At 42.9% G+C, this 57,671-nt stretch carries 52 protein-coding genes, 1 tRNA gene and 2 pseudogenes (2 of these 55 only partly in view); 16 read left to right on the top strand and 39 right to left on the bottom strand.

Going from position 1 to position 57,671, the window contains the following annotated elements; translation table 11 throughout:
- Positions 1 to 222, bottom strand: partial view of a peptide-methionine (S)-S-oxide reductase MsrA gene (gene msrA / locus CW735_RS04395; protein WP_071978792.1) — the beginning only. The gene continues 387 nt to the left of window position 1, outside the view; only the first 222 of its 609 coding nucleotides appear in the window; its start codon is at positions 220 to 222; its stop codon lies beyond the left edge, outside the window.
- 318 nt (positions 223 to 540) lie between these two features.
- Here msrA and srmB point away from each other — a divergent pair, with 318 nt between their 5' ends.
- The 3 genes from srmB to hemW all read left to right on the top strand — a co-directional run bounded on the left by srmB (position 541) and on the right by hemW (position 3,640).
- Positions 541 to 1,800 (top strand): ATP-dependent RNA helicase SrmB, encoded by a 1,260-nt coding sequence (gene srmB, locus CW735_RS04390; RefSeq protein ID WP_071978791.1) that lies wholly within the window; start codon positions 541 to 543, stop codon positions 1,798 to 1,800.
- A 105-nt stretch (positions 1,801 to 1,905) separates the two neighbouring features.
- Positions 1,906 to 2,508, top strand: a complete 603-nt coding sequence (gene rdgB, locus CW735_RS04385) for an RdgB/HAM1 family non-canonical purine NTP pyrophosphatase (protein WP_071978790.1) — start codon at positions 1,906 to 1,908, stop codon at positions 2,506 to 2,508.
- On the top strand, positions 2,501 to 3,640 hold the full coding sequence (gene hemW / locus CW735_RS04380) for a radical SAM family heme chaperone HemW (RefSeq protein ID WP_071978789.1): 1,140 nt from the start codon (positions 2,501 to 2,503) through the stop codon (positions 3,638 to 3,640). The genes rdgB and hemW overlap by 8 nt, the downstream gene beginning before the upstream one ends.
- A 45-nt stretch (positions 3,641 to 3,685) precedes the next feature.
- On the opposite strand, the gene CW735_RS04375 is transcribed toward hemW, so the two are convergent.
- The 9 genes from CW735_RS04375 to CW735_RS04335 form a co-directional block, all read right to left on the bottom strand.
- The gene (locus CW735_RS04375; protein ID WP_100971086.1) at positions 3,686 to 4,486 is read right to left on the bottom strand and encodes a DUF2884 family protein; all 801 of its coding nucleotides are present in this window, start codon (positions 4,484 to 4,486) and stop codon (positions 3,686 to 3,688) included.
- Positions 4,487 to 4,661: 175 nt separating this feature from the next.
- Positions 4,662 to 5,222 (bottom strand): Lcl C-terminal domain-containing protein, encoded by a 561-nt coding sequence (locus CW735_RS04370; protein WP_100971084.1) that lies wholly within the window; start codon positions 5,220 to 5,222, stop codon positions 4,662 to 4,664.
- A gap of 1 nt (position 5,223) precedes the next feature.
- Positions 5,224 to 7,026, bottom strand: a complete 1,803-nt coding sequence (locus CW735_RS04365) for an Lcl C-terminal domain-containing protein (RefSeq protein ID WP_198520992.1) — start codon at positions 7,024 to 7,026, stop codon at positions 5,224 to 5,226.
- Positions 7,027 to 7,128: 102 nt separating this feature from the next.
- On the bottom strand, positions 7,129 to 7,617 hold the full coding sequence (locus CW735_RS04360; RefSeq protein ID WP_071978787.1) for a PAS domain-containing protein: 489 nt from the start codon (positions 7,615 to 7,617) through the stop codon (positions 7,129 to 7,131).
- Positions 7,617 to 8,612 (bottom strand): response regulator, encoded by a 996-nt coding sequence (locus tag CW735_RS04355; RefSeq protein ID WP_100971082.1) that lies wholly within the window; start codon positions 8,610 to 8,612, stop codon positions 7,617 to 7,619. Before CW735_RS04355 ends, CW735_RS04360 begins: the two co-directional genes overlap by 1 nt.
- 235 nt (positions 8,613 to 8,847) lie before the next feature.
- Positions 8,848 to 9,558, bottom strand: coding sequence for an LrgB family protein (locus CW735_RS04350; protein WP_071978785.1), 711 nt, complete (start codon positions 9,556 to 9,558; stop codon positions 8,848 to 8,850).
- Between the two features lie 6 nt (positions 9,559 to 9,564).
- Entirely contained in the window at positions 9,565 to 9,951 is a 387-nt protein-coding gene (locus CW735_RS04345) for a CidA/LrgA family protein (protein ID WP_232230570.1), read from the bottom strand.
- A 112-nt stretch (positions 9,952 to 10,063) separates the two neighbouring features.
- Positions 10,064 to 10,393 (bottom strand): hypothetical protein, encoded by a 330-nt coding sequence (locus CW735_RS04340; protein WP_071978783.1) that lies wholly within the window; start codon positions 10,391 to 10,393, stop codon positions 10,064 to 10,066.
- Between the two features lie 229 nt (positions 10,394 to 10,622).
- Entirely contained in the window at positions 10,623 to 11,432 is an 810-nt protein-coding gene (locus CW735_RS04335; protein WP_071978782.1) for an MbnP family protein, read from the bottom strand.
- Between the two features lie 590 nt (positions 11,433 to 12,022).
- On the opposite strand from CW735_RS04335, the gene CW735_RS04330 reads away from it, so the two are divergent.
- From CW735_RS04330 to CW735_RS04320, 3 genes are all read left to right on the top strand, one after another.
- Positions 12,023 to 12,099, top strand: a tRNA-Ile gene (locus CW735_RS04330).
- A 186-nt stretch (positions 12,100 to 12,285) separates the two neighbouring features.
- Positions 12,286 to 12,654, top strand: coding sequence for a hypothetical protein (locus tag CW735_RS04325; RefSeq protein ID WP_100971080.1), 369 nt, complete (start codon positions 12,286 to 12,288; stop codon positions 12,652 to 12,654).
- A gap of 48 nt (positions 12,655 to 12,702) precedes the next feature.
- On the top strand, positions 12,703 to 13,233 hold the full coding sequence (locus CW735_RS04320) for a hypothetical protein (RefSeq protein ID WP_100971078.1): 531 nt from the start codon (positions 12,703 to 12,705) through the stop codon (positions 13,231 to 13,233).
- A 211-nt stretch (positions 13,234 to 13,444) separates the two neighbouring features.
- Here CW735_RS04320 and CW735_RS04310 read toward each other — a convergent pair whose 3' ends face one another.
- The 12 genes from CW735_RS04310 to CW735_RS04255 form a co-directional block, all read right to left on the bottom strand.
- Positions 13,445 to 13,879, bottom strand: a complete 435-nt coding sequence (locus CW735_RS04310; protein WP_100971074.1) for a hypothetical protein — start codon at positions 13,877 to 13,879, stop codon at positions 13,445 to 13,447.
- Positions 13,872 to 14,303 carry a DUF5681 domain-containing protein gene (locus tag CW735_RS04305; protein ID WP_100971072.1) on the bottom strand — a complete coding sequence of 144 codons (432 nt, stop codon included), beginning with the start codon at positions 14,301 to 14,303 and terminating at the stop codon, positions 13,872 to 13,874. The genes CW735_RS04310 and CW735_RS04305 overlap by 8 nt, the downstream gene beginning before the upstream one ends.
- Positions 14,304 to 14,334: 31 nt before the next feature.
- Positions 14,335 to 15,051 carry a hypothetical protein gene (locus tag CW735_RS04300; RefSeq protein WP_100971070.1) on the bottom strand — a complete coding sequence of 239 codons (717 nt, stop codon included), beginning with the start codon at positions 15,049 to 15,051 and terminating at the stop codon, positions 14,335 to 14,337.
- A gap of 368 nt (positions 15,052 to 15,419) precedes the next feature.
- A complete protein-coding gene (locus tag CW735_RS04295) occupies positions 15,420 to 16,055 on the bottom strand; it encodes an AAA family ATPase (protein ID WP_100971068.1) in 636 nt (211 codons plus the stop codon).
- A complete protein-coding gene (locus tag CW735_RS04290) occupies positions 16,052 to 16,384 on the bottom strand; it encodes a hypothetical protein (protein WP_100970760.1) in 333 nt (110 codons plus the stop codon). Before CW735_RS04290 ends, CW735_RS04295 begins: the two co-directional genes overlap by 4 nt.
- Positions 16,385 to 16,391: 7 nt before the next feature.
- Positions 16,392 to 17,978 (bottom strand): IS66 family transposase, encoded by a 1,587-nt coding sequence (tnpC, locus tag CW735_RS04285; protein WP_198520977.1) that lies wholly within the window; start codon positions 17,976 to 17,978, stop codon positions 16,392 to 16,394.
- 23 nt (positions 17,979 to 18,001) lie between these two features.
- Positions 18,002 to 18,337: an IS66 family insertion sequence element accessory protein TnpB gene (tnpB, locus tag CW735_RS04280; RefSeq protein WP_100970759.1), complete on the bottom strand. Its 336-nt coding sequence runs from the start codon at positions 18,335 to 18,337 to the stop codon at positions 18,002 to 18,004.
- Entirely contained in the window at positions 18,337 to 18,609 is a 273-nt protein-coding gene (gene tnpA, locus CW735_RS04275) for an IS66 family insertion sequence element accessory protein TnpA (RefSeq protein ID WP_100970758.1), read from the bottom strand. The genes tnpB and tnpA overlap by 1 nt, the downstream gene beginning before the upstream one ends.
- An 80-nt stretch (positions 18,610 to 18,689) precedes the next feature.
- On the bottom strand, positions 18,690 to 20,072 hold the full coding sequence (locus CW735_RS04270) for an AAA family ATPase (protein ID WP_100971066.1): 1,383 nt from the start codon (positions 20,070 to 20,072) through the stop codon (positions 18,690 to 18,692).
- 158 nt (positions 20,073 to 20,230) lie between these two features.
- Positions 20,231 to 20,446 carry a helix-turn-helix domain-containing protein gene (locus CW735_RS04265; RefSeq protein ID WP_100973171.1) on the bottom strand — a complete coding sequence of 72 codons (216 nt, stop codon included), beginning with the start codon at positions 20,444 to 20,446 and terminating at the stop codon, positions 20,231 to 20,233.
- Between the two features lie 225 nt (positions 20,447 to 20,671).
- The gene (locus CW735_RS04260; protein ID WP_100971064.1) at positions 20,672 to 21,976 is read right to left on the bottom strand and encodes a tyrosine-type recombinase/integrase; all 1,305 of its coding nucleotides are present in this window, start codon (positions 21,974 to 21,976) and stop codon (positions 20,672 to 20,674) included.
- A gap of 660 nt (positions 21,977 to 22,636) precedes the next feature.
- A complete protein-coding gene (locus CW735_RS04255; protein WP_157812644.1) occupies positions 22,637 to 23,062 on the bottom strand; it encodes a type ISP restriction/modification enzyme in 426 nt (141 codons plus the stop codon).
- Between the two features lie 4 nt (positions 23,063 to 23,066).
- On the opposite strand from CW735_RS04255, the gene CW735_RS04250 reads away from it, so the two are divergent.
- Positions 23,067 to 23,828, top strand: coding sequence for an IS5 family transposase (locus CW735_RS04250; RefSeq protein ID WP_100970740.1), 762 nt, complete (start codon positions 23,067 to 23,069; stop codon positions 23,826 to 23,828).
- A gap of 21 nt (positions 23,829 to 23,849) precedes the next feature.
- Here the strand turns inward: CW735_RS04250 and CW735_RS20090 are convergent.
- The 3 genes and pseudogenes from CW735_RS20090 to CW735_RS04240 all read right to left on the bottom strand — a co-directional run.
- A pseudogene (locus CW735_RS20090) lies at positions 23,850 to 24,500 on the bottom strand (type ISP restriction/modification enzyme); the annotation flags it as partial.
- Between the two features lie 420 nt (positions 24,501 to 24,920).
- Positions 24,921 to 26,135, bottom strand: a pseudogene (locus CW735_RS20085) (type I restriction-modification system subunit M); the annotation flags it as partial.
- 31 nt (positions 26,136 to 26,166) lie between these two features.
- Positions 26,167 to 26,739, bottom strand: a complete 573-nt coding sequence (locus CW735_RS04240; protein WP_100971060.1) for a DUF6933 domain-containing protein — start codon at positions 26,737 to 26,739, stop codon at positions 26,167 to 26,169.
- Positions 26,740 to 27,315: 576 nt separating this feature from the next.
- Between CW735_RS04240 and CW735_RS04235 the strand changes: the two genes are divergently transcribed.
- On the top strand, positions 27,316 to 28,035 hold the full coding sequence (locus CW735_RS04235; RefSeq protein ID WP_100971059.1) for a zeta toxin family protein: 720 nt from the start codon (positions 27,316 to 27,318) through the stop codon (positions 28,033 to 28,035).
- Positions 28,036 to 28,277: 242 nt separating this feature from the next.
- Here CW735_RS04235 and CW735_RS04230 read toward each other — a convergent pair whose 3' ends face one another.
- The 6 genes from CW735_RS04230 to CW735_RS04210 form a co-directional block, all read right to left on the bottom strand.
- A complete protein-coding gene (locus CW735_RS04230; protein WP_232368363.1) occupies positions 28,278 to 29,423 on the bottom strand; it encodes a tyrosine-type recombinase/integrase in 1,146 nt (381 codons plus the stop codon).
- On the bottom strand, positions 29,384 to 29,593 hold the full coding sequence (locus CW735_RS19845; RefSeq protein WP_232368362.1) for a hypothetical protein: 210 nt from the start codon (positions 29,591 to 29,593) through the stop codon (positions 29,384 to 29,386). Before CW735_RS19845 ends, CW735_RS04230 begins: the two co-directional genes overlap by 40 nt.
- Positions 29,594 to 29,832: 239 nt before the next feature.
- Positions 29,833 to 30,288 carry an acyltransferase gene (locus CW735_RS04225; RefSeq protein WP_232368361.1) on the bottom strand — a complete coding sequence of 152 codons (456 nt, stop codon included), beginning with the start codon at positions 30,286 to 30,288 and terminating at the stop codon, positions 29,833 to 29,835.
- 96 nt (positions 30,289 to 30,384) lie between these two features.
- Positions 30,385 to 31,494: a mechanosensitive ion channel family protein gene (locus CW735_RS04220; protein WP_100973170.1), complete on the bottom strand. Its 1,110-nt coding sequence runs from the start codon at positions 31,492 to 31,494 to the stop codon at positions 30,385 to 30,387.
- A 135-nt stretch (positions 31,495 to 31,629) separates the two neighbouring features.
- A complete protein-coding gene (locus CW735_RS04215; RefSeq protein ID WP_100971055.1) occupies positions 31,630 to 32,571 on the bottom strand; it encodes a PA2778 family cysteine peptidase in 942 nt (313 codons plus the stop codon).
- Positions 32,572 to 32,586: 15 nt separating this feature from the next.
- Positions 32,587 to 32,967 (bottom strand): PA2779 family protein, encoded by a 381-nt coding sequence (locus tag CW735_RS04210; RefSeq protein ID WP_100971053.1) that lies wholly within the window; start codon positions 32,965 to 32,967, stop codon positions 32,587 to 32,589.
- Between the two features lie 190 nt (positions 32,968 to 33,157).
- Here CW735_RS04210 and CW735_RS04205 point away from each other — a divergent pair, with 190 nt between their 5' ends.
- Positions 33,158 to 34,030 (top strand): LysR family transcriptional regulator, encoded by an 873-nt coding sequence (locus CW735_RS04205; RefSeq protein WP_203565627.1) that lies wholly within the window; start codon positions 33,158 to 33,160, stop codon positions 34,028 to 34,030.
- Between the two features lie 11 nt (positions 34,031 to 34,041).
- On the opposite strand, the gene CW735_RS04200 is transcribed toward CW735_RS04205, so the two are convergent.
- The gene (locus CW735_RS04200) at positions 34,042 to 35,007 is read right to left on the bottom strand and encodes an L-threonylcarbamoyladenylate synthase (RefSeq protein WP_100971049.1); all 966 of its coding nucleotides are present in this window, start codon (positions 35,005 to 35,007) and stop codon (positions 34,042 to 34,044) included.
- A gap of 277 nt (positions 35,008 to 35,284) precedes the next feature.
- On the opposite strand from CW735_RS04200, the gene CW735_RS04195 reads away from it, so the two are divergent.
- The 3 genes from CW735_RS04195 to CW735_RS04185 all read left to right on the top strand — a co-directional run bounded on the left by CW735_RS04195 (position 35,285) and on the right by CW735_RS04185 (position 41,104).
- The gene (locus tag CW735_RS04195) at positions 35,285 to 36,871 is read left to right on the top strand and encodes an NADH-quinone oxidoreductase subunit L (protein WP_100971047.1); all 1,587 of its coding nucleotides are present in this window, start codon (positions 35,285 to 35,287) and stop codon (positions 36,869 to 36,871) included.
- Positions 36,871 to 39,282 carry a YbcC family protein gene (locus CW735_RS04190; protein ID WP_100971045.1) on the top strand — a complete coding sequence of 804 codons (2,412 nt, stop codon included), beginning with the start codon at positions 36,871 to 36,873 and terminating at the stop codon, positions 39,280 to 39,282. The genes CW735_RS04195 and CW735_RS04190 overlap by 1 nt, the downstream gene beginning before the upstream one ends.
- A 229-nt stretch (positions 39,283 to 39,511) precedes the next feature.
- Positions 39,512 to 41,104 carry an ABC-F family ATPase gene (locus CW735_RS04185; protein ID WP_100971043.1) on the top strand — a complete coding sequence of 531 codons (1,593 nt, stop codon included), beginning with the start codon at positions 39,512 to 39,514 and terminating at the stop codon, positions 41,102 to 41,104.
- Positions 41,105 to 41,181: 77 nt separating this feature from the next.
- Here CW735_RS04185 and CW735_RS04180 read toward each other — a convergent pair whose 3' ends face one another.
- Positions 41,182 to 42,129, bottom strand: a complete 948-nt coding sequence (locus tag CW735_RS04180) for a BadF/BadG/BcrA/BcrD ATPase family protein (protein WP_157812643.1) — start codon at positions 42,127 to 42,129, stop codon at positions 41,182 to 41,184.
- Positions 42,130 to 42,392: 263 nt separating this feature from the next.
- On the opposite strand from CW735_RS04180, the gene CW735_RS04175 reads away from it, so the two are divergent.
- Positions 42,393 to 43,151 (top strand): MipA/OmpV family protein, encoded by a 759-nt coding sequence (locus CW735_RS04175; RefSeq protein ID WP_100971040.1) that lies wholly within the window; start codon positions 42,393 to 42,395, stop codon positions 43,149 to 43,151.
- 123 nt (positions 43,152 to 43,274) lie between these two features.
- On the opposite strand, the gene CW735_RS04170 is transcribed toward CW735_RS04175, so the two are convergent.
- From CW735_RS04170 to CW735_RS04145, 6 genes are all read right to left on the bottom strand, one after another.
- On the bottom strand, positions 43,275 to 43,727 hold the full coding sequence (locus tag CW735_RS04170; RefSeq protein WP_232368415.1) for a CreA family protein: 453 nt from the start codon (positions 43,725 to 43,727) through the stop codon (positions 43,275 to 43,277).
- Between the two features lie 168 nt (positions 43,728 to 43,895).
- Entirely contained in the window at positions 43,896 to 44,786 is an 891-nt protein-coding gene (locus tag CW735_RS04165) for a GGDEF domain-containing protein (RefSeq protein ID WP_157812642.1), read from the bottom strand.
- Positions 44,783 to 45,589 (bottom strand): alpha/beta fold hydrolase, encoded by an 807-nt coding sequence (locus tag CW735_RS04160; RefSeq protein ID WP_100971034.1) that lies wholly within the window; start codon positions 45,587 to 45,589, stop codon positions 44,783 to 44,785. Before CW735_RS04160 ends, CW735_RS04165 begins: the two co-directional genes overlap by 4 nt.
- A gap of 187 nt (positions 45,590 to 45,776) precedes the next feature.
- Positions 45,777 to 49,493, bottom strand: coding sequence for an AAA family ATPase (locus CW735_RS04155; RefSeq protein WP_100971032.1), 3,717 nt, complete (start codon positions 49,491 to 49,493; stop codon positions 45,777 to 45,779).
- The gene (gene sbcD, locus CW735_RS04150; protein ID WP_100971030.1) at positions 49,490 to 50,857 is read right to left on the bottom strand and encodes an exonuclease subunit SbcD; all 1,368 of its coding nucleotides are present in this window, start codon (positions 50,855 to 50,857) and stop codon (positions 49,490 to 49,492) included. The genes CW735_RS04155 and sbcD overlap by 4 nt, the downstream gene beginning before the upstream one ends.
- 389 nt (positions 50,858 to 51,246) lie before the next feature.
- Positions 51,247 to 53,517, bottom strand: coding sequence for a TonB-dependent receptor (locus CW735_RS04145; protein ID WP_100971028.1), 2,271 nt, complete (start codon positions 53,515 to 53,517; stop codon positions 51,247 to 51,249).
- Positions 53,518 to 53,818: 301 nt separating this feature from the next.
- Between CW735_RS04145 and CW735_RS04140 the strand changes: the two genes are divergently transcribed.
- From CW735_RS04140 to CW735_RS04130, 3 genes are all read left to right on the top strand, one after another.
- Positions 53,819 to 54,844 carry a LacI family DNA-binding transcriptional regulator gene (locus CW735_RS04140; protein ID WP_083595351.1) on the top strand — a complete coding sequence of 342 codons (1,026 nt, stop codon included), beginning with the start codon at positions 53,819 to 53,821 and terminating at the stop codon, positions 54,842 to 54,844.
- A gap of 173 nt (positions 54,845 to 55,017) precedes the next feature.
- Complete coding sequence (locus tag CW735_RS04135; RefSeq protein WP_232230547.1) at positions 55,018 to 56,262, top strand: MFS transporter; 1,245 nt, start codon at positions 55,018 to 55,020, stop codon at positions 56,260 to 56,262.
- Positions 56,262 to 57,671: the 5' portion of a trehalase family glycosidase gene (locus CW735_RS04130; protein ID WP_071978403.1), read on the top strand. It continues 132 nt past the right edge of the window; 1,410 of the gene's 1,542 nt are visible here — the first part of the coding sequence; the start codon lies at positions 56,262 to 56,264; its stop codon lies beyond the right edge, outside the window. Before CW735_RS04135 ends, CW735_RS04130 begins: the two co-directional genes overlap by 1 nt.

The raw sequence follows: 57,671 nt of genomic DNA, 5'->3' as shown, positions 1-57,671 counted from the left end.
TTCGTAGTGGCCTTTATGGTCACCATTGTAGGTTGGGTTCTTTAACTTACCGCCCGTAAAGCCAGAAATTACATCGGTAACCCCCTCAAGCGTTTCAAAATCTTTCTCCATGCACCAAAAACATCCGCCAGCTAGTATGGCCTGCTCAGTGTTTTTTGCCATAGTGAATGGAACGGTAAGCAGTGCTGCACAGGTTATTACTATCGCTAATATATTTTTCATAAAATTATCTATTTACTCTTTTATTTAGGCCATTTAAAGACTGCACATTACTTACGAGGCTATAACATAGTGCGAGTTCATTAATGCTATTACGTTCATATTCTATTCGCGGTTTTCAAGCTTCTATTTTCTCGTTGCTTAAATTTACGGTTAAGCTTGTCGAGTAAGCTGCATTAGCCAATAAAACGTCCGAAGGCGTTACCATTAAGAGCCCGATTAAAAAGCGGCCTAGTTATTCGCAATTCTTGCAGAGTTTTTTTCTGCGTTTTCACCCATCAATGCTACAATACGCGCATTCATTATGAGCGTATTTTTACTATGACTTTCGAAGAACTCGAATTAGACGAAACTCTATGCCATGCAGTGGCAGAAATGGGGTACGAAACCCCTACCAGCATCCAAGAATTGGTTATCCCCCACGCTATGGACGGGAGAGACATTTTAGCCTCTGCTCCCACAGGTACGGGCAAAACTGCGGCGTTTCTTTTACCCGCCTGTCAGTTCTTGCTTGATTACCCCCGAAAACAGCCTGGCGCAACCCGTATTTTAATACTTACGCCAACACGGGAACTCGCACTGCAGGTTTATGAGCAAGCCAAAAGCATCACCAAACATACTCAATTGGTGTGCGGCGTTATTACCGGCGGCATTAATTACGGCACCGATAAAGAAACCCTCAGTCAGAACTTAGACATCTTGGTTGCTACACCTGGCCGTTTATTAGAGCATATTGAAAAAGAAACCGCCGACTGCCGTGATATCGAGTGCTTAATTCTTGATGAAGCTGATCGTATGCTTGATATGGGCTTTTCATCTGTCGTCAATCAAATAGCCACAGAAGCGCGCTGGCGTAAACAAAACCTCTTATTTTCTGCCACTCTTGAGGGTGCTGGAGTTAAAGCTTTCGCTAGAGACATTTTAAATAACCCAGAAGTAGTTGAAGCAAACCCTTCTCGTAAAGAAAAGAACAAAATACATCAGTGGTATCATTTAGCTGATGATCTTGCACACAAACAGGCGCTACTTGTGCATATCCTTAAAGAACAAGTTACTTCTGCCGTGGTTTTCGTTAAAACACGAGAACGCCTGCAAATGCTGAAAGACTTTCTTGCATCAAAAGATATCAACGTGTGCTGGCTTCAAGGCGAAATGCCTCAAGATAAACGCAATGCCGCAATGGCACGCTTTAAAAGTGGTGAAGTACCTATTTTGCTAGCCACCGATGTTGCGGCGCGGGGAATTGACGTACCAGATGTTAGCCATGTGATTAACTTCGACATGCCTCGAAAGGCCGATATATACGTACACCGAATTGGTCGAACAGGTAGAGCTGGCGCGAAAGGGACTGCAATTTCTCTTGTTGAAGCTCACGACTTTGCCATGATCCCAAAAGTGGTTCGCTATATGGATGAGCCAATGAAGGGGCGCGTTATATCTGAGTTGAGACCCAAGAACAAAACGCCAAAAATTGGTGCCAAAAAGAAAAAAGTAGCAGGCAAGACTAAGGCGAAGAGAAAAACAAAGCCTAAAACTAAGTCAAAAGCGAAGAAAGCACCATCAAGCGATAAACCTTCATAGCAGAAGGTCTCATGAGCGCTGAATTAAGTAATTACACTTAAAGCGCTCTGCTTTGTAAGGTCTAAAAGCCTTGAGCTTTGGTACAAAATCGACTGAGGAATTACTATGTCATTTCCCCAAAAAATTGTGTTGGCATCGGGTAACCAAGGAAAGGTTCGTGAGTTCACTGCGCTTTTCGCTGATTATGGCGTTGATGTAGTGGCGCAAAAGGAACTTGGCGTAGAAGATGTCCCTGAAACAGGCACTACCTTTGTAGAAAACGCTATTATTAAAGCTCGCCATGCAGCTGAAGTCACTGGTTTACCGGCAATAGCCGACGATTCAGGCTTAGTGGTAGATGCTCTAGGTGGTGCACCAGGCATTTATTCGTCTCGCTACGCAGGCGAAAATGCGAGCGACGGTGATAACATCGACAAGCTACTCGCCGCATTAGACGGCGAAGCAAACCGAAAGGCGCACTTTTTCTGCACGCTAGTATTTATGCAACATGCTGGCGATCCGGTTCCCTTAGTAAGCCAAGGTAAATGGCAAGGTGAAATATTGCAGGCTCGACAAGGTAATGGCGGTTTTGGTTACGACCCTATTTTCAATGTATCGTCTCATGGGCGCACCGCTGCAGAACTTGAAAACAGTGAAAAGAACCGCATCAGTCATCGCGGCAAAGCGCTGGCTATCTTGCTTGATAACATGAGAGCGGCCTTTGCGTAATCCTCCTCTTAGTTTATATGTTCATATTCCGTGGTGTGTTCAAAAATGCCCCTACTGCGATTTTAATTCACACGGGTTAAAGTCGGCCCTACCGGAAAAAGAATACGTTGCACACCTTCTAGACGACCTGGCAATAGATGCCAAGGCCGTAGGCGATAGACCTGTAGACACTGTTTTTATCGGTGGTGGCACGCCTAGCCTGTTCTCGGCACAAGCCATGGCAGATATTATTGAAGGCATAAAAAGCAGAGTTAATTTGGCATGCGATGCCGAAATTACCATGGAAGCTAACCCGGGCACGGTTGAAGCTGGAAAATTTGAAGGCTTTTATCAAGCCGGAGTTAACCGTATTTCTGTTGGTATTCAAAGTTTTCAGCCTCAACATTTGTCTATATTAGGGCGCATTCATAGTGAGAGCCAAGCGGTAAATGCGGTAGCGCAGGCACACAGCGCTGGGCTTCCTACCTTTAATCTTGACTTAATGCACGGCTTACCTCAGCAAAGCGTCGATAACGCCATGTCGGATTTAAATCGGGGTATTGACCTAAATCCTTATCACTTGTCTTGGTACCAATTAACTATTGAGCCAAACACCCCCTTTTACTCGCGCCCTCCAGAGCTTCCCGACGATGACATATTATGGGAAATACAGGAACAGGGGCACAGGGTATTAGAGGCCGCCGGCTACAAGCAGTATGAAATATCAGCCTATTCAAAAGAAGGGCACCAATGTAGACACAACCTCAACTACTGGCGTTTTGGTGATTACTTAGGTATTGGCTGCGGTGCCCATGGCAAAATAACGGATGTTGACACCGGCTCTATTCAAAGGTTAGTGAAGGTAAAACACCCTAGGGGTTACATGGAAATGAGCAGACCCTACATTGATAAGAAAAACACCGTGGAAGCAGGCGACCTTCCCTTCGAATTTTTTATGAACAGGTTTCGTTTGCTGGAGCCTTGTCCAATTGACGACTATAGGGCGCTAACTGGGCTAGATATTTCTGATGAGGTAAAGTTCGCGCTCGAAGATGCTGCCCAAAAAGGGCTGCTTGATATTTCGTCTCAGCATTGGCAGGTAACATCTATGGGACGTCGCTACTTAAACACCTTACTTTCTTGCTTTGTATAATACGACAAGGCTTAATAAAACAAATGAGTAAATGAAACAGAGGTCCTAATTACTTTCTTCGTCTTGAGACGTAATAATATTGTAAGGTTCAAAAGCGGGTAAGCTTGCTCTCAAATTTTCTTCTGCAACATCTAACCGCTTGAGCTTTTCGCAAAACCACTCGGCTTTTTTACGCAAGGTTGTTGCTTTATCGCCAACATCCAAGCGTTCGCCAACGGTATTCAACTGACGGGTTATTTCAGCCACTCTATCTTCGTTTACTTCGCCGTTTTCGGTATTTATTCCACTGATTGCAGATAAAATACCGCCAACAGACGTCGAGATCGCCTCTTCTAGCTGCGCTTCAATTTCGCTATCAACAAATTCGTCAACGCTTTCAAGGGAGCCCGGGCCAATAAAATAATGATTACTGGCATGTCTAAACTTATCGCGTACTCTGCTTTGAACCCTAGACATAGCAGAATTCAAACGCTCGTAGCTATCGTGATCGCTTCCCACCAAACCTAAATACACATGCTCAATGGTGTCGATAGCAAGGTCAACCCCTTCTGTGGCCAGCACAATCATTTTGGGCACCACGTAATGTAAACCACTAGCGTATTCTTTTAACCACTCTCTTTGCTGTTTATCAAGGGTTTGCCAGCGTCCGCCGATGAAAAGTTGAGATTGATCGTTTATTTGCACAACCGTTCGAGTTTTGTCCATAACTCGCAGCTGATCGCTATTTACTGCGATCCCATAGGCAAAATCGATATTACAGGTGTATTCAGCCTGAGTAGAAAAAGGCAGCCCCGCTAACAAGCAGAACAAGACTGAAAATTTGTGAAAACGCGGAAAAAATTTCATACCTCTATTGTGGCTAGCTTAAGGAAAAATAAAAAGCCGTGTTGAGTCTAACGTGCTAAAAATCAGGTTGAACTTGAACTAGCTCTCATAAAAAGAAAGCACGTAATTAAATATGTGCTGAATACGTGCTTCTTTTGCAAATTAACTAGGGCGTGTTTGTCTTAAAACCCAATGCTCACTCATTTTCACCGGTAAAGGTTCTTACCAAACGAACATAAATAAACCGGTCTTTCTCTTTAATAGAGTGGCTAGCGTTAAAGAACGCCACAACCCAGGCTCTATCAGGATCATCTGCAGAAGGTGTGGATGTCCAAAAGTCATCGGCGGGAGTTTCTGGAAAAAGCCCACTATTAACAGCTGGCCTAACGCAGTTTCGCTCGGTGATAGAAGCAAGCTCTTTCACATTCGGCAACCGCCAACCTAATAAATCGTTATCACTGGCTTCATGAGCAAGCTGAAGGGCTTGTTGCCAGGTGTACTTTGTCGCTTCGCCCTCACACGTTGAACCATTCCATGTTTGTCCTTCCGAGCAACGTCGCCAAACCAAATCTGTCGCAGTGTCGAGTAAAGATGAAGTAGTCACCGCGGTAAATCTATCACTCGGAGTAGTTTCCAAACCGCTTGAAAGGCATTCTTGGGCAATTGCAGCACTAGGAAAAATAAACGCCGAAGTTAATAGTGTGGCTAGCGCAGCACCAACCGCTGCTTTTTTATTAGTTATTCGATGAAGTGCCATATTATCTTCCTGCCCTTACTAAGCGTACCCTTGCTGCAGTTGATTTATTCAAAAAATTATCAACACCCGAATCAAAGTCTAATGCCCATGCGTTCTGCGCATCATCACTGTTTACCCCATCAGCACTTGGCACAGAAGTCCAATACCACAGAGGCTGGTTGCTAAGTGCGCCGGTGTTGGGGAAGTAGTCTGCATCAACAGCTACCACGTCTTTTAAGCCTAAATGCAGCAAAGAGAAAAGCTCTTCATGAGTTGGCATTCGCCAGTCAAAAAAGCCGCACAACCCTTGAGCATTCACCGCTGCCACATAAGCTTCTGTATTACAGTTTGCCAAAGTGCAAGATGCTGCCAAACCGGCTTCATCACCCTCAAAGCCGCCGTTTTCGTCTTGGCTATACCATGTGTAGGTAAAATTCTGATCTCGCAACAATCCGTCGTCTGTTTTAACTTCCCATACAAGGCCAGTTACGTTGTCTCTAACACAAGACCACGTCTGCGCATCAGCGTCCTGCTCATCGCCGTTTGCGTTCAAGCGGGTGAAGTCGAAACCGGCTAGCCCTCGCCCTGCTTTTTCTATCAAACCATTTTTACCAACAATATCGGCCCCTCGCTGACCATCTTGGCCTGGAAATTCGTTTTGCTGTACCTTGGTAATTGCATTATTCGTGGCCTGATCCACAAATCCCGTGTCGTTTATAAGGGCTGTTGGCATAGGCTGCACTCGAACAGAAATACTGTCTTCCACGCTATTGTTGTTAGCATCGGTTACTGTAAGCGTATAAGTCAGTACTGTAGGGCTCGATACTAAAGGCGCAATAGCAAAAGTAGAGAGTGCATCACTATCATCTACCGCACTTATGCTTACATCTGCGTTTGAAGACGAGGCCTCGTTGGTAAAAGAAGCATTACCGGCAGAAGAAAGTACGCTGCCAAATCGCTCCCACTGGTAGGTTAATGTATCGTCGCTGGCGATGCTGGTGCTTGCCTGCCCATTAAGAATAATAACCTCACCGCTGAATACCCCTTGCGAAAATCCGGCATCGGCTACAGGCAGGGTTTGGGTTTCAGATTGAATAGATAGTGAGACTGACGTTGTGTTGCTTGCGCCTTCGCTATCGGTTACCTCAAGCTGAAACTCTATTACTTGAGGATCGTTGGCAACAGGCGTGCTAATGCTAAGCGTAGAGGAGTTAGTATCAACGCCGGTGATTACATTGATTCCCGCGGTTTGCGACCATCTAAAGCTGGCAATTTCATCCCCTTGTGATGGAGCGTCGGCATCACTACTGCCCGAGCCATCAAGCACAATATCGACACCACCTGGAAATTGGTTTTCTGCTAAACCTTCCCATTGCGGAACAAAAATACTCGCCACTGGAGCTATATTAACTGGGGCAACAGTAATAATGGTAGAGTCGCTTCTTGTATTACCGCTCGTGTCATTCACAGATAGAGTTAGCGTGTAATTGGTGTCCTCGCTTACTGACGGAGCGACAAAACTTGCCGTAGAAACCGTGTTGTCTTCATGCGTAATATCCAAAGTAGGTGAAGAAGACCAGTTATAAGTGTAAGTACCGTCACCGCCGGTTACTTCGCCGCTTAATGAGTAAGTTACGCCCTCTGTAACTGTGGCATCGGGGCCTGCATTGACGGCAAGCCCACTGCTATTTGGAGGACTATCGGAATCTCCACCGCCTCCACAACCACTTAAAATAAAAATAGCAGTGCACATGGCGAGAAACTGCGAAGCGCTGCTAGCTCGCGAAGACAAACGATTGAAAAAGGTAAAAGGCGTTACTTGCATATCAACTCCAACCGCACGGTAGCAAGAGTACCGTGCGCAAAAAAAACAGTATGTATGTTAAAACCGAGGGAGAATAAGAAAGGTGGCTATGGCGGAAAAGCACTAAAGAGTTCGTTTTAACTCCTGCGCTTCTGACACCGATACCTGTAACGCTTCTAATTGTTTTTTCCCTACTGCCACATCGGTCATGTCGTAAATCATCATACTGATGTAATCCACGTTCCCCGTTGCCGAAGTTAACGGCGACAGCGTGATATTTTGATACATATATGACTCACTACCTGTAATCGGCCGGTAGTTAGGAAACTTAAACAAATATGGGCGTTGTTCCCATGTCATGAAAGCACGGGTTTTCAATTCAAATACTGGCTTAGCTTTTTTCATAAACCAGTCTTTTTTAATTGCGGGAAATAAATCAAACAGCGATTTTTCTCTTACCTCACTTGGCAACAGTCCGCTGTGGCTTTCCATAAAACCATTCCACACTTGCACAGAAAAGTTTTTGTCTAATACTACAATACCAACATCCACAGTTTGCAGCATGTCCATCATCCAGTGGAATTCTAATAAATCATCTAAATTCTGACTCATTAAAAATCCTCCAATAGATGGGCAAGTTTAGAATTCATCATTTTCATCGATTCTTCAGTAAACAGCAAAATGAGATCGCATTGTACGTCGTACCCTTCAAGTCCGTAACTTAGCTCTATGGCCAATGTACGCTTCCACTTAATTTGATTCATACTGATGATTTCTGTAATTGCTCGATGCTGGCCAAGAACAATTGGGTGACCTTGACTGAAGTTCACATCCATTTGATTTGCCAAGCCAGTAAGACAAGTACCAATTAAGATACTTGCTGCATCCATCAATAATTCTAACTGGAGCTGATCGTCTACCTCACCTTCTACATTAAGGATTTTAGCAACGTCATCGAAGCTTGAATCACTTAAAATGCACAGCGCCTCACCACTTATACCCGGCCCCAAGAAGCCTTGGCAAACAGCGGTCACCTCTTCATGACTCTCTATATCAGACAGCATCATGTGAAGTTCAGACACCTCAATAAGGTTAACGTTAGGTATGGGAAGTTCTACAAACACATCCATTGTTCGGGCTAGATGATCGCCAGCCTGCCCCATAGCAATGTTGGTAATTTCTTGATAGCAGTCGCGAATATCTGGGTCTAAAGGAGTAACTTCACGAACGGGTTCACTGTCGACATGCAGTATATTGTGTTTATCCAACACATCTGCCAAGGCTTGGGGCTCGACAGGTTTGCGAATAAAGTCTAATGCGCCGAGAGATAACACCCTATCTTTCGCTTCAGGCTGAATATCGCCCGACACCACGATAACCTTTGTTTTTAAACCCTGTTGCTGAATGGCTTCTAACGTTCCATACCCGTCTAACACAGGCATGTTTAAATCGAGAAGGAGAAGATCGCCTTTACCAGCGGCAAGGGAAGCCAGCCCCTCTTGACCATTCTTTGCAAAGTGTACGGCAACGTCCCAATCTTGCGGGAGGCACTTTGCCACTTGCTTTCGTGCAACTAAAGAGTCATCACAAACGAGTACGGAAAACATTAAGCTTTAATACCACCTAATTTTGGAAACCAGTTTTCACCGACTTAGTTAACTTATTTACCCTATTAGGTAATTATCGGCAGGACAGCAGCAAACTGAAACGTACTTTCGTCCGCGCTTACATCATCGTCCATTCCTTTTGTCTATACACAGAATGATACGAAATGCTTCACTAAGAAATAGCACTTTTGGACAATATTGCCAAAGATAACGCTAAAAAATCTTATCAACCAGTTTACATCATAATACTGAAAATTAGTGGTAACACAAAGGCCGTAAAAATACCGTTTATGCATAGACCAAGCGTGGCCATTGCGGCAACGTCTTCTCCCATATGAATAGCTTTTGCAGTACCCACCGCATGGGCAACCGTTCCTAATGCAATCCCTTGAGCTACTGGGCTTGTCACATTGAACAACGTAAACATTGTGTTAGACAGCACAGCGCCGACAATACCCGTTACTATCACAAACACAGCTGCAAGTGGAGCTATGCCACCTATTTGCGCACTCGCCTCCATGGCAAGTGGCGTGGTAATAGATTTAGCTAACATAGTAAGTTGTAACGCTATAGGGGTGTTTAAAATATAAAGGGTAATCCAAGCCGTGAGAGGCGCAATAATGCCGCCAATCGCTATGCTGATAAACAGCCTCCACCCGTATTTTTTTAAACTTTGCCATTGCTTGAATATAGGTATTGCCAATGCCACCGTTACCGGGCCTAACAGCCAATGCAAAAAGGAAACGGATTGCTGGTAACGAGGAACGTTCACCTGCGTAAGCACTAGAAGAAGTGCCACTAATGCCGCAGTGACCACAAGGGGATGTAACGCAGGATGCCCACTAAAATAAACATTTACTTTAAGGCTAACAAAATAGCAAAGTAGCGTTACCGACACCCAAAACAAGCCACTTAATGTAAAAGTATTCGCTAACGCATCTATCATTTTAAGCTATCGCCGGTCTTTCGAGTCAGAGCGTATAACATTACCTTCCCCCATCAATTTACCGGCAAACCAGCCCGTTAGCCCAAGACACAATGCCGTAGTGCCCACAATAGCAACGAACAAGGCCACGCTATTTGATGTAATATCATTCCAGTAAAGACTCACGCCAAGCACTGCAGGTACAAATAATACCGACATATGCTTGAGAAAAGGCAAAGCAACTAGTGTGGTGGATTTTTCGAGGTTGGGAACAAAAAATAACACGGCTAACAAAATTACCAAGCCAAGCAAGGGACCGGGAATGGGCAAGCTCAGCTGATGAGATAAAAACATGCCGCAATAGTACGACAGTAAAATCATAACGCCGCCAATCATCCTACTTTTTACTTGCACCCTGTTCCCCTAGTGTTTACTTGTTTTTATGGCTACTTGGATACCTAGCTTGATATCAGGCAAAAAAAAGGCTGGATTCACCAGCCTGCCACTTTCAATCAGTCTTTGGAGATCAAAAGAAACTGTCTTGGTGGATTTTAATAAACATACTCGTACCAATTTTCGAATAGTCTATTTTGTATTCTTTTCCATTTAGCGTTTGTATAAACACCAATGTTTTTTCATCGCCAAAAACGTCACTCGTAGTTACATCGACAAGTTCCATGTCCATCATTTTGGCTTCACGCTTGTTATCAGGTACTTTTCCTTCGAATTGCTTTATACCTTTATAAGTAACGAGTATTGGTGGATTGTCATCACCATTTGTCACTAGTAAATCTAGCTTTCTAATTTTGTGAATGATGGTGTTTCGGCCACTTGTGATAAAGGCTTTTTCTGTCATTTTTGTCTCCGCGACAGCGCACCTGCTGTATAAGGCAATGCAATGTTAAATAATTATTATAAGTTTACCACTGTTTACACGCGTAGCACATAAGCAGTAATTTCATACTTTTGACTAAAGTATAAACATAAAAGCAAGAAAACAGGCAAATTATTGCGAAATTATCACCATTCATAAAATATTATATTCAGCTGCTATCTCATTAATATCAATTGAGCATTAACGCGATTTACTGCCACTTAATCCACGGGCGATTCACTAGGTTGTGTATTAGTTTGTCGCACGGGGCTGATTCAGGAGATGCAAACTTGCAATCCGGCGCTTCATTAATGTCTATTTGAGCAAATATATTCGACACAGAAATATCAATATCTAAATCGGTATCAAGCTGTGTCATGGGCAAAATAAATTCCACCCTATTGGTAAAAGCACACTTTTCGACCTTGTTGCTATCGTCGTTGGAAAACTCACACCCTGCATTACCTAAATGATAGGACCAAGTTGCTTTTTCATCATTGACTTTTGAAAGGTCTAACTTCAAAAACATATGCCCATTAAGTGCGTCTGCGAACATAGACTCATCATTCAAAGGTACTGGTTGAACATTAACGTCTGCATGATTTTGTTCAAACGGAAGGCCCATGGTAAACCGCAGGTTTGTTGATAGCTTTAATAACTCCTCAGAAACATCGAGCACAATTTTGCTATTTGCGTCGCTAGGCTCGCTACATGCAGAGTGAAATTTCAACAGCGCTGTTTGCGGTGTTTGCCAGTGGCTTTGCTTGAACTTTACTCGCTGCCACTTTCCATCTACTCGCACTTCAGGGTTGCTAAGATAAAAGCCAAAGTAGTCGATATTCCACCTATTATTGGCCGCGCTCAGTATAATTGGACAAGCGTCGGTCTCAACCCCAACCAAGTTAAAGGGAATTTCGCCAGCCTCTCGCCCTTTAAATTTGCTTATATCACAGCCGCTTAATGCCAACATAGTAGTTAGAAAAAGTGCAAGTGCATTGCTAGAGCGAAGGTATGTGTTCATGCGAGTCTGTTGTTCCTGTAAATGAGAGCGTAACAATGAGTAGACGGTATTGATGGGGTAAAGTTTAAAAAGCCTGCAAAATATTTCAATAGTACTCCCTTTGTGCACCTTTAACAGGAGGCGGTCAAGAAAGACTAGGTATAAAAAACCTAAAGCGGCAGTTTAGTTAGCAACTCTCAAGATTAACCCTAAGTACCTAGACTTAAGTAACTAGGCTTAAGCCCCTTGACTTAAATTTAGGATATTTTTATGCCGGCTCTTAGAATGTGAACAAAAATAAAGCAAACAATTCATAAAGCTATCGCCAAGGCGTGACAAGCCAAATAAAACTGCTTATACTTGCGGTCGCTTGGAATTGCGGATGCAGAGATTAGCTATAAAGCCTAAGTCAATAACCGTAATAACAACGCAGCGCAAGACAATCAGTTCAAAATGGCCCCATAGCTCAGTTGGTTAGAGCATCCGACTCATAATAAGTTGCGCTGGTCATTTAGAAAGAGATAAAATAGATTAAATACAATAGGTTACTAAAGAGTAAAAGCTGACTCGAAAATCATGTAAGCCTGTTGTAAGTAAAATAAAAAGTTTTCGGCCCCATAGCTCAGTTGGTTAGAGCATCCGACTCATAATCGGCAGGTCCCCTGTTCAAGTCAGGGTGGGGCCACCATATAAAGCCTCGCAGTACAAAGCCTGCGGGGCTTTTTCGATCTTGGCACCCTATAATATTTATACGCTTACATTAGCTTACATGACAACCAATCTATACTAATGTTTGAATATAAATTTGGGGTGTATTAACCTTCAGTATAAGGCGCTCACGAGCGCAATTAATCTTTATCTACAAGGAAGAATAATGAAAAAGGTTTTTGCTTCACTTTTTATCTCAATTGCAACTTTGTCTGGTTGTGCCACTTCAAATTACTCTGTTGGTACGGACTTCTCCGTTGAAAAAGCATCTGAAATTGTTAGGGGTGAAACTACGACACCACAGTTAGTAAGTCTCTTAGGAGAGCCCTATTCCAAAAATGTAATTTCTCAAAGCCAAGAAAAGTGGATGTACTTCTATTCCGCTGGTACTGCAAAAGCACAAAGTTATATTGTGTCCACAGATGTGAAAATGACAGGTACGCAGAAGACTTTGGACGTACTCATTGAGGACGGTATTGTGGTTAACTACACGCTCTCTCAGAACAACAATCCAGGAACAATGTCAGTTAACTAGAGCTTTAATAAACAAATTATTACTTCAATAATGAAAAAAGGACTTCTAATGAAAATAATACTAGCAGCACTTTTCACAATAACTCTTTGCGCCTGTTCAAGCACCATTCCAACTAATCAAGAAGACATTTCCAATCAGGTAATAGTAGAAAGAGATGATTTTAAACAGCAGACTTGGATTAGAACTCCGTTGTATCTCAGCAGACAAGGCTTTACAGATACATTTCCTGTTCAGCTAAGTTTTAGATCTCTTTATAAAGGGGATAAAAGAGCTTTCATTCAGCTCTACGTCAGTTCAAGTAATGTAGATTGGGGCTTCTATCATTCAGCAAATGGTCAAGACGGTTATTCTTTTGAATTTGATGAAATAGACAATGAAGTTTCAGCAAACACGGGGATGGTCACAACTGAGGAGGTCTTTGGTTTGATTGTGCCTTACACATATCTTGAGAAAATGGCATCAACAGACTGGAAGATAAAGGTTTACGGCAAACGAAATGAAGGTGTGTTTCAAGTCCCTGCATCACTGTCTAAAGCGTTTTTGGAAAAGTTAAATTGTTATGAACAAAAAACTTGCTAGAATTTGCATTTAATTTATGGGTATGCTGAGTTCATATATTACAGGCTCACCAGTCTTAACATTAGCCTTGAGGTGAGCTTGCATAGGAGCAGCAAGTAGTTCCCACTCCTCAAGTGACTTCCTGACAGGAAAAAGAGCATAAGGCTTGTTTAAGTTCTTATGCTGCTGATTCTCAAGTGCTGCAATTCGTTGCAGCACTTTTGTTTTAGCACTATACCGCATTGCCTTTACTCGTGGAGCAAATATCAGCAAGCATACATAGCATTTCTACACGCTGGTTGTGGTAAGGATGGCGAGCTGCAATAAAACTAGCAATTCCCAGTTCTGGTTCCATAAAACTGGCAAGCTCATTTGCAGGTACATCACAGCGAATACAAGTAGCTGGAATATTCTTATCACTGTAATCGAATAACTTTTCTATGTCTTCTGCCACTACCAACTTAAACTCACCCTGCCCTGTTTGAAGAAATAGACAGCGCACTGTACGCAGATGCTTATCGTGCGGCCAAAACATTTGACCACAATCATCATAAAACTTAGTCAACCGAAAGCAGTCCTCTGGTGCATATCTGTATAAGAGAGGTGCAAACTCTTTCATATGATTCGTAGGGATGATGAAACGTTCTTCTATGTTTATCTTAGACATTGGCATTCCCCTCCAAAGCAGCTAAACGATCCTCAATATCTTCAAGGTGGCGGATTTCACCAAGCGCCCCAATTATCTGAATTATTCGCTGCGCACTGTCAGGTGACAATACCCCTTTGGAGGTTGCCGCTAACACTTGCTCCGTTTGTTCAGCAAGAGAAGCAGCGGTATCGAGCTCGAACTCAACCTTTTCGCTCTGGGCTGCTAATGTGGGTAATACCCGCGAAATAATTAATTGTGCAGCTTGCACATCACCTTGCTTTGCTTTTGCAACCACTGCTTCAACTATATCCGAAGCATCGGTTAACATGCTTTCGGTAATCTTAGCTCTTCGGTCTACTATTCCTTTTGGACGACCTTTAGGATTAGGCGACTTCATTCCTTTCACCCAAGCTTTATTTCCACTTACAGCTGGCTCTGACATAATTCCCCCTCTTGATAAGATCAACACTAGATCAGGCTTGGTTTTCTTCGTGGTCTTTAATAATAAGGGCGCGTCGTGTTGCACTTTCTTCGTTGCGTAACTTGGCAATTAAGTCAAAGTTAGCGCCAATAGCTTTTTCGGTTTGGAGCATCACAAGTGGGCCTCTACTCTCAATAATAGAAAGTGCCGACTTCATAACTTTTACGCGTTTAACTAGCTCGGGGTTAGTGGTCTCGTGTAGCTTGCGTTTGTAGTTCTCACGTTCTTCTGTGGTAATCCCAGACAAAAATGCTGGTGCATCAATTATTGCAGTCACTACATCGTAATTCTTTTCTGCGAATAGCTTTTGCACTAATTCAGCTCTTGCAGTTGTGTCCAAAGTTTTAATGTGCGATCTAATCTCTTGGGCAAGTGCAGGGGTAGTTTTGCTTAGTGACTCGCTTATTGCCTGCTCGACACTTTTGATACCAGATTCAAGATTAGTTCTTGCGCGATCAAATACAGGCAAAACCCTGTCCATATTCTTTTCACCAAACTCAGCAAGTTCTAAGAGCTTCTTTTCTTTTGACCACGCAGAATTGTCATTAACTTTTGTTCGCGCACCATGTACCGCGCCAAGAGATTTATAAGCTAACTCTAGCGCAGCCTTAGCGCTTTCAACGTAGCCTGCGGTTGTGTCGTCATACCCATCAATCGAAGTAATATTCTGAGGGTGTAGTGAAGGAGTGATGTTTGAATTGATTTCCATTTTGTATTCCTCGCTGTTTCGAAAAAAAGAAGCAAGGAACACGTGAAAAACAGTGTGGTTACGCTTGTTATCAGTATTTAACAAATACACGTTACCCTAAAACAAAAAACATCTACAAATTTTTTATTTAAGTAACAATAACCTATCTCTAAAGATTAAAATTAAAGCACACTACTACCAATAAGTAGGGCAAAACTTTAACGCCCTTAAAGGTTTGATGTAACAGAATTAACCACACCTGATTGGTGCGTTAAAACAGGGGCGTTATATAGGGTTAACGCACCAACGCACCCTTGGGTGCTGTGCGTTTGGCTGTGCTCGTTAGGGGCGTTGTAAATCGCTTAACGCACCTTAACGCCCCCAACGCACTAACGCCCTAGTTTAAAACCATCATTACCTGAATCAGAGATCTTACCTTTGTTTTTAAGCCTTTTTATAGAACTTCTTAAGCGAGCTTGAGGGATTTTAATGAGCTGTTTTAAATCACCTTTTTCAAGTCTATTTTGACTTACTTGATTTCCAGCTTTTAGCTGACATTCAATAACACCGAAAACATGCTTATCATCTTCTTCGTTTATATCCTCTAATTTATCTCCAATGTCAGGTCCAGCCACTACGCATGATGTAATAGGCTCACCATCTTCATCATGCCCTAACAGCACTGTGGTTAATTGAAATGGTCTGCCTATACCGTCTTTACCATCTTTTGACTTCGTGACTTCCCAATAGCATCTTCCATCAGCATTTTTAGTCACCTTAATAGCGCAATCCAAAGCCCCAAGCAAACCTGACCAGCCTCGCAGGCCCCTTTTGTCGTCCTTGCCACTGTGGTGAACTAGAATGATTAATCCGCCAACCTCCTGCTGGATCTTTGTAACTTCGCCTATTAACTTGCCCATTCCCTCGCTTGAGTTCTCATCCACCCCAGGCGCACTTGCCGCTAAAGTATCTAGACAAATAACACCATTTGTTAATAAATGCTCTCTCAATACGTAACCGATCATTTTAGACCGTTCTTGACCGCCTGACTAAGATCGAGTTTAGCAACGCTAACCGCAGTTACTATGCCAGCCGGCACCTTGTGATGCGTCTTGCCATTGTTGTTAGCAATGAGCACCGTTTTTCTATTTTTCTTAAGTAACGTGCCGGTGATAGTTTTGCCATCATGAGCATACTGCACTTTCATGCCTGGGCGCAGTTTAGCAAGCGCTTCTCTATCTTGTTTTGCTCGTAATTCATCAATGCGGTTAACGACCGCTTCATTGAGTATATACAATTGGTCGAGAGTGAGTTGGCTAATATCGATGGTCGTTTTCGTTTCTTTTTCGGTCATAGCGTCTTCACTTTTCTATGTCTGAGCGCAGGCGTTTATCAGCGAACAGTGCTTTCCAGCGTCTAGGGGTTAAGTCGATGATGTCTTTGGCTGGATGTTGCGATACGCGTTGCAGTACATCGACTAGGTAGTGGTATGGATTGATGTTGTGTAATTTGCAGGTCACGGTGAGTGTATGCAAGGCACCAAGCTGTTTTGCGCCCAACTCACTCCAGCAGAACAAATGGTTCTTCTTACCCATAGGGATAACGCGTAAGGCCCTTTCTAAATGATTAGTGTCGATATTCACTTGTGCGTGCGTCAGGTAAGTCTTTAACTCATGATGACGGTCATAGGCATAAGCTAAGGCTTTGCTTAACGGATCTTTAGGTAATAATTCTGGGCGTTGGCGTTGCTCGTATAGCCAATGAAACAGAGCATTGATGACAGGCTCGCTGTGTTTGAGGCGATATTGCACGGTATCCTCGGCATTAAGCGCGTGTTTTCGTATGTGTGCTTCCACTTTATACAGCTTTTGTATTTCAGCCAAGGCGTATTGTGCCTCTTTAGGATGATAATCCAATGCTTTTTCGAAGTAGCGGCGCGTATGCGCCCAACAGGCTGCATGGGTGATGTGTTGGCCTTGGCTGTTTAGCGTATCAATGATTTGGCTATACACCGCATAACCATCGCTTAGCAAGGTGCCATTAAAGCCAGTGAGTTGCGCAATCGCATGTTGTTTGCCGCGAGAAGATGACCAGGTAAAGGCCACTTCATCTTGCTCACCATAAATGGGCCAGAAGTAGGTTTGTTTCATGGTGTTATGTTTGCGGCGAGTCGAGGCTTGTCGACCCGCCTTCATCGGCGTTTCATCCATGCTGATGTTGCCCCCACTCAGTATATTACTCAGCACTGCTTGTGCGATAGGGATAACTAAATCAATGCTTTGACTGACGTAGTTGATTAAGCTCGCCCGCGATAAAGTCACACCCGATTGCAGCATACGTAAATGCTGTCGGTGAAGGGGTAAATGGAATACGGCTTTATCAACCATGAGGCCCGCTAATAGTGATACATCCGCATACGCCCCTTCTAACACATTATCGGGAGTTGAGGGGGACAACATGTTGCCCGTTTCTTTGCTTTTAAAGACTTTTTTGCGATAAATTAAGACTTGGTAGCTACCTGGCAGTTGCGCTAAGCGATGGGTCTCTTTCGTGCCAATAATTTCATACTTATCAGCATCCTCACCTTCAAGCTCGGGGCAAGGCACATCAATCACTTTTGTGGGCACGTCATCAGTAAAGCGAAGGCCGGTATCATTGACGTTATTGTCATCTTTTTGTTTAGTGGAGCGGGCATAGCCTTTGACGGCTTTTTTAGGTGCTGGCGGTAAATCTTCATTCGTCGCTTGGCCAAACAACTGCGTTTGGTCAGAATTCTCTACTATGTGCTTTTCTGACTTACGCCCAAACAACTGACGCTTAAACCAGTCGACTTGTTGTTGCAACTGCGCGGCGTGTGCTTGTGACTCAGCCAGTTTTGCACACACATTAGCATATTCTTCTTGTGGAATATGAGGTGTGTTTTGTGGCAAATCGGCAGCGCTTTTCATGCGGCTAAGTATAGCAAATTCAGCTACTTAAGTCGCATGTTTTGTTTGCCTTTTTGCCAATAAACACCATCAATCAAACACTGTAACTGCGCGGTGTTCAGGGCGATTTTATGCCCATTACCTGACACTTTACCGAAGGTGCCCCGCTCCAATCTTTTCGACCATAAACAGTAACCGCCTTGATGGTAATACAGCACTTTTATCATGGTGCGTTTGCGGTTCACAAACACAAACCAATCGCCGAGCTGTGCTTGCATCTGCAACTGATTGTTCACCAACGCCGCTAAGCCGTCGAACTGCTTGCGCATATCGGCAATACCAAGATATAACCATATTTTAGCGCTACTTGCTGTTAGCATTAACCATCTCTACTCATGTTCAGCACCACACCGTTTGGTAGCGTTAACTCGATTTGCCATTGGCGCATGGCTGGCCGATGTGAGGTCATGCTGTCAATGGGCAGCCATTGCGGTGATGTCTGCGGCAACGACAAAGCTTGACGTTTTTTGCGTTGCAAATAAAAAGTGGACTGGTTAATGTGGTGCGTGTGGCAAAACTGCGCGATGGTCATATCGCTGGCTTCTTGCGCATCGATAAGTTGCTGCCATTCTTGAGAGCTTCGTCTAGTCATTGATATTTTCTCCTATATTAATCAATGATTAGATTTTAGGGGCTTAGCTTAAGAATAAAAGAGCGGTCTATTTTGACCGCTTACCTCAATACAGCAACAAAGTCCTTCCTGTCATTGTCTTCTAGTAGGTTAATGGCTGGGGCTTCAACGAACTTAATGCTTTTAAGTGGTCGGTAGTGTTTTGTGAAAGCCTGCGCTCGTTGTGGTATACCGCCCATCCCTTCAAAAGCAACGTAAGCAACATTACATTCTTTTGTTTTTCGGCCAAACCAATAGTCACCAGCGGCCACATGAGCTAATAAGTCCAACACGAGGAATGATTTACCTGCACTGGGCGCTCCGTAGATTGAGACCAATCCACTTTCAGGCAATATGCCTTTGACTAACCACTTCAACGATGGACGCTTGGCTAATTCTTGTGGTGAATAGACCTTAATACGGCTTCTTCGCTTAGCTTTCCAGTTTCTTATTATTGCCTCAGCATTTTGCTTTCCATGTTCAATAGCTTTCCTACTCTCCTGACTTTCCTTTGCCTGATTCAACCTTACTCTCAGGATAGTTCTAGGGAGATAATCTGCACGTTTAGCTTTATCGCGCTTACCAAGTTCTGATAATAAAAATAGCCGCTTAAGCTGCTCATTATTAGGAGTGTAAAAAGCTAGCATTTGAAGTAATGATATATCAGCAGAACTGTGATCTTGATGGCCTATCTTCTCCCAATTTGCATTCCAATGATTAATAAACTTGTCTTTATTTTCAGAGTTAAATGCCTTCTGAAGTATTTCAACATCTGATTGTACTTGTGGCTGATCTGGTGGCAGCTCAACCTCCTCTTTTTCTGGCGACATCTGATAGTACAAACTTGCAAGTAATTGTTGCCTATCCTCGATGGGTAAATTCTTTTCGATGTTGCCAGTGCATACAATAAAACGTTCAGATGAATAAACTTCTACTCCGTCTTTTTTACGTCCTTGCTCTACATTTCCCTTCAGCCAAATATGATATCCATTTCCACTTACTGACCTTTCTGTGAAACTGGCGAATTCATTAACGATTTTATGAACTCGGTTTTTATGCTCATCGGAGCTATTAGCTTTTATATCTAGATCTATACATGTGAATGGATCGAGCTTAGAAAGCACATACCCCATGCCCAAACCGTACTCTAAAGCTTTGGCATAGACCGCATCGAATGTAGACCAAGTTCTAGGATCAATGGTGCTCGCATTCGTCTTATTAAGCTGAAGAGGGCGTTTATCATCCCCAGCTAAACACCACTGGGCTCTATTACGTAGTTCCTGCGGGATTTTAAGAAATTGTTCGTGCTGTACGCTGGCTGTGGCTGCGCTTTCACTTTCGCCATCCCTATTGTATTGCTGGCTGCCGATCTCTGCATGTACAGCTTTTGTGGGATCCCACGTATTATCTTGTTTGTAATTAGTTTCATCATTATTGTTTAACATGAATCACTCCAAAGCGCTTTGTCTAACCCACGATGGGCACAGCGCTTTTTTTTTTGAATGAGTTACAGGTGAATTACTTGTTGATGCGAGAGCATTCAAATGCGTATGAAAAACTTCTAATTTTCTCGGTGAACGCCCATTACAACTAGTAAGGCGTTCTAATAGGATTGGTCACCAAAACGAGAGGTTCTTTCTCGGCGTGTTTGTTCCATATAAGCCTCTAATTCCTGCAAGCTATATCGAACTGATTTGCCGAATTTATGAAATGCTGGACCACGCTTAATGTGTCGCCACTGGTTCAGAGTATTAGGAGAAAGCCCAAGGAGCTCGGCTGCTTGTTGAGTATTAACTGTGGTTATAGTTTGAGTTGTCATGGGGTTGCCTATATTCACTTGCCGCAAGCCCAAAAACAAAAAAGGCAATGCAGCGAATTCGATTATGAACTCCGCGACACTGCCCATGCAGATCTTACCTCTTTGAAGCGAATCACCGGAGTGACAAAGCATCACGCTCACTTTCAAAGAGTTGGAATGGTGTGTTACCTATATTAGGTAACTGCGTATTAAGTTATACAATTTTATATTCATTTGCAAAGAGAATTATTTCACCATTTGCACAACATTATCAGCTTTAGCTGCCGACTCAGCTATTTGGGCTAAACGAAGTACAAAGTCACCAACTTTATTCACCTCTTGAATCAACACTTTCGGGTCTTTGTTATTACCGTAATGCAGAGCATGAACATCTCCGGATATATGGTTAAGCAATATCCGACGCCTATCTGAATCCACACCTGACCTTACCGTAAGTTCTTGAAAGGTTCTACGTATTGCATGAGAAGGAATATGACATCCCGAAATCTCTGAAACTCTGACCAATAAAGCACGGGGATCTTTGAGATAACCATTTTTGCCACGCTTAGCAGGAAAGACATAGGGGTTATTAGACAATTTTTGAGATTCTCGTCTTAACAATACTTTCCAGAGCTCTCTGCTAATTGGGAGAGTAATAGGATTATGGTTCTTCGTGACATTCAAATGAAAAGTTGGAACGTCGTCATGCAATTTCACTCTGTCCCAAGTGAGCTGATTTGCTTCGCTGATACGTGTACCAGTTAAGAGCATAAACATAATGAGGTCAGCACTGGTGCAAGTCGTAGCGATGTTTCTTTCTGGGTCTGCATAAGCGTTCAGAGCTAACCACACCTCCCCTATTTTATCTTCTGGAATCCTTGTATCTCGTTTTGTCTCCTTGTTCCATTCTGCAAGACCATTAGATTTGATTGCTTGTGACACGGGGTTTGGGTTCAGTATGGTGTAGCTTCCATCAGGAGCGGTGTACTTCTCTCTAGCCCAATTTAACAAGGCACGTAAGTTTCTAAATACTAGATTCGCTTGTGTTGGGGCTTTTTTAGAAATATTCCTGAAACGTTCAATTACTGCATCTCGGGTAATATTTGCCACTGGTTTGCTTGCCCAGTCTGAAAACTCATTCTTAACGCAGCTCTCGATGCCTTTAATAGATGCTGGGCGTAGAGGCATGCCCTTCGTTCTTTTGTTTTTCACATAGTCGTCTTTAATTTCAGCCAAGGTGACGGTTTCAGCTTCGCTCACATTCTGCCGCTTCTTTTTCTCTTCTAAAGGATTTACTCCTTTGCGCATAGATGCTCTTGTAGAGCTAGCTTCTTCCCTTGCTTCTTTATAATCAAGCTCATCTAGCAACCCTAATGTGAAGCGCTTCGACTTTCCATTAACGTAACCTTGAACGATCCAACTTCTTGCGCCATTAGCTGTTACACGTAAGCCAAGACCACTTTGCTTTTCGTCCCAATAGATTGCCTGCCCTTTTTCGGGGATAGGGAAACTAGCTGCTCTAGTATCAGTGATGTTGTATTTCTTACTCATATGTAACCCCCTAATTTGTGGTTAGGAGTTAGCTGCTCTGAAATAACTAAAAGATGAGTTAGAATTGCCATATCGGCGGTTCTCCTATGTCTATCGTCGATCATGCGGTCGGGACTGTTGCAGCAGTCGCCGGCCGCTTCTGTTTACTTACACCAGAGACTCATGTACGCCCCGTGTAAGTATTTTTATTATAAAGACATATTAGAACGCATTACTACATATAAAAATAAGACACTGAATTTAATGGGGTTTATAAAGACAAAGAATTACATATAAGTTCAAATAACCACAACGCAACTTACTCATAATCGGCAGGTCCCCTGTTCAAGTCAGGGTGGGGCCACCATTTTTTCTCGCTTCCCACGTAAGTAACTACTAATATTTTTGAAATAGCCATTCTTATGTAGCTAGTATGTAGCAAGTGCGCAGTAAAGCTGGGACAAATTACTTTTGCATTCCATTAGCGTAGTTTGTACGTATGGGTTTTATCTAATAAGCCGATTTTTAATAGTTTCGACTATGTTTCATTATTTCTTCAATCTCCTTATTAAATGAGAATTCAGTAAAAGTTTGTGATTTGGTTTGCCGAATTACTTGGTTTAAAGAGCCTAAAGGGTTTGAAAGTTTTAGGCTCCAAAACTACTAATCCTAAAAATGTTGTTACAGCGTGATATGAATTTGGCCCATTATCTCTAACGTTTCTTCTATAGCTTTAATGATACGCTGATAGTGTTTAACATCAGCAATAGTAAGCTCCTGCCCCTTTCTATCTTTCAACCACTTTTGTAGAGGCTGATAACCGCCGATGTAAAAGTTCCAAATTCTTTCATTGACATTTGAAAAGTACTGACCTTCATTTATCCAAACCTTTTCATCTGAATAAGATCCTTTCCCTGTCGTCTCTATAATATTATGACCCACCCCTTCGAATGGGTGATTACTGGTCTTGAGAACTTCGGCATTTAACAAATGAAGTTTACGAAGTTCTCTCCCTTGCCTAAGGCGTGTTGATCTTTCGTGATTAGTTTTTGAACAGCATGGTAAAGAGTTATAATTTGCTTCGCCAAAAGTAAAAGAACAACTCACTACAATGCCAAGACTAATGCTAACTGATAAGCGGTGGCAAAAGCTACTTCAAGTAATGAAGAGCACTGGCCGCATTTACAACAAACCAGAACATAGAATGACGTTTGAAGGGATATTATTCCGGCTGAGAACCGGTATTCCTTGGCGTGATTTACCGGCAGAATTTGGCAGATGGAGCGCCGTTTATCGCCGATTCAATTTATGGTCAAAGAAAGGTTTATTGAATATGTTATTCAATGAGTTAGCTAAACTAGCTGATTACGATTGGGTCTTTGCTGACGGTTCAATTATTAAAGCTCATCAGCATAGTACCGGAGCTGCTACTACTGATAATGAATGCATTGGAAAGAGCCGAGGTGGTAACTCAACAAAAATTCATCTAGCCGTGGATAGTGGCGGGCTCCCCATATATTTTGAACTGTCAGAAGGCCAGAGAAATGATATCGCTCGCGCTCAAAGTCTAGTTGATCACTTAAGAGAAGTTAACATTTTCGTCGGCGACAAAGGGTACGATAGTGATACTTTGAGGAAATATATTGAAGCTAAAGGTGGTGCTTCAGTCATACCCAAACGAAACTATGGTCAGGATATAGATAAAGACAGCGTTGATTGGTGTCTCTATAAATATCGTCACCTTGTTGAAAACGCCTTTGCTCGAATAAAGCATTATCGTTCAATATCAACGAGGTATGAAAAATTAGCAAGGAATTATGCCAGCATGGTATCACTGGCATTTTCAATGATGTGGCTACCCATGTACTGCTGAGTGAAATATGTACAGCAAAGATCAACAGACCCTAGAAACAGCCCAAAATTCATTAGCATTTGCTGGCCAAGGGATTTTGGGGAAATTAGATTTTAGAAACTCGTCGAACGAACTTCGATATTTTGGGCAATACAGAACTCCGTAGATGTAATCAAAAGTATCTAACTCATCGGGAGTATTGTTTTCACCATCCGCTGCTATTTTTCGTAGTTGAGAATACAAATCTGTATCAAAGTTAACTTGGCGTTCACCTTCTCCTTCTGGATATACATATAGCGGAAAATTCATTGCATTTGAACCAGTAGTTGCGGAGAAATAAATCGCCTCACTTGGGAGGTCAGTTACGAATGCATGCGCGAACTCTTTATCTTTGTGAGCTTTTGTAGTCAACAATCCAATGTTATCGCCTCTGATGTAATGTGACATCACATCAGCCACTGGCCAGCCGACCAAACCTCTAGATCTACCAGAATAGAACATGAACCTTTGGTCAAATATGCGATACCCCACTTTCTGAATGGGTATGTTTGAAATATTTTCCTCTATATCTTTTTTTGCCCACTCATACCGCCAATCCCGAACATCTGGCTTTAATTTATATTTAGTCCTAAGGTCTTGCTCGCTAAGTCTTATAAAATCTTGTACGACTTTTCTAACACCATCTGCATTTTTATGAATATTTAAGCCATCTCGCTTGGTAACAATCCCATTTCCATGTAAAGGCATAAATTCGTTCAAAGAAACCCCCTTTTCATAGGACTCATAGGTAGACCAATCTTGTTGCAGAAATTGGTAGAGAGGGGGCTTGGTATCGATCTTTTTGAAAATTTCACTACTTAAGGTACATTGATCTAATGCTGAATATTTACTTGCTCTGGAGCCCCATAAATCCCCTTTATAGACCTCTGCAAGTTCATTGGTATTTTCTTTTTTCTTAACAGCGATGATGATTGCGACACCTTGCATAATATCAAATACATTTTTGTCACTTACTCCGTTTGGAGCTGCTTCTTTTCTTTTAGCATTTCCATGTAAATCAAGAATCCAAATTTTTTCGAATGTTTTTAATAAATGCCAGCGCATCCCGCGAAATGTAGGGTTGTCTAAATATCCATGGTTGGAGATAAAGCCCAAAATGCCTTCTTCATTTTTCTCTATGAGGCTAGATGACATCCGCATGAACTTTACATACATATCATTTAGCCATTTCGAATTTTTTTCTTTTAATTTTTCCGTCCCTCCAGGCTCTTTCTTATAGTCTTCCATTAACTTTTCTAGCCAGGGGCTTGCTTTACTGCTTTCTCCCAAATAAGGCGGATTTCCTACCACGCACATAATAGGCATATCATTCTTTATCGTATTAGCTAATTTAGCTTCATCTGCTAACCAATTCATAAAAGGCAGTTCATAATTTGGAGGCGCCCCCTCTTCAAGCGAATTTGTCAAATAAACAGATTGACGAGGCGCTGAACTGGTAGGTCGATAACCTAGTTCTCTTAATATCATTTCAAGCTTTAAATGGCACATTGCATATGATGCCATTAATAGTTCAAAACCATGAACTCTAGGAATCAAGTCTCTCTCAATGTAGCTACTCCATAAACTTGGTGCGAAATCCTTAATCCTTGGTGCTATTGTTTTAATGACTTCAGCCAAGAAGGTTCCTGTTCCACAACACGGGTCATATATTTTGCCTTTATACGGCTCTAGCATGTCACTGATAAGTGTTACTACCGATTTGGGCGTAAAGAACTCGCCACCGCCTTTTCCTTCGTTAGCTGCAAACTTACCTAAGAAATACTCGTAAACACGGCCTACGAGGTCCTCTTCGCTCATATCGCATTCATTAGCAACAGTGTTGATGTTGTTAATAGTATCAATAAGGGCGGCGAGCTTACTTACGTCTAACGATAAGCGAGAAAAGTAGTTATCTGGCAATGCACCTTTCAATGTTGTGTTCGTTTTCTCAACGGTATGCAAAGCCGTATCGATTTTTACCGCAATGTCATCCTGTTTAGCCTGCTTTTGAATTGTCGACCAGCGTGCTTCTTCTGGTAAGTAGAACACATTATCTTTGGTGTAGAATTCAACCATATCGACATAGTCACCCATCCCTTCAGCTTGAAGCTTCTCTCGTTGCGCTTCGAACTTGTCGCTGATGAATTTAAGGAAGATAAGACTGAGCACGATATGTTTGTACTCTGCTGATTCAACGCTGCCACGCAGTTTGTTGGCTGCGTCCCATAACGCCTCTTCAAATACGATTTCTTTTTTGTTGTTCGAGGACTTTTTAGTCGCTTTACTCATTTACTGTGTCCGTATCTTAATTCTGTTTGCGTTAGTGCAAGCTTCTGCTTTCTGCCCCAACGGCGATTTTGGTTGATAATTTAAGGAGTAACTTTGCCATCTCTTTTTCTGGCCATATGTAATCTTTCTTCCTTTTTACTCCGCAAGGTCTATGATTTAAATCCGCGCTGTATCGGTAAGCGCATATATCTACAACCGATGCTTTGTTGTAATGCAACCCGTAATCAATATCTTGAACCACTTGGTTCATCGTACCTTGTACAGAACGATTGCAGATTGTATCGAACGTGAGTGGTTGGTAATTCGTCGCAGCGACATTAACGAGCTCAGGCGGCATATCACTTTTCAACAAGGTGTTAATAAACACATCGTTAAAATGCCAATCGAGGTTTGCGAAATCTTTCTTGGTTAAGCAGGGGATAAACAACGTGAAGCGCGTTGTATCATGCACCGCTATTATGCATTGCCTACGTTGAATTGTGACAATATTTGCATGCCAGTTTAACCAGTGCGCCTGCGTGCCGATAGCGGACGTTGACGGCTCGGCAATCTTTACGCTTTCCGGTAGCTTGTTATAAAGCTTCTTGGTGCAGTGGAGTATCATTTCACACCTTTAAAGCTCTCAGCTCTCGGAAGCATGTTGAAGGATAATAGGAAGTAACTCAAAGAATAAACTAAACTGTGTTGCATTTGAAAAGACCGTCCTTGTCTGTGCCATCTATAAGAGGATACGGCATCTTGCGAAATTTTGCACATAGAGAAATTTGATGAGCTATTACCTGACAGCTTACTATCTATTGGGTACGGAGCTAAGGCGTTTGATATAAACGCGGTAAATAGTTGGTTGAAAACAATCTAATAAGCAAAAGGGCCCTTATAGGCGCCCTCCAGATTAAACGCTTTATCTTCATATGCTCAGTTAGCTTACAGATACTGTGTGTACGAAAAAAGTTCGCAGTGGGTACGAAAAAGGTTCTGTTTGTGTACGAGAAAAGTTTGAAATCAACTTATCCACATACCAAAAATGTTTTGTTTGTGTATCAAAAGTGTTTCACCTTCTCTGAATGCCCTAATTCACGTGGGATACAGCCAGCCGCTATTAGTTATCTTTTAGTTTTTATTTATTTATCTATTACTGGACGTTACTGTATGTGCATAAGTATCGGTTGCAAATCACGAGATGACTGAAGAAGAAAAGCGTATAGAACAAGAAGCCATTAAGTTTGCTAAGAAGAATCGTACTGCAATTGCAAACGAATTGACTGACAGAGAAAGATACCCTCCTGAAGATGAACCTGTATCTGTCTTCATGGCAGGCTCTCCTGGCGCAGGGAAAACTGAAACCTCCAAAGAGTTTCTGCAAGAAGTCGAGGCTACCAACGTCATTCGATTAGATCCTGACGAATTGCGTCACTATTTCGAACAATATACGGGAGACAATTCATTCCTATTCCAAAGAGCGGTCTCCTCTATTGTAGAACGGACTCTAGACAATGCGTTTAAGCGTAAGCAATCATTTTTGCTTGATGGAACGTTATCAAATTACGCTATAGCCGAGAAAAACATTAAACGGGCTATTGATCGAGGTCGCGAAGTTCTCGTATTGTTTGTATACCAGTCCCCAGAGTTAGCATGGAAGTTTGTTCAATCCAGAGAACAAGTCGAAGGTAGAAGGATTAATCCTGAAATATTTGTAGAGCAATTTTTGGAATCTCAAGCGGTAGTACGGAAACTAAAGCAGCAATTTGGTGGTCAGATAAAAATAGATCTATTGTTAAAGGACAACGAGGGGGGTACTCGTATGTACCACGCCAACATTCAGGCGGTAGAAAATCATGTTAAGCAAAAATTTACTCGCGAGACGCTTACTACCCTGATACAATCGCAACCCGCTCATTAATTGGGCAACCAAATGGGAGAATGATGATGTTTGCCAGATTTAAAAACGGCCAGACAACCAAATACAACTCCAGCTTGTCTGAGTTCGTCCGCAACGCCGACTCGTCTAAAAAGAAAAAGGTATACAGCCGTGTTATTGATAGAGCTGTAGAATCTCAGAATTCAGTAGTAAAGCAGGCTGAGCTACTACAAACTCGCTAATATTCGAGGGAGCCAGAAACTCCCTCTATTGCTTTGTCTTTTTTATGCTAATAAAGCTGACATCAGTTCAAGTCGCTGTTCCTTGCTTAAGTTTGCTAACTGTTTCGTAAGTTGTCCTAACGAACTTTCGTCACTACAGCTTTTAACTCCAGCGTATTCCGATAGTCTTTCACATATCCTATCTGCTGGCTCTCTTAATTCCTCCGCTGTCAAAACCGTATAACCCGCAGTAACATCACTTCTGCTTGTTTTGTGATTAAGCAGCCGTTTTAAAGTGTAAGTCCCGACTCCAATCGTTTCAGCAACCGAACAAAACGTACGGCGAAGATCATGAAGCGTGAAGGAAACCGCAGCTCGTTCGTTCATCTGTTTAATTATCTTCTTAGGCTCCACCACTCTGCCATGATGGTTGTCAGCACCAAAAACAAACCCCGAAACGCGGTACTCAGCTCTTCTTTTAAGGATTTCCTCAAGCGGTTTGGTAATTGGCAGTTCAAGCCCATGACCATTCTTTGTATCGTCTAAGCAGAATAACTGGTCGTCAAAAAATACGTTTTTCCATTCCAGCTCAAGTAATTCTGTTTTACGCAGTCCTGTAAACGCCATAAATTCGACAAAATCACACACTGTCGCAGTAAGATCTTGTCGGTAAACCATGGCTTCATCACGCATCTCATTAACTGCCGTAAGGAATGGTTTTAACTGTGAGGGGCGAAGTCGTGTCTGCTTGCGGGCTACGTTGTTCCAGCAACGTTTTTCCGACAAAATAGTAACAGGATTATGAGGACATAAAGTTCTACCGTCTGAGGATTTATACTCAGCTCTGGCGAAGTTAAAAAGCGCTCTGAGCGTTCTCATAGCTAAGTCGGCCTGTGCAGGGCTGCGCTTAGTCAGTTCGCAGTGCCGACGATAGATGCGGGTTTCTGTGAGGTCAGCCAAACGCTTCTTAGCCCAATCATCGAAATAGCAGTCCATGACCTGCTCGTAGCCACGTAACGTAGTTTCTTTAAGCTTTCTGGAGAGTTTATAGCTCTCGTAAACCGTCTCCAATGTGACTGAGGCGGCCCTGAAGTGACGCTTGCTATCGTTGGGGTTGATTCCATCAGCAATATCCGCCGTGGCCTTCCTGGCTTGTTTACGAGCCTGCTCTAGGGGAATGGATGGAAAAGAGACGATAGTGACCGACAATGGCTTCTGTGTGCCAGGAAGCTTCCTGTATACCCGAATGTTTTCTTACCTGCTGAAAGAACATCAATGATGAGACCTGGCATTTGAGCGTCGTAATATCGAGCCCGTTTGTCCGAGCCTGATAGTTTCTCGATGGCCTGTTCTGTAAATCTGAATTTTGTTGCTGACATACTGTGCTACCTCTGTGCTACTTTGAGCGCAAAATCTAATGCGCTGAATTGCTTAAAAAATTAAGCAACAGAGATAACAAAACCTCAATAACCTACTGATTTATATGCAACAATAAGTAATTAACAGGTAAATAAAGTAACTATCGGTAAACGCTCGGTTTGAGTCTCATAATCGGCAGGCCCCCTGTTCAAGTCAGGGTGGGGCCACCATTTTTTGTTTCAAACCTCAGTAAACGCCATCAGCTATAAGCCTGAACGAACACTTCATCAACTAACGTAGTCAACAAATAACACGCGACTATTATTGCTAAATTAAAAGTTGCACGAATCGCCCATGAAAATCCAGCGTAATTGAAACGCAGCTTACTTGTTACTAAAACCGCTACCCCCATTACTGAAAACCACGGTGTAAAAAAGAATACAAGACGCCATTTAATCAATGTAACGGCTAGATCGTGAAGTGCCCCGCTTACGGCGAATGTCGTTAAAATAGCTAGCCACTGCGGTAACCACTTTGATAACGGTCGCATGACATAAAGCGATAAATAATAGCTCCATATCGGGTTCCAATATCGCCAAAAATTGCCAAAGGTACTGGCCCCTAACGAGCGTGAAAGCATATTTTGCAAAGAGTCAGAATCACCTAGCCCTACACCGGTTCTTTTCTTCACATACTGATTTAGTCTAATCGTCAAAATACGTCTCTTTGTAGATATAGCAAACATTAGCGAGATGTTGGCAACCTAACCGCTTTGTACTTCACTATAAGTGCGCCTGTCTCTATAAGCACTTTATTTCTGCTCATGTTGCTGCTCTTGTTGCTGCTCTTGATGCTGCTCTTGATGCTGCTCTTGCTGAAAGTTAATTGCAGCAATAGGAAACGGAATAACAATACCTTCTTCGTCAAAACGCTTTTTAAGCAATTTAATAAATGCACTTTTGATAAAGAAGCGGTTAAAGTATTCACGAGTGCGCAGCATTACGGTTAAGTTAATACTCGAACTATCGAAGGTATGAAAAAGCACAAACGGCTCGTAAGTATCTACTCCGTACTCATGAGTACGCAAGGTATGTTTGGCTACTTCTAAACATACTTTTTCTACGTGCTCTAAGTCAGAACTATAATGCACGCCCACTTCTACAGGTACCGATAATTCCCGCTCGGGATAGTAATAATTAATCAGCTTTGAATTAGACAGCTTGCTGTTTGGCACAATAACAATATTGTTGGGCAACATTCTTACCCATGTAGAGCGCCAGCCAATTTTTTCTACAAAACCCTGCTCTTTCGAGTCGAGCTCTATAAAGTCGCCAATTCGTATGGGTTTATCCATAACCAGTTGAATACCCGAAAAGAAGTTTTCAAGGGTAGGCTGCAGCGCTAGCGCCACCGCCAGAGAAGTAATACCCAGTGATGCCACTATGGGGGTTATAGAAATGCCCATAGCGCTTAAAATAATGAGGATAGCTAGCACAGCTAATAGTGCCCGAAGCGCGCCACCGGCAATAGCGCTGGTATTTTTTACTAGAGATGATTGGTCTTTGTAGCGGCGAAGGGAATAAGTAGAAAAACGTTCTAGGAAAAGGAACAGCGTAATGATAATACTCGACTCAATAACCACGTTGAGTATGGTAAGTGTTCGTTCATCGTCTAACTGAAAAACAGATACAACACTTTTTACGAGCAATAGAAATATCACCCAAATAGTTAGGCTTAAGGGGGCGTTTAACGATAAAACGAGCACGCGATACATGCCCGACATACTGCTAGTTTCAGAACGTGCTTTTTCTTTCAAGCGCACCAAAACAAGGCGTTTTATCAAAAAAAGAACCACAACAGCCAACAGTAAGCCGCCAACGGCTACTAGCTGTTTTTGATCTAAACCCGCTGAGATATCCACGTAACTGTATTCCTCTTCATGCTTTAAGCCGTTATAAACCCTGGCTGCTTTAAACGCAGAAGCCTGACTTTTGCCAAGCAAATACGGGTAATTCAACGGATTACTAACAAAGAGGCTGCAAAACCTGCACCAGAGTTAATGAAATTGCAGGTTATTTTTTTGCACTATAGACGCAATCGCTTCGTCTTTTGGAAAGCTCACTAGCGCTTTAGACGCCACTTTTTTAGCCAGTTCTCGCCTATTATATTCTAACAATGCAAGCAGATAATTGTGCACAAAAGGTCGTTGTTCATAGGCAATATCATACCCTTTACTAAACCACTGTAATGCCCTTTCATCGCCCTTTTCAAAGTAATAATTAGCAATGAGGAAAAAGCTGAGCCACTCGCTGGGCCATTGCTTCGTTGCGGTTTTCAATACGTTCAGAGCTACCTCTGCGTTACCCACTTTAAGCATGTCGTAGGCGGCATTGATATAGGTAAACGGCTCCATGGCTGCACTAGCAACACCCGGCGGTACAGGTGCTAAAAACCAGTAATTCCCTCTTGCCCATGTTTTTTCAAACAAGGCCAAAGACATCTCGTGACGCTCTGTCACTCCTGTATGTAATGTAACCGTGCCTTTTTCTTTGTTGTGACCAATCACAACAGCATAGTGCCACTGCGGCAATAACTGAATGGATAAATTTTGGAACACAATGACCGGTATATTGTCGTTAATCATTTCAATAATTGACGTCAGCGTTCCCCGTGACGAATAAGGCAAAAAACCGTAAGAGCGCGCTGCGCTGATCATCTCTAGCTGCAAACTTCCCTGCTTGTCCGGTATGAAAATTTTGGGCGCAATATCTTCGGGTGGAATGTCTACATCATAAAATCCGAACACTTCAGATAATGTCGTCGGCCCGCAATAAAACTGCTGCTGAGGGTAAAAAGGGACGTTTTCTATTTCATGAGTTGGAGGGAGTGATGCAAACCCTACTTGCTTAAGTTTGTCTGCCTGAGGAGAAGATTGGCACGCTGTTAGCAATGTGGTGAGCAATAAAAAGCCTGCTATCGCGCCTGTCTTGTCGAACACTTTTAAACATAATAATTAGTTGCTAATAGGGCGGATAAAAGGATAAACGTCTGTCACGCCAGCGAGATCTAAAATAGCAATAACCGCTAAAACGGTCAGTACCGCACCTACAATACCGCCAGCTGGCGCTTGATTAATTTCATCATTAAGCTGAGCAATTTCGCTGTCAGTCATTCCGTTGATACGAGCAATAGCGTCGTCGCTACTCACTCCTAAGCTCACTAGCTTATTTTGTACGTCTTCTCTACTCACCATTTCAATTAACTGGCTTTTGTTGTACTGAGCATATTGGGCCTGCATGACACTGTCAGAACTAATAGCCTCTGCCTGAACGTGACCTGCTACCATTACAAGCATACTTAAGCATGCGACCAACACCTTAGAAATCGATTTCATAGCGAACATCCTTACTTGGTTAATATTAACTTTTCGTAACTTTTTACATTCCCCTTCAAACATCGGTTCATATAATATTTTTCTAATTTTTTATGCTATTGAATTGCTGCTCACAAGAACATGTGCAGCTAATGTAAATTAAGGTACTATTTACAATGAATTAAGTAGCGGAGATAACCTCGTGTCGAGAATGAACTATCATCATTTGTACTATTTTTGGCGCGTCGCGAATACGGGTAATCTAACCCAGGTTGCAAACGAAATTCACCTTTCTCAATCGGCTATTTCTGCTCAGCTAAAGCAGTTTCAACAACACCTTGGCATTGAGTTGCTTACACGCAAGGGACGTTCGCTAATTTTAACCCCTGAAGGGAAACAAGTACTCTCCTATGCAGATGAAATATTTTCTAAGGGTGAAGAATTAGAAAGCCTTATCAACAAGGGGTTACCCACTCAGCTAAGGCATGTTTCTATTGGGGTATTATCGAATTTGTCTCGAAATTTTGTTGAGAGTTTTACGCTGCCGCTTATCAACGACAAGTTCGCCACATTCTCGTTACAAACTGGCAGTTTAGAAAACTTGCTCGATGGATTATCAAGCTTTAAATTCGACATTATTCTCACCAACCATAATGTCGAATTAGGTCAACAAAACGCTATTTGGCATAGTGAGCTGGTTTCTCGGCAGGCCATTGAAATTATTGGCCCATCAAAACCTCAGCGCACTCGTAAGTTTCCAAATAGTTACGGAGATGCTACTTGGGTTCTGCCCTCTCAAAACAGTGAAATTCGTTCGGCATTCAGTATTGCCTGTGCGAAATTTCAATACACTCCCAAGATAAAGGCAGAAACAAACGACATGGCAATGCTGCGACTGCTAGCTCGTGATAGTGGTGCATTCTCTGTTATGCCCGAAGTAGTCGTGCGAGATGAAATTGCCAACGGGCTTTTACATATTCAACAAAGCCTGCCTGATGCTTATGAACATTTTTATGCCGTTACATTGGCTAAAAAGAAGGTCTCTCCTCATGTTCAACAGCTTATTGAACAGACAAAAAGCTAAGCGTTGATGCTTTAGCTCGCAGCCACTCTACTCACCCGGTTATTTAACGCCAACCAAGCATCGGTGTTGGGTAACGCTTCAATAAAAACACAAGTCAGCCCTTTTTTATCTATTTGATGCAGCGCGTCATAAAAACTTTGACTAAACTCGGCTGGTGTTGAAGGTAGCTGAATATGGTTATCTTGCATTACAGAAAGCGACATGGGCGAAAAAGATATCACCCCTTCTTCAAAAGAGAATGTTTTACTTGCAAGTTCTGTACGTGACAGTAATTTTACCGGCGTATTTGGCTGATAATGCTGCAAAACACTTCCTGGCACAGTAACGCCGCCATCATTTTTGTACTTAACATCGCACCCTAACACTACTGACAAACTGTGATGGTCGATAGGTCCTGGCCTAAGTATTAGTGGCGTGTCTGTTGTCACATCAATTATTGTCGATTCAATCCCTACTTCAGCCTTACCGCCGTCTACTACAGCAGAAATTCTTCCATTGAGTGACGCTAAAACATGCTCGGCATTGGTGGGGCTAATAAATTTATACTTATTTGCCGAAGGCGCAGCTAGCCCGCAGCCAGATGATGCTATTAGGGCTAAAAAGTCATCACTTGAGGGCATACGTAATACAACAGTATCTTGCCCGCCAGTTACCGTATCACTCACCCAAGGCTGCTTTTTTAGTAACAATGACAAAGGGCCAGGCCAATAATGCTTTGCCAAAAGATATGCTCGCTCAGGAATGTCTCGGGCCCACTTCTCCATATCGTCAATACTGGCAATATGAACAATGAGAGGGTTACTTGCTGGGCGTCCTTTGGCTTTAAATATTGCTTTTACCGCATTTTCATTCGACGCATCGGCGGCCAAACCATATACAGTCTCGGTTTTTACGGCAACGCATTCTCCACTTTGAATAAGGCTCACCGCCCGCGGTAAATCATTTGGAAACGTAAGAATAGAGGTGTTTGTTTGCATACTGCTGAGTACTTAATAAGTGGTATACGTTTTTAGTTGGCTATTGGTGAGTATGATCTACTCCGCAAAACGTAAAATAAAATTCAATTTTTAAAACTTAAACATTAATGAAATAGAACTATTAAAACCTGAAATTAAATATAAATTATAAAATTCAATGCAATAAGGAATTTAATTTTTTAACAAACATAAAAAATAGAACTAATAACAAAAATATATCTATTTTTTAGATATTTAAAACCATGCTTTACTCAAGCAAACACATAAGGAGTAAAGCATGTCATCTTATACCAGCGCACTGTTGCTAATTTCGCTGCCTCTTTTTTGGACCATATTATCTTGGTTCATTAGCCCCAAACGGCATTTTTTTTCAACGTTCAGCATTGAAAAAATCGCTATCTTGGGAAGTGTATTTTTGCTTGTGGTGTCTTTGTTTGCCGGGTTTTCAACGCCTATAAATACCGACGTAGGTGTGATGCTCGTATCCATCTCTCCCATGAAAGCCATGGTTATATTTACCGTGGTTGCCATAGGCACTATTCTTATGCGCTTCTCTCGTAATTACTTAGTTGGAGAGGCTTGTTATCCGCGCTTTCTACGATGGATGCAGCTAACGCTTTCCTCGGTTGTTATCACTATTTTAGCCAACCATTTAGTGATCTTCTGGGCAGGCTGGCTTGCTGTAAGCCTATCACTTCATAATTTATTACTGCTTTACCCAGAACGCTCAAGGGCCATTGTAGCCGCACATAAAAAATTCATGTTAGCACGCTCTTCAGAGTTGCTTATGGCTGCCGCTTTTGTTTTGTTATTTCTCACCTTCGATACACTGTATATCGATGAAATCACTTATCAGCTTAATAACTACACGCTACTCACAAGTAAACAAGCCGACTATATTAACTATGCAGCGTGTCTGATTGCTGGTGCTGCACTTTTAAAATGTGCACAACTTCCTGCCCATGGTTGGCTTATCAACATTGTAGAGGCGCCTACGCCAGTGAGCGCCCTGTTGCATGCAGGCGTAATCAATTTGGGTGGGTATTTATTACTCGCTTTTGCGCCACTTGTAGCAGCAAGCAGTCAGGCTCAATGGTTACTGCTGGTTGTAGCAGGGCTAAGTGTTTTCTTTAGCGCGCTTATTATGACCACACGCGTTACCATCAAGGTGCGTCTAGCATGGTCTACGTCATCGCAAATGAGTCTGATGTTAATCGAGTGCGCTATGGGACTTTACTCTCTGGCCCTCATACACCTTGTTGCCCACTCTTTCTATAAAGCCTACGCATTTTTAAACACCGGCTCGGCCGTATACGAAACCTTAGAACACGATATAAGCGCACACAGAGCGCCATTGTTTGCCGATTGGCTGAATGCGACGTTTATTACTTCGCTCATTATAGCGGTCTGTTATTCCTTGTCAGAATACCAAGGCCCTGCCAGCCCATGGATTCTAATGGCTTTGGCTTTTACAGCGTTTCTAGCCATGCGCACGGCAAATTCAGATCAAACACAAATGTATATGTTAATTGCTATCAGTATTGCGCTAATAAGTGTCTACGGTTTTGTAAAGGGCTTAACGCAGCATTACATAACTAGCGCATACCCGCCGCCAATAGACATGTTTTCTATTATGGATCTCTGGATTTCAGGACTTCTGGTTACCCTCTTCGGTCTTCATGTTGCAATGCAAACATTTGCACAACATCGACTAGTAAAGCGTTTTAAACAATTACTCTTTGCTGGGTTTTATCTAGACGAGTGGTTCACCAAAATCACGCTAAAAATACACCCAATCACTTTACGAAGCACAGAATCGAAGCCTAATCACGTTGCCTCTGTATCTAAAATAGGGAGTAAATAATGACGGTCATATCACTCAACACTACTCGTATTGATGAGAAAAGAATAAAACGCAGTGCTGCACAGGCGTGTGATGGTATTGCGCCCAACTTCCCTTTAGATAAGCTGATTGCGGTAAATCCGTTTTGGAAGTTGATCAGCAACTCACAACAAGACGTGTCTGCGAAGGCACACGCTCTTGCTGGTATCACAGCCGTTATGCCCGCATCGCACTGGCTAGATTTATACAAAGAAGGCGAGATCTCAGATAGCGCAATAGCGCATAGTTTAGTGCAGTATGAAGTTAATCAAGATAGTAAAAGCTTCTTGCCGACCTTAAGCGATTCGAACGTGAAAGTTCAGCTTCCTCTTATTACAGAGCACTTTGACGGTTTTCGCTCTGCCAGCGAGATGACTTGGCGAGAAGAGTGTTTATTTCAAATAAGTCAGTTTTGTGCCGCCTACTTTCAACACGAATCACCTCTTGTTCACATTGAGGGTAATTCGCCTGCCGACACGCTTTATAAAAGCTGGTTGAACGGGCTTAAGCACGATGCTGGTATTAACGTGTTAATGAATACGCGAGGACTTAAGAAGATTTTCGAGACCCTTCCAACCACTGTCGATGCGCTTTTGCTTGAAGCCAGTGAAAGCTTGGAGTTGGATAGCAGCAAAGCACAAGATTATTTTTATGCGCTTTTAATGAGTATTAACGGCTGGTCATCGTTTATTGCTTATCGGATGTGGTTAAAGGATGAGAACGAACTGCAGGGACTTCTTGCTATTCGTTTAGCTTGGGAGCTTATTGTTTATCGCTATTACAATAAACACCACAGTGAGGAGGCAAATCAAGTAAAAACCCGTTGGTCTTACTTGCTAAATCATCTGTCTGCCAAAATAGAACAATTCAAACGCGAAGAGCGCAACCTTTGGGTAATGATGTATGCCTACGAATACGAGCAACAGCAGCGAATGCAAGCTAAGTTGGTAAGCTGCTCGCCCGCGCAACAAATGCAGGCAGACGTGCAAGCGGTTTTCTGTATTGATGTACGTTCAGAGGTTATTCGACGGGTTCTAGAGCTTCAAAGTCCAACCGTGAAAACCATGGGTTTTGCGGGCTTTTTTGGTATGCCTATAGCTTACGCTCCCGCCAATACCGATGCACAACGGCCGCAGTTACCTGGCTTACTTGCCCCGCAACTCTCTGTATCAGAAAAAGGCACAGAGCCCTATCGCGCAGAGTTTATTCAGCAGCGCTCTACATGGCACAAGTGGAGTAAATCTCCACTTGGAAGCTTCTCTATGGTGGAGTCTGCCGGCTGGTGGTATGCCTTCAAGTTACTCAAGAATTCGTGGCTTCCTTCTATGAAAGAAAATCCAGTGAATTCATTAAGTCATGAAGCTGAGTGGGAAATTAGTAATGAGCATGGCCCTATTAGTTTGGATGACAAAGTGGCGTTAGCCGCTGGTGCACTAAAAATGATGGGAATGTCTAAATTCTCACCCACCGTGTTGCTGGTAGGTCATGGCAGCAAATCGAGAAACAACCTACATGCCGCGGGCCTTGATTGCGGCGCATGTGGCGGCCAGTCAGGCGAAGTGAATGTGCGCGTGCTTGCACAGTTACTTAATGACGAAAAAGTGCGCGATGTACTGCAAAGCATGGGGTACAAAATAGCGGGTAATACGCGATTCATTCCTGCGCTTCACAATACCACCACCGACGATGTTGAGTGTTTCGACAACTCGGTGCCAGAGAAAGTGAAAAACTGGTTGTTAAAAGCCAAGCATCAGGCGCAAAAGGAACGAGCTAAACATTACAGTACCAATTTACAGTTTGAATCGGACAAAAAGCGTGATCAGCGTTTTCAGCAGCGTGCTAGCGACTGGTCTCAAGTGCAGCCAGAATGGGGGCTTGCAGGAAACTCATCGTTTATTATTGGCCCGCGCCAACGCACGCGCGGTGTCGACTTGGAAGGCAAAACCTTCCTACACGATTATACTTGGCAAACCGACCTAGACTCATCGGTTTTAGAAACCCTGATGACCGCTCCCATGATTGTCACAAACTGGATTAACGCACAATACAATGCTTCGGTCACCGACAACGAAAAACTGGGTAGTGGAAACAAAGTTCTTCACAACGCGGTAGGAAACAATATTGGTGTTTTTGAGGGTAATTCTGGAGATTTGAGAATAGGCCTCTCAAAACAATCATTACACAACGGCACGCGATGGGTGCATCAACCACAGCGACTGAGTGTCTATATTGTGGCTCCTAATCATAAAATTCTCGAGATAGTAAATAAGCACACCATGTTGCAAGAGCTTATCAATAACGATTGGCTGTATCTGTTTAGCTGGGAAAAAAAGGCGGTTATAGAGCGGCTTTACAAAGGCAAGTGGTACAAGTCTCACGGTCTTTCTATGTGAAAGAAGCATTTGGACAGTCACCTGGAGTAGGTGCTATCCCAAAGCAATAAATTGAATAGTAAACGAGTTTGTGTGTAAGTGTGTTGACAGGGACGTCTTTTTTACGCACTGCTCAATTTTCCCTCGACATAAGGCGCTTATTTCCTTATAGTGCGCGCGCAATGCAAGCTGCCTCGGCGTATTAACACGCTCAGCTTTATCTTCTGATTTACTCCCCTGGATACCTGTTTTGATAACCACCGCAAATATTACTATGCAGTTTGGCTCTAAGCCGCTGTTTGAAAACATTTCTGCCAAATTCGGCAACGGCAACCGTTATGGCCTTATAGGCGCGAACGGCTGCGGCAAATCTACATTTATGAAAATTTTAAGTGGTGAGCTTACACCTACGTCTGGTAACGTTTCTATGGCGCCGGGTACCAAGCTTGGTATTTTAAGTCAGAACCAGTTTGCTTTTGAAGAATTCAGCGTAGTTGATACCGTTATTATGGGCGACCGCGAATTGTGGGAAGTAAAACAAGAGCGCGACGCCATTTACAGTAAACCTGATATGAGTGAAGAAGACGGCATGCGCGTTGCCGATCTCGAAACCCAGTTTGCTGAAATGGACGGATATACTGCCGAAGCTCGCGCTGGCGATATCCTAAGCTCAGCCGGTATAGAAGAAAGCTATCACTTTGGCTTAATGAAAGAAGTTGCACCGGGAAAGAAAGTACGTGTTTTACTCGCACAGGCACTGTTCGCCGAACCAGACATTCTGCTTTTAGATGAGCCAACCAACAACTTGGATATTTACACCATTAGCTGGTTAGCAGAAGAGCTAAATAAGCGTAAATCCACCATGATCATTATTTCCCATGATAGACACTTCTTAAACTCTGTGTGTACTCATATGTCGGATATTGACTACGGTGAACTTCGTACTTATCCGGGTAACTACGACGACTACGTTCAAGCCGCTATGCTAGTGCAAGAGCAGTTGCATAACGAAAATGCGAAAAAATCAGCGGAAATTGAAGAACTTCAAAGCTTTGTGGCACGCTTCTCAGCAAACGCTTCTAAAGCCAAACAGGCCACTTCTCGCGCTCGCCGCTTAGAAAAAATAGAATTGTCAGAAGTTAAAGCGTCTAGTCGCCGCAAACCTTATATTGTTTACAAGCAACATAAAAAACTGCATCGCTTAGCAATAACTCTTGAAGATCTGGGGCACAGTTATCCTGACCTTCCGCTTTTTAGCAATGTTAACTTGCTGCTAGAAGCGGGTCAGCGCCTAGCGATTATCGGTGAAAACGGTGCAGGTAAAACAACGCTACTTAAAACCTTAGTGGATGATTTAGAACCCACCAGCGGCACCATCAAGTGGGCAGAAAACGCAGCTATTGGTTACATTCCACAAGACAACGCCAAATACTTCGCAAAGGATATGACCTTGTTTGACTGGATGAGTCAATGGCGCAGCCCGAAGCACGACGACCTGCACATCAAAGGCATGCTGGGGCGCTTGCTGTTTACCTCTGACGACTTTAATAAGAAAGTGCAGGTGTGTTCAGGTGGTGAGAAAAACCGCCTCTTATTCGGCAAGCTAATGCTTCAAGATATTAATGTACTTGTGCTCGATGAACCTACCAACCACATGGATATGGAGTCTATCGAAGCGCTTAATAACGCCATTTATAAATTTGATGGAACGGTTATCTTTGTTAGCCACGACAGAGAGTTTGTTTCATCGCTAGCCACCCAGGTAATTGAAATTAAAGACCAACAGCTAAACCACTTTGACGGTAACTACGATGAGTTTTTAGCGCACAAAGAAATTGCGTAAGTTTACGTTTTGACATTATTTAAGAAATAAGGTGGTTTAAGCCATCTTATTTCCTTAAGCGTTCTCTATCTTACGACCTACTCTGCGCCACCTTTTATCCCATCGCTCTCGCGACCCACTTTAGAAAAGTAACTTATTGCACCGCGCTGTGCGTTTTTTTTAGGCGAGCATAGTAATCGCTGTATATTTTCAGGCAACAAAGGAATATACGTGTCTGCAAGTCCACCAACCACACATACTGGCATAACTGGTGGGTCTCCAGCTGTTTTATCGTCAGCTTTTTTATAATGAATACGATAATACTCGTTTAGCGTGTTTATGATGGAGTGAATGTAGCGTGCGCCCTCTCGAATAACCCCAGTTGCGGTTTCGCAGCCTGCTGCATAGCATGTACTAACAAGTGGGGCTAGCTGGCCATAGTGACTTGGTTTATAAGAGGAGGTAATAGCAACAATATCACTAGCTTTATGTGCTTGGAGTTGCTCAACCACTCGATTAGCGAGCACACTTTCTTGATGAACGCCATCCATAGTGAGCAAGGTCTTTTTAACTGCCTGCAGACCAAGCCAGGCAGCACTGCCGTTGTCGCCTAAACTAAGTCCATAGCCACCGACATCTTTGAAAGTACCATCGATATGGCAGGTTGCCGCCGAGCCAGTACCGCAAATGATTAGGCCACCGTTGTCGCCTTCAAGGGCACCATAGCACGCTGCGTGAAGGTCGCTCATTATATGGGTTTGTTTGAACGGCAAAGGCAGAGATAGAAAATAATCCTTTGCCTTAGGTATGTTTGCTCCCGCTAGCCCTGCCATTACGACAACATCGGAAAGTGAGACAGACAGATTGGCATCTGCAATAGCTGTTTCTGAAGCACTTATTATAGAGCTAAGCGCTTTATGCGGGTCGCTCATAATATTTGATGCGCCTGAGACTCCTTCCCCAATATATTCTCCATCACTATTTTGTAAAATAGCGCGACAGTGTGAGCCGCCTCCATCAATGCCAATTATATAATTGTGTATCACCCGAATCTCGAAACATTTACTTTATATTTCTTCACTTTATCACAAGGTTCGCCATCAACTAACAGGCTTTTTATTCAAAAAAGAACCTTGCTGCTCTTATCGCTCAAATCTTCATTTGTTTGCGTTTTAACATGGCCGAGAGAAAGTGAGTTGAAATGAAAAAGATTTCGCAATACTTCGTTACACACAAAATATTGGAATTGCTGATCAATTGTCATGATTTAAATGTATCGTAATGCTATGTAAACAAGGAAACCAAAACCATGAAAATACAATCTTGTATCAAAATAGGCCTTACACTAGCAGCGCTTACCGCGTCTATTTCAGCAAGTGCGCAAGCTCCCCAGCAACCTCAAGGTTGGATGTGGGGTTTTGGTGTTAGCGCATCTCAAGATGTTTATGCAGGCTTCGACAATCGTATTGTGCCTATTCCAATTATAGGCTACGCCGGCGAGAAGCTGCGGGTTTATGGGCCCTTCGTTAGTTATCAAATGTTCCAGCGTGAGGGTTTAACAATAGATGCTCAATTAGTTCCTATCTTTGCAGGTTATGAAGAATCTGACAGTTTCATTTTTGAAGGAATGGAAGACAGAGACTTCAGCTTTGCCGCTGGAATAAGTGCAACTTACAACACCCAAAGCTGGACATATTCCCTATCAACAAACGCCGATATGCTAGGAAAGTACGACGGCTTTCAAGCAACTGCAAGAATAGGCAAACAGTTCAGAGTAAATGGCTTTTTGATTGAACCCTCAGTTGGCCTTAGTTTTCAAGACAGTAACTATGTAGATTATTACTACGGCGTGCGTCCTGAAGAAGTCACTGCATTTAGAGGTTTGTATGAAGGCAGCAGCGCAACTAACACAGAGCTAAGAGTAGCGGTATCGACCGGTAAGTTTTTAGGCGGCATGACGCGAGTTGACGTAGGTGCTACATTTTTCGATAGCAGTATAAGTGACAGCCCGCTCACCGATGACGATACCGCACTAAGCGCTACATTGGTCTACTCGCGTATGTTTTAAATAGCCATTTAAAACCAAACTCGACTTTAATTACATTGGTTATGATAACGCACGACAAAAAATCGTTTTTATCGTGCGCTTTTAAAAGTGAGCTTTCACCACACGCTTTTTCGCAGCACTCGCTTAATTATTAAAAGCCGCTGTTTCCCATAGTGGTACTGTGGATAAACTATGCTTGTAACTACCTGATGTTTCTTTTGTGCTATAAGACAGGTACATGAGTGTTTTAGACCCTTCGTCATAAATTCTACGAAGTTTCATATTTTTAAAAAATATACTCTTAGATTTTCTAAAAATAACGTCACCAGAGGGTGATTTATCAATATTCTCTAGCATTTCTGCTGTTATAGGCCCAGTTTGTCTGCACGCTATTGCACTATCTGATGGATCGGAAAAGTCTAAATCGGCTTCAATACTCGATATGTGACATGTCACGCCTGTAACAATGGGGTCAACCAACGCATCAATTTTAATGTCTTTGGTTGTGAAAACGCCAAGAGAAACATCGCCTACTTCACTATCACTGCACCCTGCTGTGCCCACAATAGCTAAGAAAATTGCTCCACGCAAAACCATGCTAAATCTAGTTTGAGCACTCCCCTGTAACTGTAACATCAATCTTTTCATTTCCATCCTCATTTGCATTCCACTTTGGTTCGATTGCGTTCTTCTATTTCGCTGATCTCTACCGCTACTTTTAAACCAAAAACTCCCGTAAGCGCATGAAAAGCGATACACAATTGTTCAGCCTAACTGTGTTTGGTTTCTACCATTGTTTTTTGCTTTATATAACGCGTTATCTGCTTTATTAATCTTCTTTGCAATAACGTCTTCATCTCTTAGGTCTTGAGGCTCTAGTGCGGCTAAACCAATACTCACTGTTAGTTTTTTGCTGTTTGGTAGGGTAATTTTTTGAACAGCTTCGTGGATGCGATTACAGTAATATTGAGCATCTTGAATGTCCGTGTTGTAAAGCGCAACGAGAAATTCCTCGCCTCCCCAACGGGAAACAAGGTCACTTTCCCTGACAACATTAGTTAACGTAGACGCTAGTTTTGACAGCACTTCATCGCCGTATTCATGACCAAAATTATCATTAATAGTTTTAAAGTAATCGATGTCGATGAGTACTAAGCACACAGGCACGTATTTACGCCTTATGAATGTGATTATTTTGGTGAGATCAGTAGTTAATGCTCTGCGATTAAGCAAAGAAGTAAGTGGATCTAAACGCGTTAAGCGAGTGAGCTCTTCGGTTTTTTGTTCTAAGTTTTCTCGAGCCGAGACCAGTTCCTGATAAAGCTTATCGCGCTCTTCGGCGGGGTAAACTGCCCAAAATAGTTTTTCATCAACCAGGCATATATTCGCTACTGCCGGAATTCTTGAGCCTCCATTTGCAATAACAGTTAGTTGCACCTCTTTACAACTACCATTACTAATAAGAATAGGTTTTAAATAGCTTTCATAAAAAATGAGTGAGGCTTTCGATAGAATGTCGGTGAGCGTTAACGAGCTCTCCTCAAAGCAAACATTTAAAAATTGTTTTGCGAAACTATTACCAGATAATACCTGTGTGTTATCAATATGAGTAACTAGCAGCAAGCAGGGAAAATTATCAATATCGACTTTGCTCAATCGAGAAACTCCTCGATAGCATGTGCCACTTGTTCTGGTGTTGTCATGTGTAAGCAGTGCCCTTTCGCCTCCACAACATGTAGCACAGAATGCTTAATTGCTTTATGCATATACCTGCCAACCTCAATAGATGCGAGGCTATCGTCTTGGCTTTGAAGTATAAGGGTGGGTACGGTTAACTTTGGTAATAAATGCCTATCGTCAGCAAAGAACGTGGCTTTTGCAAAAGGCTTGGCGTAACTGGGGTCTGTTGAGCAAAAACTATCTTCCAGTTCCTGTTTAACCGACTCATCATGCCCTTCCCCAACAACCAAGGGAGCAAAGTAGCTAGCCCACCCAAGATAATTTTTGTCCATTAAGTTGATGAGCTCTTCTAAGTCTTCTTTCTCAAACCCTCCCATGTACTCGGGCGGCAAGTTTAAAAAGCATGGTGAAGGACAAACCATAATCAGATTACTAATTAAGTCTGGACGTTCGATGGCTACGTGCATGCCAATGGTACTGCTCACAGAGTGCCCAATAAAAATTGCGTTACTTAGCTCAAGCGCATCAAAGATTTCTTCAACGTCTTTCGCATAACCACCAAGCTTCGAATATCTCTCTTTATCGAATGCACTAAGGTCAGACTGACCACACCCAACATAATCAAATAAAACGATTTTGTAGTCTTTTTCAAAATAAGGAACAAGATAGTTCCACATGCGCTGGTCGCAGCCAAAACCATGCCCTAAAACCAGTGTATTCTCACCGTCGCCAACCACACGCACATTGTTTCGCTTCTTAATGTCTGTTTCCAAGTACATATCTGTTCTGCCGATATTTTTTGACCATACATGGTTTACTTATCTAGCCGCCATTTTCTTTACAAAGAGCTCTTATCTCAAAACAATCTTCGACTTGCTTCTTTAGGAACAAGTGTAGCGCAAAATTACTCTCACTATTCGTTCTAACAGCTTTTTAGGCTAGAAAAACGGCGGAATATTCTAAAAACTATACTAAAGAAGAAGCTTTCGAGTACTGTTTTTCCAATGCACTTAACCCTACGCCGTTTCGCTTGATAACTTTCAACTGAGTAGGAATGCGCTCTTTCATAGCTTCTATATGGCTAATAACACCTATCATCTTTCCGCTAGCATTTAGGTTATCCAGAGCATCTAAGGCGACGTCGAGGGTTTCAGCATCTAAGGTGCCAAAGCCCTCGTCTAAAAACAAGGAGTCGATGCTGGTTTTATAACTCACTAAATCAGATAGAGACAGCGCCAACGCTAAACTCACCAAAAAGCTCTCTCCCCCAGATAGGGTTTTAGTATCTCTTAATACATCACCTTGCCAAGTATCAACTACGCTAAGCCCTAGACCTTCATTTTCTTTGCGAATTAACTGATAGCGACCGTGTAATTTATCAAGCTGCTGATTGGCCAGCACAACCAAATTATCTAAAGTAAGGCCTTGAGCAAAGCGCCTAAACTTATCGCCACTAGCAGAGCCAATTAATGAATGTAAGTAAGTTACATCATCGTAATAGGTATCAAACGTCGACATTTCATCGAGCAGCTGTCGCTGCTTACTATGCGCCTGCTCATTGGCATTCAGTTGCTGTGCTATCTGCCCTTGCGCAGATAACAGAGTATCTTTGCGCTCTGTTTTATCTGCAATATCGTTTTCTACTTGCTGCGCGCCGAACTGCTCTAGGTAATGTTGCCACTGCTCGGCATTGTCGTTTGCGTTGAGTTTTTCGGCTTGTGCCTGAGCATTTGATAACAGCAAATCAGCATGCTGCTGTTGATGAGATATTGTTTGTTTAAGCGCCACCAATTGTTCTCGCTCATTTTCATCAAGTAGAGCACGGGTAAATGCTGCCTCGTTTTCAAAAGGGCTTTTGGCTAATAAAGACCTAAAATCGCTATCAGCCTCTTGGTATTGCTGCTGCTTTTTATCTAGCTGCTCACTGAGCTGTTCCATTGCCGCCTCTAATCGGGACAACGCACTATTAGCACTCTCTTGCTTGAGCCTTAATGCTTCAAGCTGTTGTTCTCGTTGAGCTATTTGTTCGGCAACGGCTGAGCGTACTGTGTCAATATCTTGCTCTGGGAACACTTCTTGTCTTTTTGCCCTAAGTAAAGCCAGTGCGTCTTCGTGTTGTTTTGCGCTTTCTTTTGCTTCATTCAGCCGCTCTTGAAAACTTTCAATGGCGCGCGCGATGGTGGCAACGTCATCTTTAAACACATCAACACTTGGCGTTAACCGCTCTAACTCTTGCTGCTTTTCTTTAAATATTTTTAGTGCGTTTGCTTGCTCAGATAGCCAGGTAGAGAGGCTAGTTTGCTCTGGAATTGCATGTCCAAGCTCAGTAATTGCGGCAGCTAGCTTTTGCTCTTTTTTCACTAACGCAGATTGCTTATGTTTTATTTCTTCGCCAAGCTCATTCGCTGTTGTAGCAAAAGTATTCTGCTGCTGATTTAAGAGCTCGTACTCATTTTTCGCTTGCGACACCGTCGCCATTGCTTGGTTATAGAGATGCTGCGCGTCAGCAAAATTTTTCTCTGCGTGCTCTATGGCTTTTATCTGACGCTGTAACCATTCAATACGCTTTTTATAGGTTGAATCAAAAGCCGAAAAAGCGCCTTTGTCTTCTATTGCTATTGCGCTAAAACCAGCATCTACTGCAGAACTCACTACGCCCTGCTGCTTTTGCCACTCTTGCTTTGCGTTTTCTAACTCCTCAGAGGTAGTTTCTTTTAGTTTTGTGGTTTGCACTAAAGCAAGCTCAGTATTAGCTAATGCATCTCTCGCCTTGGCTCCGTCGAGCTCAATACTGTCCAACTGCCGCTGAAGTGCATCACGCTTTTGTACGGTTTCGGGCACGTCAATAATTACTGAGTCTTCGTTGTGCTCCCTTGCCCCGCAGACAGGACAAGGCTCGCCTTTTTTAAGTTGGGCGCGCAAGTGGGCTACTTCGTTATTCAGCGATATTAACTGCTCTGCATCTTTTAGGCGGGCCTTAGTATCTTGATACTGCGCCACTAAAGCTTTGCGTGCGGCCTGCTGCGCTTCTTTGGTGCTGTTAAGCTCTGCTTCTTGAGCAACGAGTTTATTATAGTTTTGTGAGAGTTCATCATGTTGCTTTTGCAAATGCTGACACTGAACCATACTGTCCCAGTACTTAAGCTTTACCGATACTTCATCGTTTAACTGCGCTTTACTGCCCTTTTCCGAGAGTGCATTTAAGGCTTGCTGGCATTGTTCGACGTTTTCCTTCAGCACATAATTTTCTTTATTCAGCACTTCAATTTTATCAGCCTGTTTGTTGGCCTGCACTGAAAGCTCATCGTATTGGCGTGCATTGCTTTCTTGTTTAGCTACTAACTGGCCAAGCAGCTTCTTTTCTGAAGCAATAGTTTGCGCTGACTCACTCCAACCACTAATGTGCTCGGCCATATCCCCTATTGATTTATTTTCTATAAGATAGCTGCTCAACACATTTTGCAGATTTTTCTTCTCTGCAAACTCTTCTTCTAAAGACGCTTTTCTCTGCTGATGCTCGTTAATAGATGCCGTTAACGCAGCAATACTGTTGTTTGACACAGCTAGCAACTCTGAAACCTGCGCTATTTTTGCGTCGATGGGCAATACATCGTTGCTGATCCGGTGTTCTAACTGTGCGCTTTTATCTTTTAGCTCTTTGAGCGCTTGCTCTTCGCTAGCAAGGGCTTTTTGCGCTTCTTGTTTATTGGATTGCGTTAGAGGAAGCTGTTGTTTCTTCTCGTCTAATTGGGTTTGATAAGAAGCAATATCCTGTTGAAACGATACACACCGAAGATGTGGCGTACGCAATGTTTCGGCAGGTTCACTGCGCGTAAGCTTATCAAGCTTGTCTTTTGCCTCTTCATGCGCTTTTTGAGCTGCTGTTTTTAAATGCTGAGCTTCTTTTAACGCATTCCCATTTTCTTCAAGTGCCTCTTGCCACTGCTTTTGCTGGTGTAGCGCAGTTAATTCCTCGGTTAAAGCGACCACCTGCTTTTTGGTGTGCTCAAGTTCATCGGTTAACCCTTTGTGCTCAGACTCATTGAGTAACGTTACACCTTCTAGCCGCAGTGCATACTCTTTCTTTTTTTGCTTAGCTTCAGAAAACTGTGCGTGAACCTCTTGAGAAATACGGCCATATATTTCCGTTCCCGTAAGCTCTTCTAATAACTCAGCTCGGTCGTTTTCATTGGCATTTAAAAACGCCGCAAAGTCGCCCTGAGATAACATCATAGACTTTGTGAAACGAGCAAAATTAAGCCCGGTGAGTCGTTCTATTTCGTCGCTTTTAGGGCGAACCTGAGTGGCTAATACTTTGCCAGTGTCTGCCTCGGCCAATTCAACATCGGCGCTTTGTAAATTACCGTCAGGCTTTCCACGCGCACGTCGCATGCTCCAAAATGCACGGTAGGCTTTACCTTTAATATCAAACTCTACCTCTGCTAGGCACTCTGCAGTACCGCGAGTCATAATGTCGTTAGAGGTAGAAGATATAGTGCCCAAGCGCGGGGTTTGGTGGTAAAGCGCTAAACAAATGGCATCGAGCAACGTGGTTTTACCGGCTCCCGTTGGCCCAGTAATGGCAAATAATCCATTATCAACAAAGGGCGACTGAGTGAAATCTATCTTCCACTCGCCTTTTAATGCATTTAGGTTTTTAAGTCGCAGCGTGAGTATTTTCACTTTGCTTGCTCCTTATTCGCGCCACTATTATCAGCACGATCATCAACACTAGTCTCAGCAGAGGTATCCATATTATCCTCATCGTTGCCATGCACTCGCTCTAACGCCCCAGAAAATAGTTGCTTCATTCGGCTTTTTCGAGAGGTGCCTGCAGATTCATCTCCCTCACCCTCGTTATTCTCATCGCACTCGTCGATATTTTCTAAAGCCAATCTTGCTTCAAAAACCTCTTCAACAGACAGCTCACTTAATTGCCTATTTTCACCCTCAGCTAAACTTTTAAACCGGCTCTTTTTCACCCGCTTCAGCTGCAGAATTTCAGCATTTTTTCCTTCAAGTAAGCTCTGAATACGCTGCTGTAAATCAGTTAAATAGTCTTGAGTTTCTACCTCAATGCACAACCAGACGGGTGAGAGTTCGGTGGCATCAGCAATAACACTGCTGCTGTTAATTTCAGCTTCTATGTGTTGTAAATCACCCTTGATGACTTCCATGGCTTGAAAGCGCGGTACGGGTATAGGTGTGATAGCGGTTTGACATGCAGCAAACTCAACCATAACAACCTGCTTTTGGGTATTTAGTTCGTCGAAGCTAAGGGGAATTGGCGAGCCGCAATAACGTATATGCTCGGTTTTAGCCACTTTTTGTGGCCTATGGATATGCCCAAGGGCAATGTAATCAGCCGGTGGAAAACCACCCGCATCAAACCCTTCTAACGTGCCAATATAAATATCGCGTACGCTTTCCGATTGACTCACGCCAAGTGCGGTTAAATGCCCCGTGGCAACAATAGGAATAGTCTCGGCCAGCTGCTGCGTTTCTGCGACAATTGAATTTCGAAGTTCGATGGCTTGCTGATAGAGCATTGCGTAGTGCTGTTTTATTGCCTCACCCAATGCATGGCGTTTATCTACCGCACTTTGTCCTGCCGCACTTGTTACTACATCTTTAGGGCGAATGAACGGAACGGCACACAGTATTGCACCTACATTGCCCGCTCTATCATTCAAAGCTATAACCTGCTCGCTGCTGTTACCAAATGTGCTAGCAATAACGTGGCTATTGAGGTACTTAAGCAGTGATTTACTCTCGTTAAGTACTGAAACCGAGTCATGATTTCCGCCAAGCACTATCAAGGTACATTGTGTGCCCTGCAATGCACCGATAAACCCATGATAAAGTTCTCTGGCATAGCTAGGAGGTGTGCCGGTATCAAACACATCGCCCGCCACAATAACTGCGTCTATTGCATGTTTTTCAACTTCGTTGAGCAGCCATTTGAGAAATGCGTCATGTTCATTTTTTCGGCTTTTTGTAAAAAAGCTTTGCCCTAAATGCCAGTCGGACGTATGCAATATTTTCATATAATTGAGGAACCAGAATGCGTTTGGAATGAATAAAGTGGCGTATATTGAACTCGCAAAGTACTTATAAACAGACTAACCAAAAACTCATAAACCCAATTGCCAAGCTATTAAATACAAGCACTTATTTACAGAAACAAAAATTTCTTCGAACTATAGAGATATTCTACTTTTATAACAATGGTACATATGAATTTGCAAGGCAATGGAGCCCTATGACCAACTGTGCATTTTTTCGCTTTCTGCTGGCAAGATGAATACTGACGAGAGATATTAGTGGGGTGTGCAAATAAAAAAGGCCGGCGTATTTGGCGCCAGCCTCTTCAATTTTATTGTGTTACTTATGATTCACGTTTCTTTTTATCTACTATCCTTCTTTCTACAAACATTTAGAAAAAGAGGTAAGAAACACTAAATCGTACGCTGCGCGGCATAATAAAACGGCCATTTGGCGCATCAGGATTACGCGGGTCGCCTTCGGTAATGCCCTGCTCATCGGTCAAGTTATCAACCGATAGCTGAAGGCGAAGTGATTCTGTTGGGTCTAATGTCATACCCACATCAATTTTTTCGTATCCTTCTAGCACAACCGTATTTTCGTTATTGCCAAAGCGGTCGTCTACTGCTGACAGGGTTCCATAAACTGTTGCGTACATGTCACCAATGTCAAAATCGTAGCTTGGCGTTACTCGCACTTGCCAACCCGGCTGACGCTGGGCCTCATTACCTTCATTAGTCGCGCTTGCTGTAATTTCAGTTTCTTGCAAGGTGGCATTTACACTTAGTGAGAAACCAGAATCATGGCTATATCTACCATCTAGCTCAACACCATAAGCTTCATTAGTAAGAATTTCGGCTGGTGCGCCAGGTCTGCGTACAAAAGTATCACCTTCAACTTCGTTAGCAAAAGCAGTAGCAAAAAACTGGACGCTATCATTCATGAACTTATAACCCAATTCTGCTTGCGTAATTTCTTGGATAAGATCATTTCCGCCAGTGTATGCACCCCAGTTGTCACGGAAGTCATCAAAGTAAGGCATTTTGTACCCACGGTTAGTGCGAATAAAAACACCACTATTGTCATTTAAAGCGTAGCTCGCACCAAGTGTCCAAGACGTTTTCGTCTCATCGTACTCAAGGGCTTTGGTAATAGTGCCGTCGAGGCCTTCGTCTACTGAATAATTGACTTCGTGATTTTCACGGCGCAAGCCTAAATCGATGCTTAGGTCTGTGGTAGCGTACCATTTACCCGTTGCATAAAACGCCATAGTGCTTGCGTCGCCTACAGAATTTATGTCGTAGTTAAATCCGCAGCCTTCAGCGTCACTATTACACTCAATACCGTCTAACAATTCGCCACCTGGTACTAATACGTGATAAGCCGTGTTACCTATGCTCCACCAGTCTTCAGATTTAGTTGAAGCACTGTAAATACCAAATGATGCATCGAAATCATCCCAGCTTTTCGACACAGCCAAGTCGTTAGTAAAGGCTTCAATGTCTTTAAGCACAACCCAGCGACCTATTTGCTGAATGGGTGTATCTCCAGCATAGGTAGTGCCGGTCACAGCTCCTATGGCCGACTCTCCATTATCTGCTACATCGGCGACAGTTACCGCAGCGCCATTAGGTACAAGACCAAACGTGTTCGCTTTACCTTTGGTTAGGTTAAAGCGGTCGATAAGAAACCAGTCATTACCTAGGTCTAATTTTAGGCTACCTCCACTTACGTGACCGTCCCAGCCTCGCCCATCACCAAAATCAAACGCTTCGGTAGTATCGTCTGGCCCATAGGTAATGGTGGCTTGTCTGTTAAGTGGGCCTATCTGGGTATAATTTGCATCAATACCATCTACATTAAGCGGCGTAGGTAAGTACCAAGTACCACGGTCGTCAGTTTGACGGGTATATAGATTAAGCTCACCTTTATCGAACACTTTCGTAATGTTTACAGTAAACTGATTGCCTTGCTCTGAGTTAAAGCCAGCGTCTCTGATCCCTTCAGAACTTTTGATATAACCACCTACCATATAGTAGAGGTCATCAGCAAGTGCACCACTTGCAACTACGTCAACACGATTTAACCCGTAGTCTGAAACCGTATATTTAGCCATTGCCTCACTAGACTCGCCGCCGCGCTTCATTCTGAAGTTAGTTGTTAAACCAGGTTGGCCGTTACTCACAACAGGGTTAGGACCACCGCGCAAACCTTCTACCATTTCGATGGTTTCATCGATACGGAAAAGCTGAGAGTTCTCTAAAAATGAAAGGGTTGGCGCTGGATAAATAGGCGACCCGTCAAGGGCAATAGTAAGGAACGGAGCATCGCCACCACCTGGAAAACCACGCACAAAAACATTGGCTCCAGACTCACCGCCAGAACTTTCAACCCAAACACCAGGAATGGCCTTAAACAAATCAGCGGTAGACTTAGGCGCTAATTTTTCTATATCGCTCGCGTCGATATTTGTAACGGCAAAGCTCGCGTCTATTTTTCTTATTCCAGCACCGCCCGGCGTACCACTTACTACAATCACTTCAGCGTTTTCTTTTGCGAGTTCTTTAGTAGTTTGCTCTGATTCTTGTTGTGCGATAGCAGGTTGTGCCAGCGCCACTGCAACTGCGCTGGCTAGCGAAGCTTTTGTAAACAACGTTTTCATGGTGTGTGCTCCCGAAAATGTTATATTGCGTTGTTAACTGAATGCGGGTAACACGTTTCAAAATTGTTACCTGCATCACGAATTGATAACAAAATAGATCTGTTTGCAAACGATTGCAAGAATAAAATGCAATCGTTTGCAATTTTTTAATAATCAAATCTCACTTTGATTTTCTTCGGCGTATTAGTGCGCTATATTGTGTTTAGCATGACGCAACACGCGTTACCGTTTGGCTATCAAACTGTTTTATTGATAGAAAACATGCAAAATGCATTGCAAACTAAAAACCCAACAACAGAGAATCGTTACATTGACAGCTGAAACAAAACTAACGCTTGCTAGACTTGCCGAATTAGCTGGGGTTTCTACCTCTACTGCCTCAAGAGCACTCAAAGATAACCCGCTTATTAGAAAAGAAACTCGTGAAAGGATACAGGCATTAGCAATCGAGCATAATTTCAGTATCAATGCGGCAGCTAGCCGACTTCGCACTCAAAAAACCCATGTTATTGCTGTCATACTTAACTTAATCGATAACACTGAACAAAGTACAACCGATCCGTTTCTTCTCAAGTTAGTGGGCGAATTGAACCAAGCACTTAACGCTAAAGGGTATGAGTTACTTCTTTCTAACTCATTTATGGCCTCCGATGATTGGGCAAATTACTTCATTCGTAGCCAGAGAGCAGATGGCATTTTGGTTATCGGACAGGGAAAAACAACCGAAAAGATCGACCTTGCAGCCAAAAGCGGTATACCCATTGTTGTGTGGGGAGATACAAAAACTAAGGCGAGCTATCCAATAGTTGGTGGTAACAATTTTTTAGGCGGCTATGAGGCAACCAAATACTTGCTAGAACAGGGAGCAGAACAAATTTTGTTTCTCGGTGACTCAGAGCACGCTGAAATGCGAGAGAGGTTAAGGGGGTATCAAAAGGCTCACGCTGAGTTCAATATTGAACCAGGCGTATCTCATGTGGGCGCTATTGATATTACATCAAAAACCGCCTATCAGTATATGAACCAGCGTATAAAAGCTAACGGGCTAGACTTCGACGGTATTGTTTGCGTAAGTGACATGGTAGCGCTTGGCGCAATAAAAGCCTTGAAAGAGCGCTATGTTGGTATTCCTAGTGACGTAGGAATTGTCGGATATGATGACATACCACTCGCCGAACTTATCCACCCTTCCCTAACAACAATAAGACAGAACACGCAGCAAGCGGCCGAACTCATGGTTGATCAATTATTATGTCAATTTGAGGGAAAGCCCGTAAATAACCAAGTTGTGGAAACATCTCTCATTGTAAGGCGCTCAACTAAATAAAAGCCGGCGCACGTAAATAGAGGCTATAGCGGCAAGAGGCATCCTAAGTCTGCTTGTCTACTGCGAACTTATTGAGGCATTTTATTTTCGAGCAACCGCCTTTTGCAAACGTTTGCATTTTTATTTTCTTCGCATTACACTCCAGCTTAATTAAGTTAACAGAGTGTTTACACATGTCTCGTTTTATGATTATTGCTGCCATTGCAGTGAGCTATTATGTGTTTGCCATACTGCTAAACAGTGTGGGCACCGTCATTCTCCAGTCAATTAATAGCTTCGATATCAGTAAACCTCAGGCTAGTACCTTGGAGGGGTTTAAGGATCTTTCTATTGCTATTGTGTCCTTCCTGATTGCAAGCGTTATTCCCCGTGTTGGATATAAGCTTGCCATGTTGTTTGGGCTTGCGCTTGTGGCTGTTGCTTGCTCACTCGCGCCATCGATAGCTAATTTCTTGTTTATTAAAATACTCTTCGCGTGCATAGGAACAGCGTTTGCGCTTGTAAAAGTATCTGTGTACGCCGTTATTGGACAGCTTTCCTCGTCCACAAAAGCGCATTCATCATTAATGAACACTATTGAAGGCATATTTATGCTGGGCGTGTTATCTGGCTATTGGATATTCGCTGGTTTTATTGACCCCAATAACGACGCTTCACTTGCTTGGCTGAATGTCTACTACCTTCTCGCCACAATGGTGGCATTCACTTTCCTGATTGTAATGTTCGCTCCTATTGCGCCAGTGCAGTTGGCAAACGAATCAACACTCGCTAGTGAATTCACAAGTATGCTCAAGCTTGCCTATAAGCCGCTGGTACTCGTATTTATTTTTTCAATTTTTCTCTATGTGCTCATTGAGCAAGGCATTGGTTCGTGGTTACCCACCTTCAACAATGAGGTAATAGGCCTTCCTACACAAGTCAGCATTCAAATAACGAGTATATTCGCAATCGCGCTGGCAGTTGGGCGATTAACTGCAGGCGCAGTTCTTAGAAAAATGAATTGGTATCCTTTTTTAAATATATGCTTAGCAGGCATGGCTGTTGTAATGCTTATTAGCTTACCATTGGCCGAAACCAACGACATACAAACTGATGTGGCAAGTTGGAGTGATGCCCCCTTGGCTGCTTTTCTTATCCCCATGATTGGCTTAATGATGGCTCCAATTTACCCAGTTATTAACTCGGTAATGTTGAGCACACTGCCGCTAGCGCAGCATGCCCCCATGACAGGTTTAATCGTGGTATTTTCGGCATTAGGCGGAACAACAGGATCTATTATCACTGGGTTTGTCTTCGATGCCATTGGCGGACAAAACGCATTTTATTTATCGCTAGTCCCCATTGCCGCTCTTATGGCAACGCTCTTTTTCTTCAAAAAAGCATCATCTTCAATTTACCAACAAGGTGCACAATCATAATGACCTCGTCTTTACACAATTGGCGCGACAGTTTGGCATTTTTTTCAAGCGATCTGTTCAAACACGTGCAAATGGCATCGCTTTTTCCCGATAGTAAAACCTTTGCCGATGCGATAGTCAAAACGGACCTGAGCTTTGTTTTGGAGCAATATAAACAGGCGATGCTAGAGGCAAAAGAAAATAGTACTCAGGTCAACTTGCGTGAATTTGTCAATACGCACTTCATTCTACCCGACGGTCAAAATGCTAATTTACAGCTGCACAGTCATGACATTACAAGTTATATCGCGAGCATGTGGGATGTACTCACGCGCACTCCCGATGTTCAAGACAAAGACAGTTTAATAGCACTGTCGAGACCTTATATTGTGCCAGGTGGCCGTTTTCGTGAAATTTATTACTGGGATAGCTTCTTCACAGCACAAGGTCTTGTAGATGCTGGGCGTACAGAAATGGCGGTAAACATGCTTGAAAACTTCGTTGATATTCTCAATGAAGTTGGCTGTATACCCAATGGCAACCGTGCTTATTATTATTCGAGAAGTCAGCCTCCTATTTTGGCATTATTTTATCAGCTGCTTGAAAAGCAACTCTCCTCTGAACAAAAGCAATATGTCATTGATGGTTTGAAAAAAGAATATGCGTTTTGGATGAAGGGAGCAGATAAAACCCTAACAGTTACAGGCAGTGCAAGTGCGCACGCTGTGCTCCGTGTAGTTCGTATGCCCTGCGGGGCAATATTGAATCGCTATTTCGATTCTGAAGCCACGCCTCGTCCTGAGTCTTTTCGAGAGGATATAGAGACTGCTAGTCATATTACTACCGATAGTGCGACGTTTTATCAGCATATTCGTGCAGCCTGTGAATCGGGTTGGGATTTTAGTTCTCGTTGGCTTGAAAATTCACAACAACTAGAAAGCATTCGCACTACAGAGCTCCTTCCCGTCGATTTGAATGCCCTTTTGGTTTCATTAGAGCAAACCCTAGCAATGGTTACAGATGGCAAAGAGCAGGCCTTTTACAGTGATGCAGCGAAACAGCGTATAGATGCGATAAATACCTATTTGTATAGTGATATCAAACAGGGATATTTTGACTTTCACTTTCCCTCTATGAAAAACACGAGTGTAGTGTCAGCTGCGATGAGCGTTCCTTTGTATGTGGGTATTGCCAGTACTGAACAAGCAAGCGTAGTTCAAAGCGTGCTTATTCAAAAACTGCTCAAAAAAGGCGGTATAGTCACAACAGAGAATACAACCTCTCAACAATGGGATTCACCAAATGGTTGGGCCCCACTGCAGTTTTTTTCTGCCCTGGGGCTAGAATCATATGGGTTCACGAAAGAAGCAAACGATATTATGCAACGCTTTTGTAATACTGTAGAAGACCGCTTTGCAGCTACCGGAGCC

The organism is Alteromonas sp. MB-3u-76 (assembly GCF_002831605.1).
GTDB classification, from domain to species: Bacteria; Pseudomonadota; Gammaproteobacteria; order Enterobacterales; family Alteromonadaceae; genus Alteromonas; species Alteromonas hispanica.
The sequence above is the reverse complement of the archived record's forward strand: the minus strand, read 5'-3'. Positions and strand labels throughout refer to the sequence as shown.

Coding starts and splice junctions, on each gene's coding strand:
- CW735_RS04375 (WP_100971086.1), bottom strand. CDS start 4,486: ATGAAATTTTTTCCGCGTTTTCACAAATTTTCAGTCTTGTTCTGCTTG.
- CW735_RS04325 (WP_100971080.1), top strand. CDS start 12,286: ATGAAAAAGGTTTTTGCTTCACTTTTTATCTCAATTGCAACTTTGTCT.
- tnpA (WP_100970758.1), bottom strand. CDS start 18,609: ATGACTAGACGAAGCTCTCAAGAATGGCAGCAACTTATCGATGCGCAA.
- CW735_RS04250 (WP_100970740.1), top strand. CDS start 23,067: ATGCCAAGACTAATGCTAACTGATAAGCGGTGGCAAAAGCTACTTCAA.
- CW735_RS04305 (WP_100971072.1), bottom strand. CDS start 14,303: ATGTCAGAGCCAGCTGTAAGTGGAAATAAAGCTTGGGTGAAAGGAATG.
- CW735_RS04205 (WP_203565627.1), top strand. CDS start 33,158: ATGAACTATCATCATTTGTACTATTTTTGGCGCGTCGCGAATACGGGT.
- CW735_RS04195 (WP_100971047.1), top strand. CDS start 35,285: ATGTCATCTTATACCAGCGCACTGTTGCTAATTTCGCTGCCTCTTTTT.
- CW735_RS04370 (WP_100971084.1), bottom strand. CDS start 5,222: ATGGCACTTCATCGAATAACTAATAAAAAAGCAGCGGTTGGTGCTGCG.
- CW735_RS04335 (WP_071978782.1), bottom strand. CDS start 11,432: ATGAACACATACCTTCGCTCTAGCAATGCACTTGCACTTTTTCTAACT.
- CW735_RS04270 (WP_100971066.1), bottom strand. CDS start 20,072: ATGTTAAACAATAATGATGAAACTAATTACAAACAAGATAATACGTGG.
- CW735_RS04175 (WP_100971040.1), top strand. CDS start 42,393: ATGAAAATACAATCTTGTATCAAAATAGGCCTTACACTAGCAGCGCTT.
- CW735_RS04145 (WP_100971028.1), bottom strand. CDS start 53,517: ATGAAAACGTTGTTTACAAAAGCTTCGCTAGCCAGCGCAGTTGCAGTG.
- CW735_RS04360 (WP_071978787.1), bottom strand. CDS start 7,617: ATGAGTCAGAATTTAGATGATTTATTAGAATTCCACTGGATGATGGAC.
- CW735_RS04240 (WP_100971060.1), bottom strand. CDS start 26,739: ATGATACTCCACTGCACCAAGAAGCTTTATAACAAGCTACCGGAAAGC.
- CW735_RS04350 (WP_071978785.1), bottom strand. CDS start 9,558: ATGATAGATGCGTTAGCGAATACTTTTACATTAAGTGGCTTGTTTTGG.
- CW735_RS04295 (WP_100971068.1), bottom strand. CDS start 16,055: ATGATCGGTTACGTATTGAGAGAGCATTTATTAACAAATGGTGTTATT.
- CW735_RS04365 (WP_198520992.1), bottom strand. CDS start 7,026: ATGCAAGTAACGCCTTTTACCTTTTTCAATCGTTTGTCTTCGCGAGCT.
- CW735_RS04170 (WP_232368415.1), bottom strand. CDS start 43,727: ATGGTTTTGCGTGGAGCAATTTTCTTAGCTATTGTGGGCACAGCAGGG.
- CW735_RS04300 (WP_100971070.1), bottom strand. CDS start 15,051: ATGGAAATCAATTCAAACATCACTCCTTCACTACACCCTCAGAATATT.
- rdgB (WP_071978790.1), top strand. CDS start 1,906: ATGTCATTTCCCCAAAAAATTGTGTTGGCATCGGGTAACCAAGGAAAG.
- CW735_RS19845 (WP_232368362.1), bottom strand. CDS start 29,593: ATGTCAGCAACAAAATTCAGATTTACAGAACAGGCCATCGAGAAACTA.
- CW735_RS04355 (WP_100971082.1), bottom strand. CDS start 8,612: ATGTTTTCCGTACTCGTTTGTGATGACTCTTTAGTTGCACGAAAGCAA.
- CW735_RS04200 (WP_100971049.1), bottom strand. CDS start 35,007: ATGCAAACAAACACCTCTATTCTTACGTTTCCAAATGATTTACCGCGG.
- srmB (WP_071978791.1), top strand. CDS start 541: ATGACTTTCGAAGAACTCGAATTAGACGAAACTCTATGCCATGCAGTG.
- CW735_RS04340 (WP_071978783.1), bottom strand. CDS start 10,393: ATGACAGAAAAAGCCTTTATCACAAGTGGCCGAAACACCATCATTCAC.
- CW735_RS04260 (WP_100971064.1), bottom strand. CDS start 21,976: ATGAGTAAGAAATACAACATCACTGATACTAGAGCAGCTAGTTTCCCT.
- tnpC (WP_198520977.1), bottom strand. CDS start 17,978: ATGAAAAGCGCTGCCGATTTGCCACAAAACACACCTCATATTCCACAA.
- CW735_RS04135 (WP_232230547.1), top strand. CDS start 55,018: ATGTCTCGTTTTATGATTATTGCTGCCATTGCAGTGAGCTATTATGTG.
- sbcD (WP_100971030.1), bottom strand. CDS start 50,857: ATGAAAATATTGCATACGTCCGACTGGCATTTAGGGCAAAGCTTTTTT.
- CW735_RS04160 (WP_100971034.1), bottom strand. CDS start 45,589: ATGTACTTGGAAACAGACATTAAGAAGCGAAACAATGTGCGTGTGGTT.
- CW735_RS04320 (WP_100971078.1), top strand. CDS start 12,703: ATGAAAATAATACTAGCAGCACTTTTCACAATAACTCTTTGCGCCTGT.
- CW735_RS04235 (WP_100971059.1), top strand. CDS start 27,316: ATGACTGAAGAAGAAAAGCGTATAGAACAAGAAGCCATTAAGTTTGCT.
- tnpB (WP_100970759.1), bottom strand. CDS start 18,337: ATGCTAACAGCAAGTAGCGCTAAAATATGGTTATATCTTGGTATTGCC.
- CW735_RS04290 (WP_100970760.1), bottom strand. CDS start 16,384: ATGACCGAAAAAGAAACGAAAACGACCATCGATATTAGCCAACTCACT.
- CW735_RS04310 (WP_100971074.1), bottom strand. CDS start 13,879: ATGTCTAAGATAAACATAGAAGAACGTTTCATCATCCCTACGAATCAT.
- CW735_RS04265 (WP_100973171.1), bottom strand. CDS start 20,446: ATGACAACTCAAACTATAACCACAGTTAATACTCAACAAGCAGCCGAG.
- CW735_RS04190 (WP_100971045.1), top strand. CDS start 36,871: ATGACGGTCATATCACTCAACACTACTCGTATTGATGAGAAAAGAATA.
- CW735_RS04210 (WP_100971053.1), bottom strand. CDS start 32,967: ATGAAATCGATTTCTAAGGTGTTGGTCGCATGCTTAAGTATGCTTGTA.